The organism is Flavobacterium sp. 316, assembly GCF_000967805.1.
Taxonomy (GTDB): domain Bacteria; phylum Bacteroidota; class Bacteroidia; order Flavobacteriales; family Flavobacteriaceae; genus Flavobacterium; species Flavobacterium sediminilitoris.
Genome location: NZ_JYGZ01000001.1, coordinates 408,118 through 454,501 on the forward strand (window position 1 = coordinate 408,118; position 46,384 = coordinate 454,501).

The window sequence follows — 46,384 nt, forward strand, 5'->3', positions numbered from 1 at the left end:
ATCGTGTAAATAAATATTTGAGATTAAATCTAAAATAATATGAGCATCATCTGATTTTGGGAAAGTATATTGATGAAAACCAACTCTATCTGTGGCTGTTAATTCAGCTTTGATATTATAATCATCTAGCTTTACACTATAATATCCAGGTGAAGCTTTTTCGTTATTGTGAGAAAATTGAGAGTGATAACCACTTTTAGGTTGTTTTGCATCGCCAGGATTTAAATTTAAAATACCAGTTGTTGGCATTATTAAGAAATCACCTAAATCAGAATGTCCTGTTCCACTTAAATGTGTGTGACTAAAACCAAAAATAGTAGCATCATCATATTGATAACCTGCGCAATATTTATAAGTGTCTGGATTGTATTTTCCATCTTCAGTAAACATTACTTGTAAATTTGTTTCAGGACTTAATTGTACCATTCCAAAAGGAGTTGTTGCTCCAGGGAAAGTATGTCCCATATTTTTTGTTCCAACTAATGGATTTACAAATTGAGTAAAATCTTTATTTTGTGCAAAAATTGAAAAACCAATAAAAAATAATAGGTAGCTATATTTTATTTTGTTTGGATACATTGCGTTGTTGTTTGTTTTTGAATTATAGTTGTAGTGCTTTTTTTGTTTTTTTCTCTAGAGCATCTTTATGTACTAATACTGAAATTGCTTTTAGTTTTACGTATGGAACACTCATATATAAATAACCTCCATTTGCAACTTTTTTTTCATCACTTCCCCAAGAATTTTTAATTTTATAGTATAAGTTTCCTTTTTGGTCTTTTACTGTTCCCACAATATGCATTAAGTGATCATCAGTTGTTTCAAAATTTTCAAATTCTGCCTGACGATATTCTGCCGAAACATTCATTTCTTCAATAATTTCAGTTAATCCTTTTTTCGCATCATCTTCAATTTGAGGAATAAATGCAACACCATTTTTAGCAGAGAAAGTTTTTTCGGATACATCACAGTCAAGTGCTAATGAATATCCTTTTGATAAAGCATAATCAATATTTGAAACAAATTCATCTAGTGGTAAATTATACATGCTACCATTTGAAAAATTGTCAGGAATATTTAAAATAAATGATTTATAATTTTCATGATGAGTAAAAGAAGTTAGTGTAACGTAGTTTTCTGGTTTTATCTTCATTTTTTCCATAAAACTTTTTGGAGTATATTTTTCCCCTTCAAAAACAAAATCATTTGGATTTTCTCCTAAATAAGTATCTAAAACAGCATTAATAGCTGATTTCCATTTTGGAGAAAGCTTCTTTGCAGGATTAGCTACATACGTTTTTACCATAGCTTCTAAAACGGCAACCATTTCAGCATGATTGTGCGTTTTTTCTTCTTCTGTTAAACCCGTATAAACAGAAACAGGAACTAAACCATAATTAGCAACACTATTTAATACATCATGAGATAAACCTCCTTCACTAAATTGTGCTTTACCTTGTCTCATTACATAATTTTCAGCCTTTTTAGGATAAGTATTTCGTACTTGATACATTTCTGATAAATCAACTGTTTTACCAGTTAATCGTGTGATTTCTGATTCAAGGAATGATGAAGTAGAAAAACTCCAACAAGTGCCTGTTTGTCCTTGTGAAATTACAGGTGTTGTTTCTAACTCTATAACCGATTGAAATTCATATTCTTGCGCATTAATACAAAACATTCCTGAAACCAAAAGTAAGCCTAAATATTTATTTTTCATGGGAGTAAAATTTTTAAACATGCAATATAATGCAAAAAATGAATTATTTTTACTGAAAAATAAGTTTAAATTATCCAATAACAAAATTTAAAAAGAATGTGAAATACTAATCTTTTATCTTTAGAATTGCTTAAAAACGATTTTATTTATAAATAGGTTAACCTTTGTAAACAAACTAATTATATGAGTACAATAAACTGGAAAACAGTAAGAGAATTTGAGGATATTACATATAAAAAATGTGATGGAGTAGCACGTATAGCTTTTAATAGACCAGATGTTCGTAATGCTTTCCGACCAAAAACAACAAGAGAATTATTAGAAGCTTTTCATGATGCTCAAGAAGACACATCTATAGGTGTAGTGTTGCTTTCTGCGGAAGGACCTTCGTCTAAAGATGGAATATATTCATTTTGTAGTGGTGGAGATCAAAAAGCTCGTGGACATCAAGGATATGTAGGAGATGATGGTTATCACAGACTGAATATTTTAGATGTACAACGTTTAATCCGTTTTATGCCTAAAGCTGTTATTTGTGTTGTCCCTGGTTGGGCAGTTGGTGGAGGACATTCTCTTCATGTAGTTTGCGATTTGACTTTAGCGAGTAAAGAATATGCTATTTTTAAACAAACTGATGCAGATGTAACAAGTTTTGATGGAGGATATGGTTCTGCATATTTAGCAAAAATGGTGGGACAAAAGAAAGCGCGTGAAATTTTCTTTTTAGGTAGAAATTATTCAGCACAAGAAGCATTTGAAATGGGAATGGTAAATGCAGTTATTCCACATGATGAACTAGAAGATACAGCTTATGAATGGGCACAAGAAATCTTAGCAAAATCGCCAACATCAATTAAAATGTTGAAATTTGCTATGAATTTAACAGATGACGGAATGGTTGGTCAGCAAGTTTTTGCAGGTGAAGCAACTCGTTTAGCTTATATGACTGATGAAGCAAAAGAAGGAAGAGATGCATTTTTAGAAAAACGTAAACCAAACTTTGAAAAAAAGTATTTGCCATAAATATTTAAAAAAATAAAAAATCAGTAATACATAATTTGTTTTACTGATTTTTTATTTTTAGTTAAACTCGAATTTTTAAATATTAAAAATAAAATAGTATTCATCGTTTGTGCTAATGATGAGATAATTTCTTTTGTTTACTTAAAGAATTTGATAACGAAGAATTACGAAAACGGAATTGATATATTGCAATTAAAAATTTGAATGAATATTATAATTAATTATGGAAGAATTTACAAATGAACTTATTGATATAAAAACCTTACCAAAGTTTGAAGAAATACAATATAACGATTTACATCCAAAATATTTTAGAGTAATTCTGATAAATATATGTATTTTCTTTTTCATTCTATTATTAGGAATCATTTCGGTGCTATATATAAATGAAGAAATTTTTACAAATAGAATTTGGTTGTTAATAGGAATTATTTATCCTATTTATTTAATTATAATGATTTTGTATTACAATTTAAGTTTCAAAAAAAGAGGATATGCTTTTAGAACTCATGATGTAATCTATAAATCAGGATTGATAAGAGAAACGACTGTTATTATTCCTAATAATAGAGTGCAACATGTAGCTTTGCACCAAGGTTTTTTTTCAAGGCTTTTCGGATTAGCAACAATTGAACTTTTTACGGCTGGAGGAAATAGTAGTGATTTAAAAATTCCAGGATTAGTATATGAAGAAGCATTACGTATAAAAAGTATGATTTCTTTGAAAATAAATGATGCTGTTGATAAAATTGAGAATAAAGTTGAAGATGAAAGAGTAACTAATGAAGAGTCTCAAAATATAGAAGAAGAAAACAATGAGAACTAATTTCGACTTTACTGTTCCTCAACGTCAGTCTCTTATAGGAGTTCTTGTATTATTTGCAAATACATTACAAAAATCAATTAGAGCCTTTTGGCCATTATTGGTTGTTTTTCTATTTAGAAAAGAATTATTTGATAGAATGTATGTATACATTGGTATCATTATTTTAATTTTATTAATAGCAATAATTGCATTTCTTAAATATTGGTTTTTTAAATTTTATATCGATTCAGATTTAGAAGAATTTGTAATTGAAAGTGGTATTTTGAATAAAACGAAGACAACTATTCAGTTACATAAAATTCAAAAAGTCGATATTAATCAAAGTTTGATTCAAAGAATATTCAATGTTCACAAACTAGAAATTGATACAGCAGGAAGCGATAAAAAAGAAGCTTCGATTGGTGCTATTTCAGAAGAAATGGCTGTTAATTTAAAAAGTAGATTAATTGAAAACTCAAAAAAACAAGACTACAATGGGAATGTTGATGATTTTCAATCAGAACAAGAACCAAAATCATTCATAACGATTAGCTTAGGAAGTTTAATAAAAATTGGTTTCACAGCTAATTATATGGCAAGTTTAGCGTATCTATTTCTTGTTTTTTCCACCATTTCCGAAAATCTAAAGCAAATAGGACAGGAATCGTTAATAGATGATAATGTTAGTAAGCTAGATGAATTTCCTTTAACCACAGTTTTAATGATTGCATTAGGGTTAATCATTTTTTCTGTTTTATTTATTAACTTAGTAATGACAATAGTGAAATACTTTAATTTCACAATAAAAAGAGATGAAAACACATTTATTCTCTCTTACGGGTTAATCAATCTTAAAAACACAATTATTAATCCAGAGAAAGTTCAAATTATAAAATGGACGCAAAACTTTTTTCAAAGAAAGCTAAATGTTAATACAATTGAAATAAAGCAAGCATCGAGTGACGAAAAAAGAGCTAAAAATAAAGACAAAACAAAAATTCCTGGTTGTAACAACGATGAAAGAATTGAAATTTTAAAGTTATTGATTGAGAAATTGCCAAAGTATGAAAAAGAATTACATCCAAATATTAGAAAACTTTTATTGAATAGTTTTATTTTCATCCTTATTCCTGTTACCATAGGATTATTTGTCAATAACTACAATAATAAGTTTGAAACGGTTCAAGCAATAGGATTAGCAACTCTGTACAGCTTATTTATAGGCGTTATTATACTGTTTTCTTATAAAAACTATAGATTGTATACATCAACTGATTTTATTGTTAAAAAAAGCGGTGCTTGGGATATTGATTATGAACTCATTCAACCTCATAAAATTCAAGGTATAAAAACATTTCAGCTATTTTGGCAAAAAAGAACAAATATAGGTTCAGTAACTTTATACACCGCAGGAGGAAATATAAGTTTTCGTACGACAAACTATTCAGAATTAAAAAAATTAGTAAATTATTGGTTATATCAAGTTGAAGTTTCAAAAAGAAACTGGATGTGAGAAACTTAAATAACAAATTTTAGGATACAATATTTAATATAAAATACATTTAAAATAATAAAATGAAACATTGGATTCAAGCAGCAAGATTACGCACATTACCATTGTCGATATCTGGAATAATTGTAGGAAGTGCTTATGCTTATTATCAAGGATTTTTTAATTTAGAAATAACAATATTAGCCTTATTAACTACTTTAGGACTGCAAATTCTGTCTAATTATGCTAATGATTATGGTGATGGAGTTAAAGGAACAGATGCAAATAGAATAGGAGAAAAGCGTTTAGTTGGTTCAGGAATTATTAGTTCAAGTCAAATGAAAAAAGCAGTTATTATCACAGCAATAATTACATTTATTGTAGCTTTAAGTTTAATTTACGTAGCATTTGGTAAAGAAAATTTTGGACTTAGTTTAATTTTTATCTTATTAGGAATAGGATCAATAGGAGCAGCTATTAAATATACAGTTGGTAGCAATGCGTATGGATATAGTGGTTTTGGAGACGTGTTTGTATTCGTTTTTTTTGGTTTAGTAAGCGTTTTAGGATCAAATTTTCTATTTACTAAAATATTTGATTGGTATTTGATATTACCTGCAATTTCAATAGGATTACTAAGTGTAGCTGTTTTAAACTTAAACAATATGCGTGATATTGAAAACGATAAAACTTCAGGAAAAAATACACTTGTTGTTAAACTAGGGTTGAAAAAAGCAAAAATATATCATGAAATTATAATAGCCATTGCCTCAATATCATTTTTAATATTTTGCTTAATAACTAAAATTTCATTACTGCCAATATTAGTAGTGAATATATCATTAATCATTCATTTAAATAAAATTAAAAAATCAAATTCGTACGAAGATTTTGATCCAGAACTTAAAAAAGTAGCTCTAAGTACTTTCGCATTAAGTCTTTTATTTTGGTTAACAATCTATTTTTTATAATTAAACCTCATTAAATACTCACATTATGAAAATAACATTTTACGGACACGCATGTTTAGGTATTGAAGTAAATGAAGTAAATATCTTAATAGATCCTTTTATTACAGGAAACCCGAAAGCAGCACATATCGATATTAATTCGCTTAAAGCAGATTTTATTCTATTAACACACGCTCATCAAGACCATACATTAGATGTGGAAGCCATTGCAAAGCGAACAGATGCAATAATTGTATCTAATCATGAAATAGCAACATATTATGGGAATAAAGGCTTTTCGTTTCATCCAATGAACCACGGAGGAAGTTGGGATTTCGAATTTGGAACAGTAAAATATGTAAATGCAATTCATACTTCTTCTTTTCCTGATGGAACAAATGGAGGTCAACCAGGTGGATTTGTAATTGAAGGAGAACATAAAAATATTTATATAGCAGGTGATACAGCACTTACAATGGATATGAAGCTAATTCCAATGCGAACTAAGCTAGATTTAGCTATTTTGCCTATTGGAAGCAACTTTACAATGGATGTTGATGATGCTATAATTGCTTCAGATTTTGTTCAATGTGATAAAATATTAGGATATCATTTTGACACGTTTGGTTATATTGAAATTGATCATGATGAAGCAAAACGTAAATTTTTTGACAAAAACAAAGATTTAATGCTATTAGGGATAGGTGAAAGTATCGAACTATAAATATCATTATTAATGATTGAAAACAATATAAAGCATCATAAATAGAAATGATTTTTCGTTGGAATGTTTAAAATTTTAAAAACAGAAACGAACAGTCTTGAATTTAACTTTCTTAATTTATTAATTAATTTGAAAGCAACTTATAAAAAATATATTTTAAAATTTAAAAGACCAAGTGGAACTTCAAGAGGTATTTTAACCGAGAAGGAAACTTGGTTTTTAATTTTAGAAAAAGACGGAAAAAGAGGAATAGGAGAGTGTGGAATTTTGCGTACACTTTCTATTGATGACAGACCTGATTATGAAGAAAAATTACGTTGGGTTTGTAACAATATTCATTTAGGAAAAGAACAACTTTGGGAAGCTCTTTTAGAGTTTCCTTCAATTCAATTTGGAGTTGAAATGGCATTCCTTTCTTTACTATCAAAAACAACTTTTAACTTGTTTCCAAGTGACTTTACTTTGGGTAAAAAAAGCATGGAAATTAACGGTCTTGTTTGGATGGGAGAAGAGCAGTTTATGAAGCAACAAATCGAAGAAAAATTAGCACAAGGATTTCGTTGTATAAAATTAAAAATTGGAGCTATTGATTTTGATAAAGAATTAGGTTTATTGCGTTTTATTAGGCAACATTTTGATGAAAAAACAATAGAAATTCGTGTTGATGCTAATGGAGCTTTTGATTTAAATAATGCTTTAGATAAACTAATTCAATTATCTGATTTTAAAATACATAGTATTGAACAACCTATTCAGAAAAACAATACTGACATCATGTCAGTGTTGTGTAAAAATGCTCCTTTTCCAATTGCTTTAGATGAAGAGCTAATAGGAGTCTTTGGAATAGAAAATAAAATGCAATTATTGCAAAAAATAATGCCAAAATATATCATTTTAAAACCAAGTTTAGTAGGTGGTTTTAGAGGAACTTTAGAGTGGATTTCGGTAGCAAAAAAACTAAATATTGAGTGGTGGATTACATCTGCTTTAGAAAGTAATATTGGACTAAATGCAATAGCACAATTTACTTTTACTCTGAATAATTTTTTACCTCAAGGATTAGGAACAGGTAGTTTATATACAAACAATTTTGATTGTCCATTAGAAGTTGAAAACGGACACATTTGGTATCGTAAAAATAAAGAATGGAATCTTGAATTATTACAATAAAAAGAGTCAACATTTGTTGACTCTTTTTATTTCGCATTGTAATAAATTATTACTATTTTTTATTCAGATTTTACAGAAGCCTTGTCATCTTTAATTTCAACTTCAGTTTTATTTTCTCCGCTTTTTGAAGAAAATTCTACACCATCTTTATCGATGCTAATAGAGGTTCCATCACTCTCACTTGGTTCAGTTTCTTTTTCAATTACAACCGTTTCAGTCTTTTCTACTGTAGGTTCTTCTTTTTGTTCTTTACAGCTCAAATTAGCTAAAAGTGCTAAACAGGCTATTGCAAATGTTACCTTTTTCATTATTATTTATATTTAAAATTACTTAAGTGCAAGTTACAAGACGTTAATCATTTATGTTTTACATCTTTTTTACGAATTCTTATATAATTACCAGAAAGAAGAGTTAAGGGTGTGTATCAGTTTTAATTTTACTGTAAAAAAGCATTAAAAGGTTTCGCAACTCTCATTTTAAAGATCAATTTTAAAAATGTATTTTTGTGCTTCATTAAAATCAATTAAATGTTTCGTTTAAAATTACCTACAGATCCTCGTTGGGCAAATATAGCAGAAGGAAATCTTGAAGAAATTCTAACAGATCATGCTTGGTGTGAGCAAAAAGCAGCTTCAAATGCAATTATGTTAATTACTATGCTACCAGAATTTACTGAAATTACTACCGAACTAATAAAGATTGCTAAAGAAGAGTTAGACCATTTTGAGCAAGTGCATGAAATTATAAAAGCACGTGGTTGGGTTTTAGGTCGTGAACGAAAAGATAGTTATGTAAATGATCTATTTAAGTTTATGAAACCAGGAAATCGTAAACATATCATTGTGGAGAGAATGTTATTCGCAGCTATGATTGAAGCTAGAAGTTGCGAACGTTTTAAGGTTCTTTCAGATAATATAGAAGATCAAGAATTAGCTACTTTTTATAGAGAATTAATGATTTCAGAAGCCAATCATTACACAGCTTTTTTACAATTTGCACACGATTTAGCCGAAAAAGGCTATGATGTAAAGAAAAGATGGGAAGAATGGTTGGAACACGAAGCCAAAGTAATTGCGAGTTATGGCAAAGGTGAAGCGATTCATGGGTAGTGTTCAGTGGTCAGTTTTTAGTTCGCAGTTGAAAAAACTGAACACTGAATATTGAGTACTTTTAGCTAAGTCTTATTTTTCAACTCAATCCATTTACTCATGAACTTAGTGCTTTGTAAAGTTTGATGTTGGAAAACTTGTCCTAGGAAATTTTGATTTCTATGTTTGTCTAGGTTTGCTAGTAAATGATTTACTTTAGTAATGAAGTCGTTTTCAAATAAAGATTTCTCAAAACGTTTGTTGATTAACTGAATTCCATTTTGTTGAGATTGTTGCCAAAAAGTTTGGTTTTGATATAACTCAATTGCTTTTTCAATAAAATCTTCATCAGTTGTAGTAATAAAACCATTCCATGAATGATTACCATGCATTCCTTCTGAGCCCATTTCTGTTGTAATATTAGGTAGGCCAAAAAGCATGCTTTCTAATAATTTTCCTTTTAAACCAGCACCGTAAGGAATAGGAGCAAGCAATACTCTTGCCTTATAAAAAACTTCTTTTACACTTTCAGCACGACCTTTTATTAGAAAACCTTCTTTTTGATTATGTAATTGTTTGGCTTTTTCAGTTACATACGAACCATAAACATGTAATTCAGCTTCAGGAAGGGCTTTTTTAATCGATTTCCAAGACTTTTTAAGTTGTAATACTGTTTGCCAATTCGGTTCGTGTAAAAAGTTTCCCATGCTTACAAAATGGCTTCGTTCCGAAAATAAAGGAAAATGATTGATTGTTTCTTTTGATATTGGTTCAACCAAAAACGGAATATAATGTAAAATCGAAGGATCAACTTTAAAGAGATTAGTTAATAATTCTATTTCATATTCGGAGATTATTAAACTTAAATCGCAACGATATATAGATGCTAATTCTCTTTTAAAAACATCAGAAATATAATCTTTTGAGTTTAATAACCTATTTTGTTTAAATGCAATTTCTCTTGCTTTTCTTAAAAAATGTAAGTCTTCAGTATCTAAAATTCGTAATGCATTAGGACAGTTTTCTATAACTCTCCAGCCATATTGTTCTTCCGTCATAAAGCGATCAAACAATACAATACTAGGGTTTAGTTCTGAAATTAAAACATCAAAACTATTATTGTTTAACTTTATATAATGTGTTTTAACATCTTGATTCTCTAAATTGTATGAAAAATCTGTTTTTGAAGCAGAAGATAGAAAAGTAATTTTATAATTCTGATTTTGGAACAATTTAATAAGCTGAAGCATTCTGCTACCAGCCGCTGTAGAATTAGGTTCTGGCCAAACGGTTCCGATAATTACTAAATGATTTTGCATAGTGCAAAAATAAATCTTTCATTAATTTATCTCACGATTTAAGTTTCTTTATTTTTACAAAAAAAATATACAATGCCTTCAATATTTAAATTTTGTCCTAATTGTCAATCAACTCATTTTACATTTGAAAATAATATCCGTTTTCATTGTTCAATTTGCGATTTTACGTATTATCATAATATTGCTGCTGCTGTAGCAATTGTTTTTACATTTGAAGATAAAATTTTGTTTACTGTTCGAAATGTTGATCCAGATAAAGGAAAATTAGACTTACCAGGTGGATTTGTTGATCCAAATGAAAATGCTGAAGAAGCTGCTTGTAGAGAAATTAATGAAGAATTAGGACTTGAAATATTTCCAAATAACCTACGCTATATTACGACTTCGCCAAATAATTATTTATATAAAAATATACCTTATAAAACAATGGATATTTTTTATGAATGTTCATTAAGCTCAGATATTATTTCGATTACAGCAAAAGACGAAATTCAAGAACTAATTTGGGTAAACCGTTCGGAAATTGATTTAGATTCAATAGGATTTGTCTCAATTCGAAAAATAATTAAAGAATTTTACTGTGTTTAAATGTGATTTTTAAGTTTAAGAAGATTTATATATCTTGATTAAATATAATAATAGATACAACATTTTTCAGAGAATCTCTAAGCACAATTATTAAATCCGTTTGGCATAGGTCTGTATGAATAATATTGTAATACTTCTTCAATAGCAAATTTTAATGCTTTGTTTATTGGAACAATTATATTTCCTAATTTAAAATCTATTTGTGAGAGATTCATATAATAATCTGTGAAAATAGGGACAGGAAGACCATTGTTTATTAGTTCAATAGACTTTTCAAATGATTCTTTTTGTCCTTCTTTTATTATTTTACAAGTAGCTAAACGATATTGACCATATTTATCTTTGTTAGCACCATAACCAAATAATCTACAAATTAAACCTCTATATTTATAATCACTACAACTACCATTATTCTTGTCTAATATGGAAAGAGGGCTATAAATATAACAAGTAGTAGTTTCATTTTTATTTAAATCATTTAAAACGGTTTCTGCTTTTCCATTTAAAAAAAGATGGAAAGCCCAAGGTAAAAACTCTAATGGAGAAGCATCAATATCAGGATTAGTACAGCATTTTCCACAACCAGCAACACAACCTAATTTTGTTTCTTTTTGAAATTGAGCAATTTCTAAATTAAGGTTTTCGAATAATTGTTCTACTAATCTTACTCGTTTTTCTATTGACATAAATTTTTATCGAAGGTACATTTAATAATAATTACTTGTTGTTTTTTTAACACTAAAAAATATACTTATTTGACAAGCAAATTACATTGAATTAAATTATCTGTTTTTTTAAAAATTTGGTATTATTTAATATGATGAAATTATGACTCTATAAAGGCATAGTTTGTTATTTATAAAACGTGTAAGTATCAAATAAAGAGATTTTTACAATTTTTCTATAAACATAGTTAAACTTTATATTAAGTAAATTTCAGTCACTTTTTTTTTTAAATTTGAAATGTTAAAGTTATAGGATATGTAATATTTATTTGGTTAATAAATTGATCTTAATTTAAGTTTTTTTTAAAATAACAACATAAACTTGAATGAATAGAAATAACTTTTAAAATAATATAATTATAAGGATTTATTCACAAACAAATACAAACAAATTAAAAAATCAAAACAATGAAAAAAATCAAATTAGAAGGAAAACTAAGCCTTAACAAAGAGACAGTTACAATGTTAAATGATGCTCAAATGAAAAATTTAAATGGTGGAGCATGGTTTACATTATACCATTGTAATAAAACAAACAATTGTGCTACAGCAACGTGTCCTACTGCAACATGTCCTACAGGGTCTTGTCCTGTAAACTGTGTTCCTTATACTGAAGGTGCAAGCGTTTGTCAATCTGCATGTGGAAATAATGTGTGTCCTTAAATAAGAAATGAATAAAAGTATAAGATAGCTTTCTAATTTTTTAGAAAGCTATCTTTTTTAACTCTACATGCCAAAATATAAACAAATCACTACTAGTTGATTACTATTTTTTCCATTTTAATGAAAGATATACTCGAAGAAAAAACAAAAACAATTATAGATTCTATAGTGAATCATAATTACAATAATATGAGCTTACTATCTGGAAATACAGGCTCATTATTTTTACTTAGTTATTACGCAGAATACACAAAAAATGATAAGTATCTTGAAATTGTAGAAGAAATAATTGTAGATACTTATACTAAAATAAATAATGGAATCTATCATATAGATTTTAGCTACTCAAATGGAATAACAGGATTTCTTTGGGCAATAAACAACCTTCTAGAATCAGGACATATTGATATTGATTTTGATGAATATTTCTCTGAAACAATTCCAGATATTTACAATTTCATGATGTATAAAATAGAAGAAGGGAATTATGACTTTTTGCACGGAGCATTAGGACCTGCAAACTTCTTATTAGATATTACAGATAAATTTCCGGATTGTATATTTTATCTTAAAAAATTTAATTCAAAACTTATTGAAAAAGGAATTTACAACAAGTCAAACGATACACTTCATTTTATTTCATCTGTTTTTAAAGCAAATAATGAAACAGAGAAGGTTATAAATCTAAGTTTATCTCATGGTATGGCTGCAATTATGTATTATTTCATAAGATGTTTACAAAAAAAAGAATTGTATTCTGATCAACTAGTAAAAGCATTAAGACAAATAATAAATTTTTATAAAATTCATCAAAATCCATCACCAAATGAAATGAGTTATTTTCCTTCTTGGATAAAATTAGAATCTCATATAGCGTTTAATAGCAGATTAGCTTGGTGTTATGGTGATTTAGGTATTGGAACGGAATTATATAAAGCAAGTGAAGTTTTAAAAGACAATGAATTAAAAGAATATGCACTTACAATATTAAAGCATACCACAACAAGAAGAGATTTAAAAATTGAAAGCGTAGTAGATGGAAATTTTTGTCATGGTAGTTGTGGTTTAGTTGATGTTTATAGAACAATTTATAAAATGACTAATGAACCTATTTTCTTAGAAACAGCAAATTATTGGTTAGAAAAAACGATAGATCTAGCAGTTCATGAAGATGGATATGCCGGTTATAAAACCTATTTAGGAGGAAAAAATATATATGAAAATAATTTAAGTTTATTAGAAGGAGCATCAGGTGTAGCAATTGTTTTCTTAGCAACACTTATGGATAAAGAATTATCTTGGAAAAAATCTTTAATGCTTTAATAGTAAATGTAATGATAAAATAATTTTTAAAAAAGGACTATGAATTATGGAATTTTAGATTTTGGAAGTATTCAAAGTAATTCAAATGCTATTTCAACAATACATGAAACAATTGAAATGGCTCAATTAGCTGAAGAATTAGGATTTACAAGATATTGGTTAAGCGAACATCATGAAGATAACTTAGCATGGAAAAACCCAGATATAATACTTCCATTATTAGCAGGTTATACCCAAAAAATTAGAGTAGGATCAGCAGGAGTATTAGTAGGATTGAATGCACCAATTAATACAGCTTATCATTATAAATTATTAGCCAATCTATATCCATCAAGAATAGATTTAGGGTTAGCCAAAGGAAAAACAGAAGAACATAAAAGCATAGAACTTGCAGATGGAAGTGATTGGAAAAAGAATTTAGATGATTATTTTAATAGAGTAAGAAAAATTAAAAGTCTAATTAATGATCAAGTACCTACTATTATTTTACCTCCAAAACAAGGTGAATCTCCAGAAATATGGGTTTTAGGTACAAGTAAATCTAGTATTGATTTTATTATTGAAGAAAAAACAAGCTTTTCACTTTCATTATTTCATATAATTAATGAATTACCATCTCCAGATATTATTAAAGAATTAAGAGAGCAATATATCCTAAAAAATAGAGTAGAACCTAATATTAATATCACCTTGAGTGCATTTTGTAGTGATGATGAAAAACGTATTGCTGCAATAAATGAAAAAACGAAACATATAAAAATTAATTATTCAGGAAGTCCTGATTATTTCAAAGATTTTTTAGAAAAACAAGCAGAAATATATCAAGTAAATGAAATTATAATTCTGAATTTAGGAGAAACTTTAGAAGAAAAACAGGCACTTATGAATGTTTTTAAAGTAGAAAAACACGAATTTAAAATCACCAACTAAAATCATTTAATCTTTCTGAAAAAAATGAAATACCTATCAAAGTTTATTTTTAGAACACCATTATATCCTTTTTTAAAAAGTAAAACAGATGAATTGTTTTCTGAGGCAATTTATATAACATCACCATCACTAAAAAGAGAATATGAAAAATACCTTGATGGAAAAATAGATAGTCCTAAAGAAATAAAAAAGTTAAAAATAGCATACTATAAATATCTAAGTAGAGCTAGTTCAAGATGTACGCCTTTTGGATTATTTGCAGGTTTAGGTACAGGAAATTTTGGAACAGCTAATAAAGTAACATTAAATTCTATACCAGAACAAAAAATGGTTAGAAGAACAAGACCAGATATGAATGTTATTTGCATGTTAGCAAAAGAACTTGAAAAAAAAGATTTTATACAACCTTACATTAAGTACTTTCCAAACAATAGTATCTATCAAATAGATTCTTTTTATAGGTATGTCGAATATTATTATGCAGGAGGAAGAAGAGTTCACAGAATTAGTAAAGTTGATTATTCAGAATATTTAGAAGGTATTTTAATTCATGCAATGTATGGCAAAACTGAATTAGAATTAATAACGAGTTTAACAACATTAGGAATTGAAGAAGAAGAAGCAACATCATTTTTAAAAGAACTTATAGAATCTCAACTTTTGGTAAGTGATTTTGAACCAACAGTAACAGGAAAAGAATTTTATGAAGTAATAATTGACACATTACACGGAATACAAACAAATCATCCATCAAAGGAATTAGAAGAAACAATCCTTTTAATAAAAGAGATAAAAGAAAGTCTAAATAAAATTGACCAAAATACTATAAACTCAGTAGAAGCTTACGAAGATTTACATAATAAAATAAAAAAGATTCTAAAAGATATTCCAGAAACAAATCTTTTTCAAACCGATTTATATTTTAAAACACAAGAATCAGAATTAGATATAAATATTCAAGAATCAATATCAGATGGTGTTACATTTTTAAATAAAATAACACCAAATTATACCAATACTAATTTAGAAAACTTTAAAAGAAACTTTTCAGAGCGCTATGAAGAATCTGAAGTTTCACTACTAGAAGTACTAGATACAGAAAATGGAGTAGGCTATCCTAATAAAGACACTTCAGGAATAAATGATTTACTTGACGATCTTGCTTTAGGAAATTCATACCAAGATTTTGAAATAAAATGGACATCATATCAAAAAGCTATTTTTCAAATATTGATAAAAGCATATAAAGAAGATGCTAAAATAATTACAATATCAGAAAACGATTTTAAAGATATTGATTATACGAATAACAACCTTCCACATTCTATGGCAATAAAATTTAACTTGCTAAATGCTGAAACAGGAAAAATACAATTAGAAAATATAGGTGGAGCAACAGCAACATTACTTTTAGGGCGTTTTGGACATGGAAATGAAGACGTTTTGGATATAATTAATGAAATAACGAAGCATGAAAAATTACATTCAGGAGATTCAATTTTAGCAGAAATTGTTCATTTACCAGAAAGTAGAATAGGAAACATATTATCAAGACCAGATACTAGAGATTATGAAATGGCATATTTGGCTAAATCAAATAAAAGCGAAGAGTTTCAAATAAAAATATCAGATTTATTCATATCAATTAAAAACGGAAATATTGTTTTAAGAAGCAAAAAATTAAACAAACAAATTATTCCAAGATTAGGAAATGCCCATAATTTTAGTTTCAATTCTTTACCAGTATATCAATTTTTATGCGATTTACAATTACAATATTATACCAAACCATCTTTATATTTTAATTGGGGATCATTAGCATCACAATTTACTTTTTTACCTAGAGTAGAATATAAAAATATAGTATTAAAATCAGCCACTTGGCAATTAAATCAGTCAGATTTCAACGATTTGATTAAAGACACTAATGATTCAAAAATAATAGAAAAATTTATTGAATTTAAAAAGAAACACAACCTTCCAGATTTTTTCCTATTAGTAGATGGAGATAATGAATTATTAATTAATTCTTCAGATGAAATAGCAATTTTAGCTTTTGTAGATACTATAAAAAAGAGAACATCAATAGTTATTGAAGAATTTCTATTTGATATAAAATCATCTTTAATAACAGATAACAAAGGAGATAGTTATACAAATGAATGTGTAGCTATTTTATTAAATGAAGAAACAAAATTTCCAACATTTAATTTTGACGATGAAAATACAATAAAACCTATTACTCGTTATTATTTACCAGGAAGCGAATGGATGTATTTTAAGATTTACTGCGGAATAAAAACAGCCGATTATATTCTAACTGAAATTATATTACCATTAACAGAGAAACTTATTGCAGACAGAAAAATAAAAAAATGGTTCTTCTTACGTTATTTTGATTCAGATAATCATTTAAGATTCAGGTTTCAACTTTCAAATGAAAAAGAATCAGATGATATTCTAACATTATTAAATGAAACTTTAGGAACATTACATCTTAATGGTTTGATTTCAAAAATGCAAACAGACACTTATAATAGAGAAATAGAAAGATATGGAGCTGATAGAATAGAACTTACTGAAGAGCTGTTTTATACGGATAGTGTTTTTTGTGCAAATTTTATTAATTATTTAGATTCAGAAATGGGTTCAAAAATAAAATGGCAAATGGCAATTAGAGGAACAGATCAATACTTAGAAGATTTTGGATTAAATATGGAGCAAAAAGCAGCGTTCACAGAGAAAATTGCTGATAATTTTTTTAATGAAAATAATGGGAATGCTTTTTTAAGAAAGCAGTTGAATGATAAGTATAGAAAATTTAGAAGTTCAATTGAACATTTAATGCAATTTGAACATGACAATCAAAGAGAAATAGCACCATTATTAGCATTATTGTTTGAAAGAAGTGAAGCTAATAGTAATATAATAGAAAAACTCAATATTCATTTTGAAGATGAAAAGTTTAATACCTTAGTGTTTAGCTATATTCACATGATGCACAATAGAATATTTAATGCAAAACAACGACAAAATGAATTCATCATCTATGAGTTACTTTCAAGACATTACAAATCATTAATTGCACGCAAAAAGTATGAAAAAGTAACCATGAAAGTTTAGGTTATTATAAATTAGAAGTTTTTATTATAAAACCTATATAGTCGTAATTGATTAATAATAAATAAAAAATAAGTTCAATACTTTGTATTATTATTCATCTATTTTGATATACTATCAACAGGTATTTCTACATTTTGTTTAACAACAACAGGAGTTACATTCTTTTTTATTACTGGAATAAGAATTTCAGTAATAAATTGAGAAGGTTTTATCTTATCAGTTGTAGTGCTATTATTTACTTTATAAATTTCAATATGTTCTCCTTTTTTTTCCTCAATATAATTATTTTCTGCAATAAACTCTAAAGCCTTTTTTAGAGCCTCTTTTCTGTGGTTATAATCGCCTTTCAAAGTCGTTTTTAAAGCAATAAAAGATTCATAATAACCACCTCTTATATCACTTAAAGGAGTCGTTAAAATTTCCTCTTGAATAGGTACACAAGCAGTATAGACTACATAATCATTTGTTTCATCCCATGTTTTAAACTGAATATAAGAATCACCAGTTGTTGTAATCTCATTTTGTTTTACAAACAAGTTTATGTTTTTCAACAGCGTTGCAGCTTTTACTTGAAAATCAGATATTTTACAAGAATCCCTCTGTTGTATATAACTACTCGCTTCTCTCGTAATAATTCCGTTTACAATAACATTAAAAGTAGAAAATTCATTAACCAAATAATTATTTATATTCTCTAAACCAGAAGTCAATAACGATGAAAATTTAGTTTCATTACTACCCGTTAGTAAAGCTTTCATTTTCTCCTTAAAAGTTAAATGCCCTTTAATTCCCCAAGTTATCTTTGTTTGATTGTTTTCTTCTGTAAAAGTCCAGTAAGTCGTATAGTTTTGATCGTCAATTTTTTCAATTTGATATATAGAATCTTGTTCAAATACCTTTGAAGTTGAAATACGATTACCATCCCAATCTATAAAAGCACCTTCACCAGAAGTTAATTTTGAAAATGAAGATTTAACACCTTGCTTATTTATCAATTCAGGATGCCAATTTCCCCAGTTTTCAAAATCATTAATAAAATTAAAAACCTTAGATTTAGGGCTTTTAATAGTTTTTTCTTCACTAATATCAAATTCATTTGGTTGTGTTGCAACAAACACTACAAAAGCTATTGATAGTAACAGTAAAAGTAATAAAAGATATTTAGCAATTCTCATTTTTTTGGCGATAGGATGTGTTTCTCAAATATATAAAAATTATTCTTTCAAATAGACTTTGATGATAAATAATAAACCAATAAATAATAAAAAACCAAATAATATCCAATATGTTCCTTTGTACTGTTGTTGTAATTGTTTCAGATCTTTTCTATAGACATATATCATAGTAAAAATAAAAACAATAACAAAAAAAACGGCAAAATAGAGTTGACCTGATGAAAACATGATTATATTTTTTTACAAAAGTAAGAAATCAAATAAGCAATTAAATAAATTTGCAACTATAAAATTACAAATTATGAAAAAACAATTAGAAGCCGTAAAATTATTTCATACAACTTACGGACTAGGAGTAAGTAACGAAATAAAAGCAGATTTAGGAGAACAAAAAAATAAGCTCCGTTTTGAGCTAATGAAAGAAGAAAATGAAGAATATTTAGAAGCTGTAGAAAATAATGATATTATTGAAATAGCAGATGCGCTTGGAGATATGCTATATATTTTATGTGGAACAATATTAGAACATGGATTACAACATAAAATTGAAGAAGTATTTGATGAAATTCAAAGAAGCAATATGAGTAAATTAGGCGAAGATGGAAAACCTATTTATAGAGAAGATGGAAAAGTAATGAAAGGACCTAATTACTTTAAACCTAATTTTGAAGTGATATTAAAATAACTATTCGAAGTTATATACAAAAAGCGATTTTCAACCTGAAAATCGCTTTTTGTATATTTAATCTTGTAAAGTTTAAATCTTAACAGTCCATCCAAAAGTATCTTCTGCTACTTTATATTGAATATTAGTTAGTTTCTCTTTTAAATCAAGTGCAAATGATTTTTCTATTTTTGGCAATTCAAAATAGTCTTCTTTATACGAAAACCCAACAATTGGATTAATCACAGCGGCTGTTCCTGCTCCAAATATTTCTTTTAAAGTTCCATTTTTAGCAGCATCAATTAATTCATCAACTAAAACAGGTCGAACATCCACGTTGATATTTTCTCTTTTTGCTAGTTCAATAATACTTTTACGGGTTATTCCATCAAGAATTCTTTCACTAGTAGGAGCAGTATATAAAGTATCATTAATTCTAAAGAAAACATTCATTGTACCCGCTTCTTCAAGTTTAGTATGAGTAGCATCGTCAGTCCAAATAATCTGTTGATATCCTTTTTCATTGGCTAATTTAGTAGGGTAAAATTGTGCCGAATAATTTCCAGCAGCTTTTGCAGCACCTATTCCTCCATTTGCAGCTCTACTAAAGTGTTCTGCAATTAATACTTTAACTTCTCCAGAATAGTAAGATTTTGCTGGAGATAATATAATCATGAATCTATAGAAAACGGCAGGAGCAGCAACAACACCTTTCCCAGTTGCTATCATAAATGGTCTTATGTATAGCGAATTTCCATTTCCTTTTTTAACCCAGTTTTTTTCAATCTCAAGTAAACGCTTTAATCCTCCCATGAATACATTTTCAGGAACTTCAGGCATAGCCATCCTTGTTGCACTTTTATTAAAACGCTCAAAATTTTGATCTGGACGGAAAAGCCAAACATCATCACGTTCATCTTTATATGCTTTCATTCCTTCAAAAATAGCTTGTCCATAGTGAAAAACTTTTGCAGATGGATCAATTGTAAAAGGAGCATAAGGTTGAATTACTGGTTTTTGCCATACACCATTTTCATAATCACAAATCAACATGTGGTCTGTAAATGTGTTTCCAAAAGTTAAATTCTCAAAATCTACTTCGTTTATTTTTGATATAGAAGCTAAATTAATATCTATATTTTCTAAAGTTTTAATATCCATTATAAATTGTTATGTGTCTTGTTTTTTTAAAATATATTAGTAGAAAAGCCTTTTGTTAAATTTTCGTTGCAAATTTAGTAAAAAAATGCACTCTTTTTTAGAGATAGTTAAAAAAATAAAATTCATATTATTAACAAAAACAGAGCTTTTTTAAACAATTTATTTATTTTTGTGTCTAATCAATTAAATAAAAAATATTCATGAAAAAAATAGTATGTTTTATCGCTTTCGCTTTTTTAATTATAAGTTGCCAAGACAAGAAAGATATTAATACAGCAAAAGAAATTGTAGAGAATCAGATTAGTTATGCAACATTTGGAGATTCTATTGCTGCGGATGGAGCAATTTCTAAAGAAGAAATGCTTGAAAAATTCAAAACATTAAAAGAAGGAGATACAATTGATGTTAAATTCTCTTCAAAAATAGAAGAAGTTTGTCAAAAGAAAGGATGTTGGATGAAATTAAACTTAGCAGATGATAATAGTACTTTTGTAAAATTTAAAGATTATGCATTCTTCGTTCCAAAAAATGCTCAAGAAAAAGAAGCAATAGTAAATGGAAAGGCTTTTGTTAGTGTAGAGAGTGTTGATGATTTAAAACATTATGCAAAAGATGCAGGGAAATCTCAAGAAGCAATAGACAGCATTACTGAACCAAAAGTGAGATATTCATTTATGGCTGATGGTGTTTTAATTGTTAAATAATGAGAGTTTTTTTACTTTTATTTTTGTTTTTTTTATCGTGTAATAATAAGGAAAACACATCAGAATCATGTACTACTACTTCAAACGCAAAAGTGAATGAAGATGGTTTTGAAATGTATGAAATGTCAGAAATGGCAGCATTGATGGAACAAATGTATGTTGATAATCAAAGATTAAAAGATAGAATTATCAAAGGAGATACTATAGGTGAGTTTCCACAACATTTTAAGAAAATTCACAATGCTGTTTTAACAGATGAAACAGATAAAGATTTGTTCTTTAATGAGCAAGCCAAAAAGTTTATTGAAGCTCAGGAATTAATATATAAAGAACCAGAAAAAGCAAAAGAGCATTTTAATACAGGAATTGACGCTTGTATTCAATGTCATCAAGTAAAATGTGGTGGTCCAATTCCAAGAATAAAAAAACTATACATTAAGTAAAAGCATAAAGTTTAAGTTCATTCTTAAACTTTTTTAATTTTAATAAACTATTAAAATTGTGAAAAGAGAAATTATAATAACAAAAGATGGTTCTACAACAATTCACTTACCAGATTGGAATGAAACATATCATTCAAAATTTGGAGCAATTCAAGAAGCAGAACATGTTTTTATTAAAAATGGATTAGATTTATTTAAAGAAAACAATATTTCAATATTAGAAATAGGATTTGGTACAGGTTTAAATGCATTTATTACATTGCTTGAAGCAGAAAAAAGAAAACAAGTTATAAATTATGTTGGAGTAGAGGCTTATCCTGTTCTAAATGAAGAAATAAAGTCTTTAAATTATTCAAAAGAACTAAAGGTCGAAGAGAAACAAGAATTATTTATAAAGCTTCACGAAACAGAATGGGAAAAGGAAAATTTGATTACAAAAAATTTTCTATTAAAGAAAAGAAAGCAATTTTTTGATAAAATTGATGACGTAGATACTTTTGACTTAATTTATTTTGATGCATTTGGATTTAGAGTACAACCAGAACTTTGGAGTGAGGAAATCTTTGATAAAATGTATAAGGCATTAAAAAAAGGAGGTGTTTTGGTAACTTATGCTTGTAGAAGTTCTATTAAAAACGCAATGCTTTCTGTTGGGTTTACTATTGAAAAGCTACCTGGTGCTCCTGGAAAAAGAGAAATGCTTCGAGCAAAAAAATAATTTTTATAAAAGCTAGTTCTAATCATAATTATAGGCGCGAAAAGATTTTTACTATTTAATAATACATTGTTAATATAGAGAATTAATAATTTATGTATTATTTAAGGCTTAGTTTCTATTATTTTCTAATAATAAATTTAGCATTATTTTCACATTTTAAGATGGCAATAGTCGTAAAAAATGACTATTTTTACAATATGTTCTTATCACTAGTATAATCATAATATTATTAATTAGTATGCCTAGATCTATGTATTCTTATTCAAAATCTATACTCGAAAGAGTAAGTTTTGACCCATTGCTTTTTTGTAAAGAAGTTGAAAAAGCAATAAAAGTTTTACTGCCTTATGAAGTTGACCAACTAAGAAACTGGCTATTGAAATTCACAGAAGAAAAGCCAGAATTAAGACAATGTTTAATTTATATTAATCAATAAAAAAACAAAAGGAGCAAATGCTCCTTTTATTTTTTTGATTTAGGACTAATTATTTCTACATCATGAAATGCTATTGCCCCTCTTACAACACCAGATATTGTATCTCGTAGAGCATTGATAATATGAATTTTTAATTCATTTTTAGGATAAATTAAACTAACTTCTCGCGCTGGTTTTGGATTTGAAAAATGTTTAAGTTTTAACTTATTTTTTTCATTTAAATCTAAAGTATGTAAATACGGAAGTAGAGTAGTTCCTAAACCTTCATCAGCTAATTTTATTAATGTTTCAAAACTACCGCTCTCTAATTGAAAATGATTATCATTAAAAAATTTATTGTTTTTACAAAGATTTAAAATTCCATTTCTAAAACAATGTCCATCTTGTAATAATAAAATGTTATCCATATCTAAATCACTAATCTCTATTTCCGCTTTTTCATGCACAGAATGATTGTCAGGAACATAAGCAACAAACGGTTCATAGTATAATACAATCTCTTTTATATTATCTTCTTCAAGAGGTGTTGCAGCAATAGCACAATCTAGATGACCATTTTTTAACTTTTTTATTATATCTTCAGTAGTGTTTTCTTCAATAACAAGATTTACTTTTGGGTATTTTGAAATAAAATTATTTAAAAACATAGGAAGTAAAGTAGGCATTATTGTCGGAATTATACCAACTTTGAATTCACCACCGATATAGCCTTTCTGCTGGTCAACAATATCTTTGATTCTTCCAGCTTCATTTACAATGTTTTTGGCTTGTTTTACGATCTTTTCGCCAATTTCAGTTAATAATATAGGCTTCTTGCTTCTATCAAAAATTAAAATGTCTAATTCATCTTCTAATTTTTGAATTTGCATACTTAATGTTGGCTGCGTTACAAAACATTTCTCTGCTGCAAGAGTAAAATTCTTATGTTCAGCTACGGCTAAAACATAATATAATTGAGTTATAGTCATTCTATCAATATTTTCGATAAAAATATAAAAACTATCAATTTGATTTATATTTAATTCGATTTATTTCTTGTAAATTTGAATAAATAAATAAAAAATCGAATTAAGATTATGAAAACAAATATTTTAGGTTTATCAGTTAAAGATTCAGAAGTATTAATAAACGAATTAAATTTATTATTGTCAAATTTTCAAGTTTATTATCAAAATTTAAGAGGATTACACTGGAATATTAGAGGAAAGCGTTTTTTTGATTTACATGTAAAATTTGAAGAATTTTATAACGATTCGCAGCTTAAAATTGATTTAATTGCAGAGAGAGTATTAACATTAGGAGGAACTCCATTGCATACTTTTTCAGATTATATTTCTAATAGTAAAATTCAAGTAGGAAAAAATATCTCTAAAGATGAAATTGCAGTTCAGTTAGTTATAGATTCATTAGCCGAATTATTAGCAATAGAAAGAGCCATTTTAAATTTATCTGGTGATATGAACGATGAAGGTACAAATTCCATGATGAGTGATTTTATAGCAGAACAAGAAAAAACAATATGGATGTTAAATGCATGGATGGAAGATTCTATATAAACAGAAAAAGATTATAATTTTAAAGCGTCATAAATTTTTATGACGTTTTTTTTGGTTTATTTTAAGAAAAAATAAAAATCAACTTATTACCTTTGCACCTGTGAAATTTATAGTTAAAATAGTATTAGGACTTTTCATCATATTTTTAGCAACACCTACAATTGTGACTGCTTTAGATAGTGATGTTAATCTTTCATATTTCTATAATTTAGGAGAAGAAGAAGAAAGTCATAGCACGTTTAATGAAATTAAATTTATACCTTCTATTTTTTCAATTCCATTAAAAATTGACTTTGAAGGATATCAAAGAATTAAATTTTCTATACTTAGTGATCGAAAAGTTAATTCAATAGCTCCAAATATTTTTCTTCCCCCTCCAGAATTAAGATAAATTTCTAGTATGTTTCAGATTTTTTTTGAAGCCAAATTTATTTTAATTTTAAAATCCGTATATGTTTAAATATTTAAAAAACGATATTCCGTCGAGTATTGTTGTTTTCTTTGTGGCTCTTCCGTTGTGTTTAGGAATTGCCTTAGCTAGTGATGCACCACCATTATCTGGTTTAATTTCAGGAATTATTGGAGGTATAATTGTAGGACTTATAAGTAAGTCAAGAATTGGTGTAAGTGGACCAGCAGCAGGTTTAGCTGCAATTGTAGCAAGTGCTATTTCATCTTTAGGTAGTTTTGAATTATTTTTATCCGCAGTTGTTTTAGCTGGAATTATTCAAATTATATTTGGAATTATAAAAATGGGTGTAATTGGCTACTATTTTCCAGATAGCGTTATTAAAGGAATGCTTACAGGAATTGGTATTATTATCATTTTAAAACAAATTCCTCACTTTTTTGGTTATGATTTAGAAGCAGAAGGAGCAGATAGCTTCTTTTCAAAGTCAGGTGAAAATACTTTTTCTGCGATTCTTCATATAGTTGATAATATTACTTTAGGATCAATGATTATTGGATTTTTAGGATTATTTATTATCTTGTTTTGGGATAATATTTTGTCTAAAAAACATGCCTTTTTTAAAGTAATACAAGGATCTTTAATTGCGGTTTTTGTTGGAACGGTTATTCAAGTTATTTTTAGTACTACTAAAGATTTCTTAATTGAAGGAAAGCATTTAGTACAAGTCCCTATTCCAGATAAAGTTACAGATTTTGTAGATTTTATTAGCTTCCCTGATTTTAGTCAAATTTTCTCAACAGAAGTTTTAGTAATTGCATTCACATTAGCATTAGTTGCCAGTTTAGAAACCTTATTAAGTGTTGAAGCATCTGATAAATTAGATCCAGAAAAGAATATAACACCAACTAATAGAGAATTATTTGCTCAAGGTATTGGAAATATTGCTTCAGGATTAATAGGTGGATTACCTATAACACAAGTTGTTGTTAGAAGTTCTGCAAATGTTCAGTCAAATGCTAAGACAAAAATGTCAACAATTCTACATGGAATACTATTATTAGTATCAGTTTTATCAATTCCGATGCTTTTAAATCATATTCCAAAATCAGTATTAGCAGCTATTCTAATCATTGTTGGATTTAAACTAGCAAAACCATCATTATTTAAAAAAATGTTCTCTTTAGGATGGACCCAATTTTTACCGTTCATTATAACAGTTGTTGTTATTGTTTTTACTAATTTGTTATACGGAATTTTTGCTGGTTTAGCGATAGGATTTATTGTAGTTTTAATTAAAAATTATCAAAACTCAGTATTTCTTCATAAAAAAGAGATTCAAGGATCTAATGTAATTGAAATGACTTTTGCAGAAGAAATATCATTTTTAAACAAAGCATCTATTAAAAAAGAATTATTTGATCTTCCTGACAATTCTACATTAGAATTAGATATTACAAAAACTAAATATTTAGATTATGATGTAGTTGAAATACTTGAAGACTTTATAATTCAAGCTAGAAATAAAAATATATTTATTCATTTAAAATCTGAAAGAGGAATTATTGATAATCCTGAAAGTTTTATAGAATTTTTTAAATTAAACAAAAAATCTTCCTAAGAATATGAAAACATTAAATAAAGAATTACAATCTCAAATTACTCCTAGAAAAGCATTAGAAATTTTAAAAGAAGGAAATCATAGATTCATAAATAATTTAAAAGCACATCGTAATTTATTAGAACAAGTAAATGATACTAGCGATGGACAATGGCCTTTTGCTACAATTTTAAGCTGTATTGATAGTAGAACTTCAGCAGAGTTAATTTTTGACCAAGGATTAGGAGATATATTTTCAGTAAGAATTGCTGGAAATATTGTAAACACAGACATACTTGGAAGTATGGAATTTGCTTGTAAAATTGCAGGTTCAAAATTAATTGTTGTTTTAGGACATACAAAATGTGGAGCTGTTAAAGGAGCGTGTGATCATGTAGAAATGGGGAATTTAACAGAACTATTATCAAAAATACAGCCAGCCGTTTATCAAGAAAGTCATACAAAGGAAAATAGAAATGCATCAAACTCTCAATTTGTAGAAAATGTTTCTGAAATAAATGTGAAGAGAAATGTTAAAAATATAATTGAAAGAAGTTACGTTTTAGAAAAAATGGTAGAAAATGGATCTATTGGTATAGTAGGTGCTATGCATAATATAGAAACAGGAGTAGTAACTTTTTATGATGAAGTAATGTATATTAAAGATGATCTAAATCCACAATTTTCACTTGATGATTTAAGATATTAATTTAATCATTTATCAAATATAATGATACTTTTTTATCATTATATTTGATAAATACCTATGAACCTATATTTATGAGTGATTTTTATAAAAAAATAATAGAAAATAATAAAAAATGGGTCGAAGATAAGTTAAAAATTGACCCAGAATTTTTCAATAATTTAGCAGAAGGTCAAAATCCACCATTATTATGGATTGGCTGTTCAGATAGTAGAGTTCCAGCAAATGAAATAATAGGAGCAGAAGCAGGAGAAGTTTTTGTACATAGAAATATTGCAAATATGGTTGTTCATTCCGACATGAATATGTTGAGCGTACTGGATTATGCCGTTAACGCTTTAAAAGTAAAACATGTAATTGTTTGCGGTCACTATGGTTGCGGAGGAGTTAAAGCTGCTATGGGAAATAGTTCAATTGGTATTATAGACAACTGGATTCGTCATATAAAAGATGTTTACCGTTTGAATCAAGCAGAATTGGATGGTATCGCAGATGAGAATACTCGTTTTAATCGATTTGTAGAACTAAACGTAAAAGAGCAAGTTTATGATTTAGCGAAAACATCAATTGTTCAAGCCGCTTGGAATAAAAACCAAAATTTAACAATTCACGGTTGGGTTTACGGATTGAACTCTGGATATGTAACAGATTTAGGCTTAAACTTTAGCTCAGATAAAGATTTAGATAATGTTTACCAGTTGAAATTCTAATCCTCTAAATTTTCATTAAAAGCAGAAGGTAATAATTGAGGAATATATTTTACCAAAATAGGCAGTAAAATGCCACCACCAGGAAGTAGAAAAATAGTTAATGAAGGTATTGTTTTACAAATATCTAATAACTGTTTTTTTACTTTTTTCTTTTCGTCATCACTTAAATCTTTCGATGTTGATTTTGCCAAAAGAAGCATCAATTCTTTACTCTCGCCAATTTCTTTCGTTAATCTTTTTTTATTTCGAGTGATCAGTTTTATAACTGTTGAGTTCGTCTGATTATAAAAATGCTTAATCGGATTTGAATCATTGAAATATGAAATACTTTTTTTATGATTTGTAATAAATGTATGAATATCAATTAAACTATCATTAATTAAAACATCAGAAATATCTATTTTAGTAGCAATTTCATTGATAAAAAAGATTTCATCCTTGTCTAATTTTTTATCACTCCAAAGAGCCATTAATACTAAATCAAAAAAATATAATTTTTCAAAATCATATTTTAAGAAATCAAAATCAAAATCATTTTTATTTATTAAATCTATTTGATTAACTTTTGAATAACGTAATGAATTTTCAAAAAGCTTAATTAATAATTCGTCTGCACTTGTTTTTTCTTTTTTCACACTTAGTGCAATGCAAACCATTTGAAAAATTTTCTTTTCAAAAACTTCAAAATACTTTTTAGAAAAGTCTTCATTATCAATAAAATTATGAAAAGCAATAACATCTAAAAAAAGTAATGCATTAGTAACAATATGGGAAAAACTTTTCGCAATAACATTCTGATTAGTTTGAATTCTATTAGAAATTATAGATTCAAGATGTAAGCTACTATTTTCTTCATTAGGAAAAAGCTTTTTTAAAAATAGATAATTATTTTTTTGTGTTGCTTTATAAAAAGTATTAATTAATTTTAAAAAATCTTCTTTAGAAGTAGAGTTTTTTTTAATAGAAAAGATACCAAATAATGCTTCTAAGAAAACAATTTTAGTAAGTTCATCATTTGATAAATTAATGTCTAAAAATTCGTCAAAAGTATCTGAAGAAACCGTATGACCATATATTATACCTGTTTTTCTTAACTTAAAATATAAGTCATTTGAATTTTCTATTTTTTCATTTTTAAGTTTCTCATTTAAAATGAAAAATTTATCTATCCAACCATTAATTGAAGGGTTTATCATTTGATTAAAATGTTTGAGCAAAGTTAAAAAAATCTCCAATCTATAGTATTAAATGTGCAAAAGTATTTATATATTGCTAAAAATATTTATTAATGAATTTCGCAATTATTATTACAATTAGTGTTTTGCTATTATTAGCATATGCTTTTACAATTAGTTCCTCAAAAACAAAAATACCCTCAGTTATTTTATTGTTACTTTTGGGATGGGTAGTGAAACAAGCTACAGACTTTTTTCATATTGTAATACCAGATTTAAATTCATTGTTACCTCTTTTTGGAACAATAGGGTTAGTTTTAATCGTATTAGAAGGTTCATTAGAACTAGAATTGAATAAAAGGAAAATACCATTTGTAGGAAAAACTTTTGTAACAGCTATTATTCCATTGTTTATTACTGCTTTTTTAATTGGACATTTTTTCTATTATTTTTTAGATTCTAGCTATAAAGACGGATTAATTAATGCTATTCCACTATGTATAATTAGTAGTGCAATCGCTATTTCTAGTGTTGGAAATTTAAATTTATTCAATAAAGAATTTGCTATATATGAAAGTAGTCTTTCTGATATAATTGGAGTATTATTCTTTAATTTTATAGTGCTAAATAATGTTATTAACCTTGAATCTGTAGGTAATTTTGCCCTTCAAATATTGATAATGTTAATTATCTCATTTATAGCAACAGCCTTTTTAGCCTTTCTATTAAGCAGAATAGACCATCATGTAAAGTTTATACCAATTGTACTATTAATAATTTTAATTTACGCTGTCTCTGAAATTTATCATTTACCAGCCTTGATTTTTATTATGCTATTTGGTATAATCATGGGTAATTTTGATGAATTAGAGCGCTTTAAATGGGTAAAATATTTAAAACCAAGATCCTTAGATAAAGAAGTACATAAGTTTAAAGAGTTAACCGTTGAAGCTGCTTTTTTAGTTCGTTCTTTATTTTTCTTATTATTTGGCTTTTTAATGAAAACAGAAGATATCTTAAACCCTCATACTTTTGAGTTAGCTATTGGTATTGTAGTATTAATTTATTTAGTTAGAGCAATACAATTAAAGATTTTTAAAGTTAAATTAATGCCATTATTATATATTGCTCCTAGAGGATTAATTACAATATTATTATTTTTAAGTATTCCAACAGAAAGTAAAATTCCATTGGTTAATAAGGCATTAATAATTCAGGTTATTGTATTGACAGCCTTAATAATGATGTTTGGGTTGATATTTAACAAACAAGAAGATAAAAAAGTTAATGATAATATCAAAGATAAAGAAGAAAATAATCTTACAATAGATATGGATGTTCCTCTATAAAACTTCTATTAAAAAAAGATAAATTAATAATTTATTAAGCTAAATATGTAAAAGTATTTAGCTTTTTTTGAATCAATATTTCTTTATACGAATTAAAACAAAATAGGATTAACATTATTGGTATATTAATGGTTTAAAATCTATAAAAAAATAAAACCCACTCGCAAAGCGAGTGGATTTTAGCACAAACTAAACCAAAAGATTGCAGTTATTTAAAAACAATATTTATTTTCGCTAATTAATTTTGCTGCAATTTTTTCTCGTAAACCAATTACGTTAGGCATATTGGTATATTTTGTAAAACGTTTTAATCCCATTAACATCATGCGTTGTTCATCACCTTCGGCAAAAGAAACAATACCTTCTTTTCCTTTTTGGTTTATAATATCAGTTGCATGATATAAATATAATTGTGCCATAGCAATTTGCTCTTGAACCTTATCAGCTCCTTCTTTCTTAGCTAATTTTTCAGTTCTAAGAATAGTACTTTCTGCCATGTATATTTCAATTAAAATATCAGAAGCAGCCATTAATAATTGTTGGTGATCTTCTAATTGTGGTCCATATTTTTGAACCGCAGCACCAGAAACCATTAAGAATACTTTTTTCAATTTTGCAATCATTTCTTTTTCTTCAGCAAATAACTCAGAATAATCTGGAGTATCGAAAGATGGAATACCCATTAATTCTTCAGCTACAGCCATTGCAGGGCCTAATAAGTCTACATGACCTTTCATTGCTTTCTTCACTAACATTCCAACTGACAACATTCTGTTGATTTCGTTAGTTCCTTCATAAATTCTAGCAATACGAGCATCTCTCCATGCACTTTCCATAGGAGCATCTTCAGAGAATCCCATTCCACCAAAAATTTGGATTCCTTCGTCAGTACAGTTTTGAACATCTTCAGAAACCGCTACTTTTAAGATAGAACATTCAATGGCAAATTCTTCAACACCTTTTAATTCAGCTTCTTGATGTGTGTTTCCTTCACTAACTCTAATATTGATTCTATTTTCAATATCAGAAGCAGCTCTATAAGTAGCACTTTCTCCAGCATAAGAATTCATTGCCATTTCTGCTAATTTAGCCTGAATTGCTCCAAAACTTGAAATAGGTGTTTTAAATTGAACTCTTTCATTAGCATAGTTTACTGCGGTTGAGATTGTTCTTCTTTGCGCTTCTAAACAAGCTGCTGCTAATTTAATTCGACCTACATTTAAAGCATTCATGGCAATTTTAAATCCTTCGCCACGACCAGCTAACATATTTTCAACAGGAACTTTAGTTTCATTAAAGAAAACCTGACGAGTAGAAGAGGAGCGAATTCCTAATTTATGCTCTTCGTCTCCAAGTGAAATTCCATTTGATGAATCATTTTCTACAATGAAACCTGTAATGTTTTTATCATCTTCAATACGAGCGAAAACAATAAATACAGAACAGAAACCTGCATTTGAAATCCACATTTTTCCACCAGTAATTTTATAGTGTGTACCATCTTCAGAAAGAACAGCTTTTGTTTTCCCTGAATTAGCATCCGATCCAGCTCCTGGTTCTGTTAAACAGTAGGCACCAAACCATTCACCTGAAGCTAATTTTGGAACATATTTTTGTTTTTGCGCTTCTGTACCGTATAAAGTAATTGGCATTGTTCCAATTCCTGTATGAGCACCGAAAGCTGTTGAAAATGAACCTGTTGCTCCAGAAATATAGTCACAAACTAAAACAGTGTTAGTAAATCCCATTCCCATTCCCCCATAAGCTTCAGGAACAGAAATACTTAAGAAACCAAGATCTCCAGCTTTACGCATCACTTCTTCAGTTAATGCATAATCTTTCTTTTCAAAACGTTCCTTATTTGGCCACAATTCTTTATCGACAAATTCGATAACTGAATCTTTCATTAATTTTTGTTCTTCAGAAAAATCTTCTGGTGTGAAAATATCTTCACATTTTGTTTCTTTTACAAGGAATTGACCTCCTCTGATAATATCTGCCATTTTTTATTTTTTTAGAGAAAAGAAGAAAGAAAAAAAAGAAGAAAGACTACCCCAATTTACTGATAAAACCAGTTGTCATTTTTTGGAATTCAATAATCTTATTCTCTATTTCAATCGTTTTTTCTTGAGTTATATATTTATTTTGTAATGCTATTAATAATTGTGTTTGTAATTCGAATGATGAACCTAAACTAATATTTAAATAATGTTTAAAATGAGTATTTTTTCTATTTGAACCTTCTGCAATATTAGAAGGCATTGAAACAGCAGCTTTATTCATTTGACTGACTAAACCATAAACTTCATTTTTGGGAAAATCTAAACATAAATTATGAATATCAGATGTTATTTCCATCGCTATTATCCAAATTTTTAGATTCTTAAAGTTATGCTTCATTAGTCTTCTATCTTTCTTCTTTCTTCTTGCCTCTTTCTTTTTGCCTCTTTCTTTTTGCCTCTTTCTTCTAAACTCTACTTCAAAAACTCATAAATACCTGCGGTACCTTGACCAGTACCAACACACATGGTTACCATACCGTATTTTGCATTTCCACGCTTGCGCATTTCGTCAAATAATTGAACAGATAATTTTGCACCAGTACAACCTAGTGGGTGACCTAATGCGATTGCTCCACCATTTACGTTTACGATATCAGGATTTAAACCTAATTCACGAACAACAGCTAATGATTGAGAAGCGAAAGCTTCGTTTAATTCTATTAAATCAATATCTGACTGTTTTAAACCAGCTTGTTTTAAAGCTTTTGGAATAGCTTTTACAGGTCCAATACCCATAATTCTTGGTTCTACACCTGCCGAAGCAAAGTTTACAAGTCGAGCAATTGGTTCAAGATTTAATTCTTTAACCATTTCTTCACTCATTACCAATACAAAGGCTGCTCCATCACTCATTTGCGATGAGTTACCAGCCGTTACACTTCCATCAGCAGCAAATACAGGACGTAATTTTGCTAAGGCTTCTATTGAAGTTCCTGCTCTTGGTCCTTCATCTTTATTCACTACATAAGAACGAGTTTCTTTCTTACCGTTTTCATTAATGAAAGTTTCTTCAACGGTAATTGGCACAATTTGGCTATCAAAACGGCCTTCAGATTGTGCTTTTAAAGCTTTCATATGCGAATTATAAGCAAACTCATCTTGATCTTCACGAGAAACGTTGAATTGTTTAGCAACCGCTTCGGCTGTTAATCCCATTCCCCAATAATAATCTTCATGCCCAGCAGCAGCAGCTTTATAATCTGGAGTTGGCTTATAACCACCCATTGGAATAAAACTCATGCTTTCTGCACCACCAGCAATAATACAATCTGCCATTCCAGCTTGAATTTTAGCTGTAGCCATTCCGATTGTTTCAATTCCAGATGCACAATATCTGTTTACCGTAACACCAGGAACATCTTCTACTTTTAATCCCATTAAAGAGATTAAACGACCAACGTTTAACCCTTGTTCTGCTTCAGGCATTGCATTTCCTACCATAACATCGTCAATTCTTGTTTTGTCGAAGTTTGGTAATTCTTTCATCATGTGTTCGATTGTTTCAGCAGCCAATTCATCTGGTCTTTTGAAACGGAAAACGCCTTTAGGTGCTTTACCGACTGCCGTTCTATACGCTTTTACTATATATGCTGTTTTCATTTTTTTTTTAGATAATAGAAGAAAGAAGAAAGAGAAAAGACTAAATATTAATCTTTTTTCTTGGTTCTTTTTTCTTGGTTCTTTTTAGTTTCTCAATGGTTTCCCTTTAGTTAACATGTATTGAATTCTCTCTAAAGACTTTCTTTCACCTGTTAGTGATAAAAAGGCTTCTCTTTCAAGATCTAATAAATATTGTTCCGTTACTAATGTTGGTTCAGATAAATCACCACCAGCCATTACATAAGCTAATTTGTTTGCAATTTTCTTATCGTGTTCTGAGATATATTTACCAGCTTCCATACTGTCTGTTCCTACTAAGAACATTCCTAAAGCTTGTTTTCCTAATACTTTAACATCTTTTCTTCTTGGAGCTTGTGTATAACCTTGCTCTGCCATTTGTAATGCTACTTGTTTAGCAGTTGCAATTTGACGATCTTTATTAACCACAACAATATCTCTGCCTTTTTGAAGAACTCCAGTATCAAAACCTTCATAAGCAGAAGTTGCTACTTTTGCCATACCTACAGTTAAGAAATATTCTTGTAGAACGTTTAATTCTACATCGTTTTTACGGAATAGGTCAGAAGCTCTTAAAGCCATCTCCTTAGAACCACCACCACCTGGAATTACACCAACTCCAAATTCTACTAAACCAATATAGGTTTCAGCAGCAGCAACAGCTCTGTCAGCATGCATAGTTAATTCACAACCACCACCAAGAGTCATCCCGTGAGGAGCAGCAATAACCGGAATTGCAGAATAACGACAACGCATCATAGTGTCTTGAAACATTTTGATAGCCATGTTTAATTCGTCATATTCTTGTTCAACAGCCATCATGAAAATCATTCCTAAGTTAGCCCCAACAGAGAAATTAGCACCTTGATTACCAATTACTAGTCCGTTATATTCTTTTTCAGCAATATCAATTGCTTTATTGATTCCTTGTAAAACACCAGCTCCAATAGAATTCATTTTTGAAGTAAATTCCAAATTGATAATTCCATCACCTAAATCTGTAATGATAGAATCGCTGTTATTCCATATTTTTTTGCTTTCGCGAATGTTATTTAAAATAATAAAAGCATCCTGACCTGGAATTTTTTCTACTTTTTTGTTTGTAGTAGAGTAGAAGTAAGTTGCTCCATCTTTTACAGAGTAAAAAGAAGTGATACCAGAAGCTAGCATTTCGTTAACCCAAGCAGCTGGTTCATAACCCTCAGCTTTCATTAATTCAATTCCTTTTTCAACACCAATAGCATCCCAAATTTCGAATGGTCCGTTTTCCCAGCCGAAACCAGCTTTCATAGCATCATCAATCTTATATAAATCTTCTGTAATTTCAGGAATACGATTAGATACATATTGAAACATTGAAGTAAAGTTCTTTCTGTAAAAATCACCCGCCTTATCTTTTCCTTTTACTAAAACTTTGAATCTATCAATTGGTTTGTCAATTGTTTTTGTTAATTCTAAAGTAGCAAAAGAAGCTTTTTTATTAGCTCTATATGCTAAAGTATCTAAATCTAAAGTTAAAATCTCTTTCCCTTCCTTTTTGTAGAAACCTTGACCTGTTTTACTTCCAAGCCAATTGTTTTCCATCATTTTATTTACAAATTCAGGTAACTTAAATAATTCATGAGATTCATCATTCGGACAATTCTCATAAATTCCATTCGCAACATGTACTAGAGTATCTAAACCAACAACGTCAACCGTTCTAAAAGTAGCCGATTTTGGACGACCAATAACCGGACCAGTCAATTTATCAACTTCTTCAACTGTTAATCCCATTTCTTTTACTTGATGGAATAAACTTTGAATTCCGAAGATTCCAATTCTATTTCCGATAAAAGCCGGAGTATCTTTTGCTACAACTGAAGTTTTTCCTAGGAATTTTTCACCATAACCATTTAAGAAATCTAATACTTCTTGTGAAGTTTGTGGACCAGGAATGATTTCGAATAATTTTAAGTAACGTGCTGGATTGAAGAAATGCGTTCCGCAGAAGTGTTTTTGGAAATCTTCACTTCTTCCTTCACTCATAAAGTGGATAGGAATACCAGATGTGTTTGAAGTAATTAATGTTCCAGGTTTTCTATATTTTTCAACTTGTTCAAAAACTAATTTTTTAATATCAAGTCTTTCTACTACTACTTCTATAATCCAATCTACATTAGCAATTTTTGCCATATCATCTGTAGTATTCCCAGTTGTAATCCTATTCGCAAAACTAGGATGATAAATAGGAGAAGGTTTAGATTTTAAAGCATTTGTTAAATGATCGTTTACTAAACGATTTCTAACAACTTTGCTTTCTAAAGTTAGCCCTTTTTTGGCTTCAACATCTGTTAACTCTCTTGGAACAATGTCTAGAAGTAGAACTTCTACACCAATGTTTGCAAAATGGCAAGCAATTCCACTTCCCATAATTCCTGAACCAATGACAGCAACTTTCTTAATATTTCGTTTCATAGTTGGTTATAATTTATTTTTTCTCTGTATATATTTGTTTTTCAGCTATTAATTCATTTATTATTTCAGCCACTTCCATGAAGTGTTGTAATTTTTCTTCCGAAACATGCTCTTTAATTGTTTCATTAAATTTTAGTACTGTATTTTTTGATAATTCACGTTTTTCTTTTCCTTCGTCAGTTAGATGTATAAGTACACCTCGTCCATCGATTGGATTTTTTTTACGATTAATTAATCCTTTTTCTTCCATTGACTTTAATGTTCTGGTTAAGCTTGTTGCTTCCATTCCCATTTTTGGACCTAGCATGGTTGAAGGAGTTCCTTTTTCTCGATCAATACTCAATAATGTAAATCCTGTTGCCATAGTTGCACCATATTTTGATGCTTCCTCATTATACATTCTTGAAACAGCTTGCCATGTAGCTCTAAGGACGTAGTCTATTGTTTTGTCTTTCATATAAGAATATAATTTCAAAGATAATAAAAAAATACTATGCATGCATAGTATTTATGTATTTTTTATGTTAATATTTTTATTAAAATTAAAAAGCTCACAAATAGAGTGAGCTTTAGGTAATTAATTATATATTTTATTGTATAAATCTTTATATTTTTCTAAAATAATTTTTCTTTTTAATTTCATAGTAGGAGTTAGGTGACCTTCTTCAATTGACCAAACATCAGAAGTAAGTTCAAATCGTTTAATTTTTTCCCAATTTCCAAATTTTTCATTAGCATGATCAATTTCTTCTTGAATTCGTTTAATTACTTCAGGGTTACTAATTATTGTTTCATTTGAAGTACCAATATCAAACCTTTTACGGCTTGCCCAATCTTTAACAAAATCAAAATTTAGTTGTATTAATGCTGCTGGCATTTTTTGCCCTTCACCAATTACCATTATTTGTTCAATAAAACGAGATTGTTTAAATGTATTTTCCAGCACTTGCGGAGCTATATATTTTCCACCCGAAGTTTTAAACATTTCTTTTTTACGATCTGTAATCTTTAAGAAACCTTCACTATCAATCTCTCCTATATCTCCTGTATGGAAATACCCATCTACAAGAACTTCTTTTGTTTTCTCTTCATCTTTAAAATAGCCAAGCATTACATTTGGTCCTTTACATAAGATTTCTCCATCTTCAGCTATTTTTACTTCACATTCATCGATTAGTTTTCCAACAGTTCCTATTTTGAAACCATTATTTCTCATATCATTTACAGCAATTACAGGAGAAGTTTCTGTTAATCCATAACCTTCCATTACATTAATACCTCCAGCATTAAACACACGAGCTAGTCTTGGTTGTAAAGCAGCACTTCCACATGCAATTACTTTAATATTACCTCCTAAAGCTTCTTTCCATTTACTGAAAATTAGCTTTTTAGCAATTTTTAATTTTTGTTCATAAAACCATCCATTTTTTCCGTACGGTTCAAACTCTAAGCCCAAATCCAATGCCCAGAAAAATAATTTCTTTTTAATTCCAGTTAAATCAGAACCTTTCGCAATAATTTTATCATATACTTTTTCCAAAACTCTTGGAACAGCAGTCATAACTTCTGGTTTTACTTCTTTTAAGTTATCACTTAATGCTTCAATCGATTCAGCAAAATAAATACTAACACCAGTATATTGATATAAATATAAAAGCATTCGTTCATATATATGACAAATAGGCAAGAAACTTAACGCTCTTGTATTTTTAGGAACAACTGGAAAGCGAGGTGTACAATTTATAGCATTACTAACGATATTTTTATGCGATAGCATTACTCCTTTTGGTCTACCTGTTGTTCCAGAAGTATAAATGATTGTAGCTAAATCATCAGTTTTCACACTCTCTTTTCGTTCTTCTACACTTTCTTGATTGGAACTATCTTCTCCTAAAGTTAGAAGTTCTTTCCAGCTTTTACACCCTTCTATGTCATTATATGAATATATTTCTTTTAAAGATGGTATGTTTTTCTTTACTGCGTTTAATTTTTCAAACACTTCTGCATCAGAAACAAAACAATATATAGATTCAGAATGATTTAAAATATATTCATAATCTTCTGAAGTGATTGTTGGATATATAGGTACAGTTTGAGCTCCTGTTTGTAAAATACCAATATCGCAAATATTCCATTCTGTTCTATTACTAGAAGATATAAGTGCGATTTTGTCATTTTTTTGAACATTCATTCTTAGCAATGCTCTAGAAATAGCATTTGCTTTATCTATATATTCTTTTGTAGAAGTCTTTACCCATTCGCCATTATACTTAGTAACTAATGCATCAGATAAATTATATTTTTCTAGTTGGTGATAAGGAAAGTCAAATAAACGAGTGATTGTTGACATAGTTTAGGTTAAAATTTAGTATTGCAATTTAGTAAAAAAAAGGATAAATAAAAAAAATGTGAGTTAAACTATCAATATTGTTATTTTTGTACAAAATTTATAATAAAAATTAATGAAGTTGTTTTTTAGATTAGAAGAATATAAAGTTTTAGCTTATAGGATTTTATTAGCTTATTTGTTCTATTTTTTTGCCAGAATCTTATTCTATTTGTATAATTCTGAAATGGTTGAAGTTTCTTCTATTATAGAATTTTTAAAGATTTCATATCATGGATTAGCATTTGATACAACTTCAATTTTGTATATTAATGGATTATTTATTCTTTTATCAATTCTTCCATTTTTTATAAATACACATAAAAAATATCAAAAAGGATTATTTTGGTTGTATTTTATTTCAAATTTATCGCTGTATTCTCTCAATTTTATAGATTTTATATACTATAAATACAATTTTTCAAGATTAACACTTGCCGCTTGGGATATTATTAAGCACGAAGAATCAAAAGGAGGTATGCTATTTCGTTTTGTTATTACATATTGGCATGTATTTATATTATATATATTAACTTGTGCATTATGGGTGTTCTTATATAATAGAGTGAAAATTAAAAATGATACCCAAATAAAATCAAAAGTAGGGTATGTTCTTAAATCAATTTTAGGAGTATTAATTGTTGCTACTTTATGTGTAGGAGGAATAAGAGGAGATTTTAAAAAAAGTACACGTCCAATCAATTTAGTTGATGCAAACCGCCATGTAGCAAAAATTCAACAAGCCGATTTAGTATTAAATTCAACATTTACTTTTTTACGAACTTTAGGAGTTAAAACATTCAAAAAACAAGATTTTAATATTTCTAATGAAGTTATTGAAGAAAGCTTTAAACCAATCAAGTTTTATAGTTCAAATAATCCATCTAAACCCAATATTGTTTTAATTATAACAGAAAGTTTAGGAAGAGAATATTGTGGAGCATTTAATAAACATTTAAATATTAAAGATTACGTAAGTTATACTCCTTTTTTAGATTCACTCGCAAATCATAGCATGATTTATACTAATGCTTATGCAAATGGATACAAATCAATTCATGGAATGTCCTCTGTTCTTTCAGGAATACCTTCTTTTAAAGATGCTTTTACATCTTCTCCTTATGCAAAGCAGAAAATAGAATCGATGGTCTCTTGTTTAAAAGAAAAAGGATATGATACCTCATTTTTTCACGGTGCTCCAAATGGTTCTATGGGATTTTTAGGTTATGGAAACATCTTAGGGTTTGATCATTATTACGGTATGACTGAATATGGAAATGATACCGATTTTGATGGCTCATGGGGAATTTGGGACGAACCATTCATGCAATTTATGAATACTACAATAAGTAAAAAGAAACAACCTTTCTTTAGTACTATTTTTACCGTTTCTTCACATGAACCTTACGTCGTTCCAGAAAAATATAAAGATAAGTTTCCAAAAGGAAATATCCCAATGCATCAATGTGTAGGGTATACAGATTTTGCTTTTAAACAATTTTTTAATGCAGCTAAAAAAGAACCTTGGTTTAATAATACAATTTTTGTAATTACGGCAGACCACTGTAATCAAGTGAATTATTTTGAAGACTATTATCATAATATAATGAATAGGTTAGCTGTGCCAATATTAATTTATAAACCAAACAGTGATTTAGTAGGAAACAGTGATGAAATTGCACAACACATAGATATATATCCAACAGTGATGGATATGATAGGATATGACAAACCATTTAGAAGTTGGGGAAGAAGTTTATTAACCAAAGAAAAAGACATAAAACCATATTTAATTAATTACAATTCCAATAATTACTATTTCATGAAAGATGGTTATATTTGCGTCTTTGATGGAAAAAATGCAATTGGCTTTTATGATGAAAAGGACAAAAAATTAATACAGAATTTAATTTCTAATCGAAATCAAAAAATGAATAAATTAGAACAAGAGTGTAAAGCATTTATTCAAGACTATTTTAATAAAATAATAGATAAAAAATTATCAACCAAATAAGAATAAATGAAAAAAAAGCTATTATATTTAGTCATTTTGCTAGCTGCAATTTATGGAGGAAAATATGCTTATGATATGCATATTAATCATAATTTTGAAACAATTACAGAAGGAAAGGTATATAAAAGTGGTGTAATTCCGCCAGATGAAATTGAAGATTATGTAAAAAAATATGGCATTAAAAGTGTTATTGATTTGCGTTTTCCAGGAACAGGTGACGATGTTAACAATCCAGAAGTACCTGCTGAATTACTTGCTGAAAAAGAAGCCGTTTCAAAAATTGAAGGCGTAACTTATTTTAACAACGGTTCAGACCAAGTACCACAAAAACATAATTTAGATATGTTTTTTAAAATTATGGATAATCAAGATAATTACCCTGTATTAATACATTGTTATCATGGAATAGGAAGAGCCGAAATGTATTCTGCTATTTATAGAATAGAATATGAAGGAATGGACAGAGATGAAGCAAGAACAAGTACACGTTTACTAACAAAATGGAGTTCTTTTGATTTAGGAACACCTAAAGGAGATTTTCTACATACTTATATTGGTAGAAAAGACAGTATAAAATAAATAATTTAGACATTAAAATATAAAAAAAACCATAGTTGAAAAACTATGGTTTTTTTTGTATTAAACTTTTATTGCTTTCAAAAGAACAAAATTAATCCACTTTTTTAAAGACAACAGTTGTTTTATCAGGATTTGATAAAGTAAGTCTATTGTTTTCTATTTTATAATGAATACTACTAGATAATGCTTTTACAAATTCACCTTCTTTATTACCTGGACCACACATCATTCGTGTTGTAACAACATTTACGAAACGAAGTAAGCCTTTTTCAAAAAACAATTTCCCATTCATTCTGTTGCAACCAGCATGTCCTGAAAAAGTATTCTCCTTAGCATTAACCTCCATTTGAGGCAATTCTTTACTAAAATCAGCAATACCAACCTTCTTTCCATTTAATTCTTCAAGAACCCAAATATCATGTAAACGGTAATCAGTAACATAATGTCCGCAACCATTAATCTTTGTAAAAGTTAAATCTTCATTCTTTTTATACTCTATACTTACTTTATAAGGCGATTTTTCACCAGACATAGCATTTGTACATTCAGATTGAGAAATAGTAATATTAAATTCATACAAATCTGTTTTTGTTCTATATAATTTAATATTACTATCCGCAGCACGAATAGGTTCTACTGAAGGAAGAGAAATAGAATCACCATCAATTGTCTTAAATATAAATGTAGAGTTAGTTAATTTAATATCCCAAAAAGGCTCAGTTCCTGTACCTATGAAATAAGCTTTTTCTTCATTTTGATTATCAGTAACAACTGTTTTTTCAATTTCTTTTGGCTCATCTACTGAAAATTCAGTACCATTTTCATTCTTTCCACTATTACACGATGCTAACATCATTAAGAAATAAAGTGCAAATAAATTAAAGACTATTTTTTTCATATCTTTTTATTTTATAATTATAATAAAATTTTTCACAAAGATAACAAATTTGATGCCATAAACGATTACACAACTGCTGCTAAAGCCAATAATCAAAAGAAAGAAGAACCAAACACTATTTTTATTTAAACCTTAAATTATGAGATATTTTTTTGAATTCAATCAAATTTTGTTCAAAATCAGTTCCAGTTATCCCATAAAAAGATATCGCCTTATCATCATTTATTAAAACGGTTAAATAAACAAGTTTTTCCATACCTTTTGATTCCGCAATATATTCAGTTTCGATACTTTCATAACCATTTATTTTTCCAATGATAGACTTTCTTTCTTCTTTTAAGCTAAATCCATTTTGCAATAAACCATTTATCATACTTTCTGTCATCATCTCTTTTGTAGTTGAGGAATCATTAGGAAGAGTAGAAATCATAACCATTGGCTCATTATTGTAAGACTCCTTGACAATCCCATTTTCTGAATAGATAAACATATTTGCACTCGATTTTGCAAATTTAAATTTTGAATCATTTGAATCAATTTCAAAAAAGCTAGTAGCTAAAGCATCAATTATTATTTCTTTATCATACTTTATTTTTAATAATGCATCTTTAATTTCTGTTAGTAAAGTTTTGTCACTTGAAGTAGAAATTGCCATTACCATTACCGAAAAAGTACTATCGCCAAAAACCAAATTGATGTATTCTTCTTTTTCATTTCCTTTTAAATGCGCATATTTAGCATTGTAATTATCAATTTTAATCTCTTTGAAATCTAAGACCTTAATCCCTTTATCCTCAAATTCTGATTTTGTGAAAGTGTTTGTGTTTGAATCATAATTTCCACCTATTAAATCCATCACTTGAATCATGGATTCATTTTCTTTTTCAAGACCTACAATGCTTTTTGATATTTTGAAACCATTAGGAGGAATAATTGACAATCTAGTTCCTGGAATATTTAGATATTTGTTTTGCTTTTTTTCTTTAACATCATTACAAGAATGAAAAACTTATAGAAAACAATAAAATAAAAAATAGAATGCTTCTTTTCATCAGATTTTTTTATTCAAATATAAGAATAGAATTAGAAAAGGATAAGAAGAACATATAAATTAAAAAAGACAATTTCTTGTGGAAATTGTCTTTTTATTATTTTAAAGATACATTTTTTACTTTTTTAAATTCTTTGCTAAAAAACCTAAAGTAGCCTCATACATATCAATTGAATTTTCTTCCTTATGAAATCCATGACCTTCATCATATTTTACCATATAAGGCACATCAAAACCTTTTGCTCTTAAACCAGTTACAATTTGATCCGATTCTGCAATATTCACACGTGGATCATTTGCACCTTGAATTACAAAGAGTGGTTTTTTAATTTTATTGATTTGAAAAACTGGAGAAACTTCTTTAGCAATCGCAGCTTCTTCCGGATTATCTAAATCATACCAAATTTGTTTTACAATTTCTTTATAAGGTTTCCAATATTCTGGGAATGAATCAAAGAAAGTAAAAATGTTAGAAACACCCACATAGTTCACACCACAAGCATATAAATCAGGTGTTTTTACTAACCCCATCAATGTAGCATAACCACCATGACTTCCACCATAAATAGCAATTTTATCTTTGTCTACCCAACCTTGTTCAATTGCATAAGCCACACCATCTTCTACATCATCCATTAGTTTTCTACCTATTTGTTTGAAACCAGCACGTAAAAATTCTTTTCCATAACCTCCAGATATTCTAAAGTTTACTTGTAAAGTAGCATAACCACGACTAGCAAATAATTGTGTTTCAGGATTAAAACCCCAAGAATCTCTTATACCTTGTGGACCACCGTGAGGATTCACAATTAAAGGCACTTTTTTACCTTGTAAAGCCTCTTTTGGTAAAGTAATATAGCCATAGATTGTTTTTCCATCTCTACTAGTAAATTTAATAGGTCTCATTTCTGCCATGTCAGTTTCTTTTAACTGAGGCATTAAATCATATAATAATTTAAACTTCTTCGTTTTAGCATTATATTGATAATAAGTACCATATAATTTATCACTTTGCACAATTACTAAAAATTGAGTCTCATTATCATCCTTATCAACTATGTAAGACTCTTTATTAGGAAATTCCTTTTTCATTAACCCATAAATTTCTTTGTATAGTTTACTCACAGGTATAATTTCACTTTTTTCACCTTCATAAGAAAAATTATCAATTTCATAATTTCTTTTTCTTGAAAGATTTAAACCACTCACATCAAATGTAGGGTTAGAAAACACTTCTTTAATAATTTTTTTAGTAGCTAAATCATATAATACAATACGGGTTTTGTCACTATCCAAATTAGTTATAACATAAGCCTCATCTTTATTTTTAGAAGCATAATTAAAGCTGATAATCCCAAATGAATCATCCCAATTGGTAGTAGTGTGTAATTTAAATTCTCCCGTTTTATTGTCTTTGTAATAGAATTGATTTTGTACACCATTAACCAATTTGCTATACCCTCTAAGGTTTCCGTCTTTGTCAAATTCATACCCTTGAATAGGATTAGCAATATCTTCATTTTTATACAATTGCTCTAAAGCACCTGTAACAATATTCAATTTAAAAGGCTCAAAAACTTGCTTATTGTTTTTGTTCATTGACACAATAATGTAATCCTTTTGCTCTTTTAAAATGTTATCAATACTAGCCTTAACACCATCAAAAGGAGTAAGATCTTTTAAATTACTTCCATCAAGATTTACACCATAAATATGATAATTTTCATCACCACCTTTATCCATAGCAAAAAATAAACGCTCGTCATTAATCCATCCATAACTACGCACTAGTTCATCTTTCTCCTCAATAGCCTTTTTTACAATTCCAGTAGCTAATTCTTTAACATAAACATGACGTTTGTTGTTTTCATCCTTTTCACGATACGACATGTATTTACCATTTGGAGACAATTGAAAACCAGAAGCTTTTGGTTTAGCAAAATAATCAGAAACAGAATACTTATAACTTCCTTTATCATAAACCTTCATTTTTTCTAACTCCTCTTTAGAAGAAGGCAAAGCTATATTTCCAGGCAATTTACTTTCGAATGAAGAAAGAGTAAGAGGTAATTTCATTCCTGCTTGACGAAATTCACCTATAATTTCTTTATTTTTAAACTCACCTACAAATTCAATCCCCATTTGTGGTGCTTTTAGCGTAATAGAATTATTATTTACTTCCGTTTTGTCTATGGCTATTCCTGAAACTCCTTGCATAGGAACATCCATAGTTGATGTGTAAACATTGTCCTTTTGTGCAATATGAAAAATAACCTCTAATTTCATGCCTTGCACATCCAATTCTCCTTTCCAGTCTCCAACAAATTGCTGGGCTTGTGTGGTAATACTCATAAGTAATAGAATAATTAAATTTTTTGTTTTCATAGAATGTAAAATTTAGTTTTTAAAGCACCTTGTTTTTTTGCTTTAATTTTGATTGACTAAACATAGGACTTGTTTTCAACTAAAATGTTACAGACTATCGCTTGAATATTTGTAAAATTATGACAAATTTAACGCATTATTGCCCTCTAAATCTAAGATTCGATAGTAAGACGATTAACACCCGATTTTTCAATTTTTTCAATTTTCATTTATTATTTGTTGTTTCAAATATAACTATTGTCTGCCTTAGAAGCAAGACAATAAGAGTATAAAATATAGATCAGTTAAATAAAAATAAAAACATAATTGTATTTTTAAAACAAATAATTATTTTTAACTGTGTACAAGAAAGTATAGATTTATCAAGTAAAAAAGCAAAAAATAATTATAATTTTTTACAACAAGTTATTTGTATACAAAGATGTTATCATTTTTTTTATTTCCCCACAATCTTGTCATTCCGACACTGGGAGGAATCCCATTAG

Annotated in this window: 43 protein-coding genes (1 of these 43 cut by a window edge); 25 read left to right on the forward strand and 18 right to left on the reverse strand. The window is 28.3% G+C overall.

The window, feature by feature from the left end:
* Window positions 1-579 carry the 5' end (the start) of a GH92 family glycosyl hydrolase gene (locus SY27_RS01830; RefSeq protein ID WP_045966846.1) on the reverse strand. It extends 1,734 nt beyond the left edge of the window, so the window shows 579 of its 2,313 coding nt (coding positions 1-579); its start codon is at window positions 577-579; its stop codon lies off the left edge, out of view.
* Window positions 580-601: 22 nt separating this feature from the next.
* A complete protein-coding gene (locus SY27_RS01835) occupies window positions 602-1,720 on the reverse strand; it encodes a C1 family peptidase (protein ID WP_045966848.1) in 1,119 nt (372 codons plus the stop codon).
* Between the two features lie 183 nt (window positions 1,721-1,903).
* Here SY27_RS01835 and SY27_RS01840 point away from each other — a divergent pair, with 183 nt between their 5' ends.
* The 6 genes from SY27_RS01840 (at window position 1,904) to SY27_RS01865 (ending at window position 7,884) form a co-directional block, all read left to right on the forward strand.
* Window positions 1,904-2,743, forward strand: coding sequence for a 1,4-dihydroxy-2-naphthoyl-CoA synthase (locus SY27_RS01840; protein ID WP_045966850.1), 840 nt, complete (start codon window positions 1,904-1,906; stop codon window positions 2,741-2,743).
* Window positions 2,744-2,966: 223 nt separating this feature from the next.
* Window positions 2,967-3,569 carry a PH domain-containing protein gene (locus tag SY27_RS01845; RefSeq protein ID WP_045966852.1) on the forward strand — a complete coding sequence of 201 codons (603 nt, stop codon included), beginning with the start codon at window positions 2,967-2,969 and terminating at the stop codon, window positions 3,567-3,569.
* The gene (locus SY27_RS01850) at window positions 3,559-5,061 is read left to right on the forward strand and encodes a PH domain-containing protein (protein ID WP_045966854.1); all 1,503 of its coding nucleotides are present in this window, start codon (window positions 3,559-3,561) and stop codon (window positions 5,059-5,061) included. Before SY27_RS01845 ends, SY27_RS01850 begins: the two co-directional genes overlap by 11 nt.
* A gap of 62 nt (window positions 5,062-5,123) precedes the next feature.
* Complete coding sequence (gene menA / locus SY27_RS01855; protein ID WP_045966856.1) at window positions 5,124-6,011, forward strand: 1,4-dihydroxy-2-naphthoate octaprenyltransferase; 888 nt, start codon at window positions 5,124-5,126, stop codon at window positions 6,009-6,011.
* A 25-nt stretch (window positions 6,012-6,036) separates the two neighbouring features.
* Window positions 6,037-6,714, forward strand: coding sequence for a metal-dependent hydrolase (locus tag SY27_RS01860; RefSeq protein WP_045966858.1), 678 nt, complete (start codon window positions 6,037-6,039; stop codon window positions 6,712-6,714).
* A 129-nt stretch (window positions 6,715-6,843) separates the two neighbouring features.
* Entirely contained in the window at window positions 6,844-7,884 is a 1,041-nt protein-coding gene (locus SY27_RS01865) for an o-succinylbenzoate synthase (RefSeq protein ID WP_045967453.1), read from the forward strand.
* Between the two features lie 59 nt (window positions 7,885-7,943).
* Here SY27_RS01865 and SY27_RS01870 read toward each other — a convergent pair whose 3' ends face one another.
* Window positions 7,944-8,192 carry a hypothetical protein gene (locus SY27_RS01870; RefSeq protein WP_045966860.1) on the reverse strand — a complete coding sequence of 83 codons (249 nt, stop codon included), beginning with the start codon at window positions 8,190-8,192 and terminating at the stop codon, window positions 7,944-7,946.
* A gap of 219 nt (window positions 8,193-8,411) precedes the next feature.
* On the opposite strand from SY27_RS01870, the gene SY27_RS01875 reads away from it, so the two are divergent.
* Window positions 8,412-8,993, forward strand: coding sequence for a tRNA-(ms[2]io[6]A)-hydroxylase (locus SY27_RS01875; RefSeq protein ID WP_045966862.1), 582 nt, complete (start codon window positions 8,412-8,414; stop codon window positions 8,991-8,993).
* Window positions 8,994-9,058: 65 nt separating this feature from the next.
* Here SY27_RS01875 and SY27_RS01880 read toward each other — a convergent pair whose 3' ends face one another.
* The gene (locus tag SY27_RS01880) at window positions 9,059-10,291 is read right to left on the reverse strand and encodes a glycosyltransferase (RefSeq protein WP_045966864.1); all 1,233 of its coding nucleotides are present in this window, start codon (window positions 10,289-10,291) and stop codon (window positions 9,059-9,061) included.
* Between the two features lie 72 nt (window positions 10,292-10,363).
* Between SY27_RS01880 and SY27_RS01885 the strand changes: the two genes are divergently transcribed.
* Window positions 10,364-10,879 (forward strand): NUDIX domain-containing protein, encoded by a 516-nt coding sequence (locus tag SY27_RS01885; RefSeq protein ID WP_045966866.1) that lies wholly within the window; start codon window positions 10,364-10,366, stop codon window positions 10,877-10,879.
* Between the two features lie 77 nt (window positions 10,880-10,956).
* On the opposite strand, the gene SY27_RS01890 is transcribed toward SY27_RS01885, so the two are convergent.
* Window positions 10,957-11,565, reverse strand: coding sequence for a YkgJ family cysteine cluster protein (locus tag SY27_RS01890; protein ID WP_045966868.1), 609 nt, complete (start codon window positions 11,563-11,565; stop codon window positions 10,957-10,959).
* Between the two features lie 447 nt (window positions 11,566-12,012).
* Here SY27_RS01890 and SY27_RS01895 point away from each other — a divergent pair, with 447 nt between their 5' ends.
* The 4 genes from SY27_RS01895 (at window position 12,013) to SY27_RS01910 (ending at window position 17,643) form a co-directional block, all read left to right on the forward strand.
* Window positions 12,013-12,267, forward strand: coding sequence for a class I lanthipeptide (locus SY27_RS01895; protein WP_045966870.1), 255 nt, complete (start codon window positions 12,013-12,015; stop codon window positions 12,265-12,267).
* 120 nt (window positions 12,268-12,387) lie between these two features.
* A complete protein-coding gene (locus SY27_RS01900; protein WP_045966871.1) occupies window positions 12,388-13,590 on the forward strand; it encodes a lanthionine synthetase C family protein in 1,203 nt (400 codons plus the stop codon).
* A gap of 39 nt (window positions 13,591-13,629) precedes the next feature.
* Window positions 13,630-14,520: an LLM class flavin-dependent oxidoreductase gene (locus SY27_RS01905; protein ID WP_045966873.1), complete on the forward strand. Its 891-nt coding sequence runs from the start codon at window positions 13,630-13,632 to the stop codon at window positions 14,518-14,520.
* Window positions 14,521-14,544: 24 nt separating this feature from the next.
* A complete protein-coding gene (locus SY27_RS01910) occupies window positions 14,545-17,643 on the forward strand; it encodes a lantibiotic dehydratase (protein WP_045966875.1) in 3,099 nt (1,032 codons plus the stop codon).
* 98 nt (window positions 17,644-17,741) lie between these two features.
* On the opposite strand, the gene SY27_RS01915 is transcribed toward SY27_RS01910, so the two are convergent.
* Complete coding sequence (locus tag SY27_RS01915; protein WP_045966877.1) at window positions 17,742-18,818, reverse strand: SRPBCC family protein; 1,077 nt, start codon at window positions 18,816-18,818, stop codon at window positions 17,742-17,744.
* A gap of 301 nt (window positions 18,819-19,119) precedes the next feature.
* Here SY27_RS01915 and SY27_RS01925 point away from each other — a divergent pair, with 301 nt between their 5' ends.
* Window positions 19,120-19,503, forward strand: coding sequence for a nucleoside triphosphate pyrophosphohydrolase family protein (locus tag SY27_RS01925; protein WP_045967454.1), 384 nt, complete (start codon window positions 19,120-19,122; stop codon window positions 19,501-19,503).
* Between the two features lie 72 nt (window positions 19,504-19,575).
* On the opposite strand, the gene SY27_RS01930 is transcribed toward SY27_RS01925, so the two are convergent.
* Window positions 19,576-20,643, reverse strand: a complete 1,068-nt coding sequence (locus tag SY27_RS01930) for a branched-chain amino acid aminotransferase (RefSeq protein ID WP_045966881.1) — start codon at window positions 20,641-20,643, stop codon at window positions 19,576-19,578.
* Between the two features lie 200 nt (window positions 20,644-20,843).
* Here SY27_RS01930 and SY27_RS01935 point away from each other — a divergent pair, with 200 nt between their 5' ends.
* From SY27_RS01935 to SY27_RS01950, 4 genes are all read left to right on the forward strand, one after another.
* Window positions 20,844-21,347 carry a DUF4920 domain-containing protein gene (locus SY27_RS01935; RefSeq protein WP_045966883.1) on the forward strand — a complete coding sequence of 168 codons (504 nt, stop codon included), beginning with the start codon at window positions 20,844-20,846 and terminating at the stop codon, window positions 21,345-21,347.
* The gene (locus SY27_RS01940) at window positions 21,347-21,790 is read left to right on the forward strand and encodes a hypothetical protein (RefSeq protein ID WP_045966885.1); all 444 of its coding nucleotides are present in this window, start codon (window positions 21,347-21,349) and stop codon (window positions 21,788-21,790) included. The genes SY27_RS01935 and SY27_RS01940 overlap by 1 nt, the downstream gene beginning before the upstream one ends.
* Before the next feature lie 58 nt (window positions 21,791-21,848).
* Window positions 21,849-22,508: a tRNA (5-methylaminomethyl-2-thiouridine)(34)-methyltransferase MnmD gene (gene mnmD / locus SY27_RS01945; protein WP_045966887.1), complete on the forward strand. Its 660-nt coding sequence runs from the start codon at window positions 21,849-21,851 to the stop codon at window positions 22,506-22,508.
* Window positions 22,509-22,746: 238 nt separating this feature from the next.
* Window positions 22,747-22,944, forward strand: coding sequence for a hypothetical protein (locus SY27_RS01950; RefSeq protein WP_045966889.1), 198 nt, complete (start codon window positions 22,747-22,749; stop codon window positions 22,942-22,944).
* Between the two features lie 26 nt (window positions 22,945-22,970).
* Here the strand turns inward: SY27_RS01950 and SY27_RS01955 are convergent, their stop codons facing one another.
* Entirely contained in the window at window positions 22,971-23,912 is a 942-nt protein-coding gene (locus SY27_RS01955; RefSeq protein WP_045966891.1) for a LysR substrate-binding domain-containing protein, read from the reverse strand.
* Window positions 23,913-24,020: 108 nt separating this feature from the next.
* Here SY27_RS01955 and SY27_RS01960 point away from each other — a divergent pair, with 108 nt between their 5' ends.
* The 5 genes from SY27_RS01960 (at window position 24,021) to can (ending at window position 27,925) form a co-directional block, all read left to right on the forward strand.
* The gene (locus SY27_RS01960) at window positions 24,021-24,500 is read left to right on the forward strand and encodes a Dps family protein (RefSeq protein ID WP_045966892.1); all 480 of its coding nucleotides are present in this window, start codon (window positions 24,021-24,023) and stop codon (window positions 24,498-24,500) included.
* A 100-nt stretch (window positions 24,501-24,600) separates the two neighbouring features.
* Entirely contained in the window at window positions 24,601-24,891 is a 291-nt protein-coding gene (locus SY27_RS01965; protein ID WP_045966894.1) for a hypothetical protein, read from the forward strand.
* A 61-nt stretch (window positions 24,892-24,952) separates the two neighbouring features.
* Entirely contained in the window at window positions 24,953-26,530 is a 1,578-nt protein-coding gene (locus SY27_RS01970; protein WP_045966901.1) for a SulP family inorganic anion transporter, read from the forward strand.
* 4 nt (window positions 26,531-26,534) lie between these two features.
* The gene (locus tag SY27_RS01975; RefSeq protein WP_045966903.1) at window positions 26,535-27,218 is read left to right on the forward strand and encodes a carbonic anhydrase family protein; all 684 of its coding nucleotides are present in this window, start codon (window positions 26,535-26,537) and stop codon (window positions 27,216-27,218) included.
* A gap of 71 nt (window positions 27,219-27,289) precedes the next feature.
* Window positions 27,290-27,925 carry a carbonate dehydratase gene (gene can / locus SY27_RS01980; protein WP_045966905.1) on the forward strand — a complete coding sequence of 212 codons (636 nt, stop codon included), beginning with the start codon at window positions 27,290-27,292 and terminating at the stop codon, window positions 27,923-27,925.
* On the opposite strand, the gene SY27_RS01985 is transcribed toward can, so the two are convergent.
* Window positions 27,922-29,121, reverse strand: coding sequence for an LETM1-related biofilm-associated protein (locus SY27_RS01985; protein ID WP_045966907.1), 1,200 nt, complete (start codon window positions 29,119-29,121; stop codon window positions 27,922-27,924). The genes can and SY27_RS01985 overlap by 4 nt on opposite strands.
* 92 nt (window positions 29,122-29,213) lie before the next feature.
* Between SY27_RS01985 and SY27_RS01990 the strand changes: the two genes are divergently transcribed.
* Entirely contained in the window at window positions 29,214-30,449 is a 1,236-nt protein-coding gene (locus SY27_RS01990; protein WP_045966909.1) for a cation:proton antiporter, read from the forward strand.
* A gap of 212 nt (window positions 30,450-30,661) precedes the next feature.
* Here the strand turns inward: SY27_RS01990 and SY27_RS01995 are convergent, their stop codons facing one another.
* The 6 genes from SY27_RS01995 to SY27_RS02020 all read right to left on the reverse strand — a co-directional run bounded on the left by SY27_RS01995 (window position 30,662) and on the right by SY27_RS02020 (window position 38,936).
* On the reverse strand, window positions 30,662-32,452 hold the full coding sequence (locus SY27_RS01995; RefSeq protein WP_045966911.1) for an acyl-CoA dehydrogenase family protein: 1,791 nt from the start codon (window positions 32,450-32,452) through the stop codon (window positions 30,662-30,664).
* Between the two features lie 46 nt (window positions 32,453-32,498).
* Window positions 32,499-32,849, reverse strand: a complete 351-nt coding sequence (locus tag SY27_RS02000) for a four helix bundle protein (RefSeq protein WP_045966913.1) — start codon at window positions 32,847-32,849, stop codon at window positions 32,499-32,501.
* A 74-nt stretch (window positions 32,850-32,923) separates the two neighbouring features.
* Window positions 32,924-34,111 carry an acetyl-CoA C-acyltransferase gene (locus SY27_RS02005; RefSeq protein ID WP_045966915.1) on the reverse strand — a complete coding sequence of 396 codons (1,188 nt, stop codon included), beginning with the start codon at window positions 34,109-34,111 and terminating at the stop codon, window positions 32,924-32,926.
* 84 nt (window positions 34,112-34,195) lie between these two features.
* Window positions 34,196-36,586, reverse strand: a complete 2,391-nt coding sequence (locus SY27_RS02010; protein WP_045966917.1) for a 3-hydroxyacyl-CoA dehydrogenase/enoyl-CoA hydratase family protein — start codon at window positions 36,584-36,586, stop codon at window positions 34,196-34,198.
* A 13-nt stretch (window positions 36,587-36,599) separates the two neighbouring features.
* Window positions 36,600-37,043: a MarR family winged helix-turn-helix transcriptional regulator gene (locus SY27_RS02015; RefSeq protein WP_045966918.1), complete on the reverse strand. Its 444-nt coding sequence runs from the start codon at window positions 37,041-37,043 to the stop codon at window positions 36,600-36,602.
* A 120-nt stretch (window positions 37,044-37,163) separates the two neighbouring features.
* The gene (locus tag SY27_RS02020; RefSeq protein WP_045966920.1) at window positions 37,164-38,936 is read right to left on the reverse strand and encodes a long-chain fatty acid--CoA ligase; all 1,773 of its coding nucleotides are present in this window, start codon (window positions 38,934-38,936) and stop codon (window positions 37,164-37,166) included.
* A gap of 112 nt (window positions 38,937-39,048) precedes the next feature.
* Between SY27_RS02020 and SY27_RS02025 the strand changes: the two genes are divergently transcribed.
* On the forward strand, window positions 39,049-40,986 hold the full coding sequence (locus tag SY27_RS02025; protein WP_045966923.1) for an LTA synthase family protein: 1,938 nt from the start codon (window positions 39,049-39,051) through the stop codon (window positions 40,984-40,986).
* Window positions 40,987-40,992: 6 nt separating this feature from the next.
* On the forward strand, window positions 40,993-41,565 hold the full coding sequence (locus SY27_RS02030; protein WP_045966924.1) for a dual specificity protein phosphatase family protein: 573 nt from the start codon (window positions 40,993-40,995) through the stop codon (window positions 41,563-41,565).
* Window positions 41,566-41,656: 91 nt separating this feature from the next.
* Here SY27_RS02030 and SY27_RS02035 read toward each other — a convergent pair whose 3' ends face one another.
* The 3 genes from SY27_RS02035 to SY27_RS02045 form a co-directional block, all read right to left on the reverse strand.
* Window positions 41,657-42,463, reverse strand: a complete 807-nt coding sequence (locus tag SY27_RS02035) for an META domain-containing protein (RefSeq protein WP_045966926.1) — start codon at window positions 42,461-42,463, stop codon at window positions 41,657-41,659.
* Between the two features lie 121 nt (window positions 42,464-42,584).
* On the reverse strand, window positions 42,585-43,403 hold the full coding sequence (locus SY27_RS02040; protein ID WP_152640680.1) for a hypothetical protein: 819 nt from the start codon (window positions 43,401-43,403) through the stop codon (window positions 42,585-42,587).
* Window positions 43,404-43,631: 228 nt separating this feature from the next.
* The gene (locus SY27_RS02045) at window positions 43,632-45,899 is read right to left on the reverse strand and encodes a S9 family peptidase (RefSeq protein WP_045966930.1); all 2,268 of its coding nucleotides are present in this window, start codon (window positions 45,897-45,899) and stop codon (window positions 43,632-43,634) included.
* Between the last annotated feature and the right edge of the window lie 485 nt (window positions 45,900-46,384).

What these genes read in the sequence shown, in the direction of transcription:
- SY27_RS02030 (WP_045966924.1), top strand. Translation starts at nt 40,993, where the DNA reads ATGAAAAAAAAGCTATTATATTTAGTCATTTTGCTAGCTGCAATTTAT.
- SY27_RS01905 (WP_045966873.1), top strand. Translation starts at nt 13,630, where the DNA reads ATGAATTATGGAATTTTAGATTTTGGAAGTATTCAAAGTAATTCAAAT.
- SY27_RS01910 (WP_045966875.1), top strand. Translation starts at nt 14,545, where the DNA reads ATGAAATACCTATCAAAGTTTATTTTTAGAACACCATTATATCCTTTT.
- SY27_RS02015 (WP_045966918.1), bottom strand. Translation starts at nt 37,043, where the DNA reads ATGAAAGACAAAACAATAGACTACGTCCTTAGAGCTACATGGCAAGCT.
- SY27_RS02020 (WP_045966920.1), bottom strand. Translation starts at nt 38,936, where the DNA reads ATGTCAACAATCACTCGTTTATTTGACTTTCCTTATCACCAACTAGAA.
- SY27_RS01985 (WP_045966907.1), bottom strand. Translation starts at nt 29,121, where the DNA reads ATGATAAACCCTTCAATTAATGGTTGGATAGATAAATTTTTCATTTTA.
- SY27_RS02035 (WP_045966926.1), bottom strand. Translation starts at nt 42,463, where the DNA reads ATGAAAAAAATAGTCTTTAATTTATTTGCACTTTATTTCTTAATGATG.
- SY27_RS01835 (WP_045966848.1), bottom strand. Translation starts at nt 1,720, where the DNA reads ATGAAAAATAAATATTTAGGCTTACTTTTGGTTTCAGGAATGTTTTGT.
- SY27_RS01900 (WP_045966871.1), top strand. Translation starts at nt 12,388, where the DNA reads ATGAAAGATATACTCGAAGAAAAAACAAAAACAATTATAGATTCTATA.
- menA (WP_045966856.1), top strand. Translation starts at nt 5,124, where the DNA reads ATGAAACATTGGATTCAAGCAGCAAGATTACGCACATTACCATTGTCG.
- SY27_RS02045 (WP_045966930.1), bottom strand. Translation starts at nt 45,899, where the DNA reads ATGAAAACAAAAAATTTAATTATTCTATTACTTATGAGTATTACCACA.
- SY27_RS01955 (WP_045966891.1), bottom strand. Translation starts at nt 23,912, where the DNA reads ATGACTATAACTCAATTATATTATGTTTTAGCCGTAGCTGAACATAAG.
- SY27_RS01940 (WP_045966885.1), top strand. Translation starts at nt 21,347, where the DNA reads ATGAGAGTTTTTTTACTTTTATTTTTGTTTTTTTTATCGTGTAATAAT.
- SY27_RS01925 (WP_045967454.1), top strand. Translation starts at nt 19,120, where the DNA reads ATGAAAAAACAATTAGAAGCCGTAAAATTATTTCATACAACTTACGGA.
- SY27_RS01995 (WP_045966911.1), bottom strand. Translation starts at nt 32,452, where the DNA reads ATGGCAGATATTATCAGAGGAGGTCAATTCCTTGTAAAAGAAACAAAA.
- SY27_RS02000 (WP_045966913.1), bottom strand. Translation starts at nt 32,849, where the DNA reads ATGAAGCATAACTTTAAGAATCTAAAAATTTGGATAATAGCGATGGAA.
- SY27_RS01950 (WP_045966889.1), top strand. Translation starts at nt 22,747, where the DNA reads ATGCCTAGATCTATGTATTCTTATTCAAAATCTATACTCGAAAGAGTA.
- SY27_RS01840 (WP_045966850.1), top strand. Translation starts at nt 1,904, where the DNA reads ATGAGTACAATAAACTGGAAAACAGTAAGAGAATTTGAGGATATTACA.
- can (WP_045966905.1), top strand. Translation starts at nt 27,290, where the DNA reads ATGAGTGATTTTTATAAAAAAATAATAGAAAATAATAAAAAATGGGTC.
- SY27_RS01935 (WP_045966883.1), top strand. Translation starts at nt 20,844, where the DNA reads ATGAAAAAAATAGTATGTTTTATCGCTTTCGCTTTTTTAATTATAAGT.
- SY27_RS01990 (WP_045966909.1), top strand. Translation starts at nt 29,214, where the DNA reads ATGAATTTCGCAATTATTATTACAATTAGTGTTTTGCTATTATTAGCA.
- SY27_RS01870 (WP_045966860.1), bottom strand. Translation starts at nt 8,192, where the DNA reads ATGAAAAAGGTAACATTTGCAATAGCCTGTTTAGCACTTTTAGCTAAT.
- SY27_RS01915 (WP_045966877.1), bottom strand. Translation starts at nt 18,818, where the DNA reads ATGAGAATTGCTAAATATCTTTTATTACTTTTACTGTTACTATCAATA.
- SY27_RS02010 (WP_045966917.1), bottom strand. Translation starts at nt 36,586, where the DNA reads ATGAAACGAAATATTAAGAAAGTTGCTGTCATTGGTTCAGGAATTATG.
- SY27_RS02005 (WP_045966915.1), bottom strand. Translation starts at nt 34,111, where the DNA reads ATGAAAACAGCATATATAGTAAAAGCGTATAGAACGGCAGTCGGTAAA.
- SY27_RS01845 (WP_045966852.1), top strand. Translation starts at nt 2,967, where the DNA reads ATGGAAGAATTTACAAATGAACTTATTGATATAAAAACCTTACCAAAG.
- SY27_RS01860 (WP_045966858.1), top strand. Translation starts at nt 6,037, where the DNA reads ATGAAAATAACATTTTACGGACACGCATGTTTAGGTATTGAAGTAAAT.
- SY27_RS01930 (WP_045966881.1), bottom strand. Translation starts at nt 20,643, where the DNA reads ATGGATATTAAAACTTTAGAAAATATAGATATTAATTTAGCTTCTATA.
- SY27_RS01975 (WP_045966903.1), top strand. Translation starts at nt 26,535, where the DNA reads ATGAAAACATTAAATAAAGAATTACAATCTCAAATTACTCCTAGAAAA.
- SY27_RS01850 (WP_045966854.1), top strand. Translation starts at nt 3,559, where the DNA reads ATGAGAACTAATTTCGACTTTACTGTTCCTCAACGTCAGTCTCTTATA.
- SY27_RS01875 (WP_045966862.1), top strand. Translation starts at nt 8,412, where the DNA reads ATGTTTCGTTTAAAATTACCTACAGATCCTCGTTGGGCAAATATAGCA.
- SY27_RS01885 (WP_045966866.1), top strand. Translation starts at nt 10,364, where the DNA reads ATGCCTTCAATATTTAAATTTTGTCCTAATTGTCAATCAACTCATTTT.
- SY27_RS01960 (WP_045966892.1), top strand. Translation starts at nt 24,021, where the DNA reads ATGAAAACAAATATTTTAGGTTTATCAGTTAAAGATTCAGAAGTATTA.
- SY27_RS01880 (WP_045966864.1), bottom strand. Translation starts at nt 10,291, where the DNA reads ATGCAAAATCATTTAGTAATTATCGGAACCGTTTGGCCAGAACCTAAT.
- SY27_RS01890 (WP_045966868.1), bottom strand. Translation starts at nt 11,565, where the DNA reads ATGTCAATAGAAAAACGAGTAAGATTAGTAGAACAATTATTCGAAAAC.
- SY27_RS02025 (WP_045966923.1), top strand. Translation starts at nt 39,049, where the DNA reads ATGAAGTTGTTTTTTAGATTAGAAGAATATAAAGTTTTAGCTTATAGG.
- SY27_RS01970 (WP_045966901.1), top strand. Translation starts at nt 24,953, where the DNA reads ATGTTTAAATATTTAAAAAACGATATTCCGTCGAGTATTGTTGTTTTC.
- SY27_RS01895 (WP_045966870.1), top strand. Translation starts at nt 12,013, where the DNA reads ATGAAAAAAATCAAATTAGAAGGAAAACTAAGCCTTAACAAAGAGACA.